The 57,671-nt window shown below is 46.2% G+C and carries 40 protein-coding genes and 1 pseudogene (1 of these 41 only partly in view); 23 read left to right on the forward strand and 18 right to left on the reverse strand.

Annotated features, from left to right (window positions below; all coding sequences use genetic code 11):
• Positions 1–911 carry the 5' portion of an efflux RND transporter periplasmic adaptor subunit gene (locus AC6R05_RS16155; protein ID WP_500648005.1) on the reverse strand. The gene continues 199 nt to the left of window position 1, outside the view, so the window shows 911 of its 1,110 coding nt (coding positions 1–911); it begins with the start codon at positions 909–911; its stop codon lies off the left edge, out of view.
• 319 nt (positions 912–1,230) lie between these two features.
• Positions 1,231–1,572, reverse strand: a complete 342-nt coding sequence (gene erpA, locus AC6R05_RS16160; protein ID WP_032551754.1) for an iron-sulfur cluster insertion protein ErpA — start codon at positions 1,570–1,572, stop codon at positions 1,231–1,233.
• Positions 1,573–1,869: 297 nt separating this feature from the next.
• On the opposite strand from erpA, the gene hemL reads away from it, so the two are divergent.
• The 14 genes from hemL to AC6R05_RS16230 all read left to right on the forward strand — a co-directional run bounded on the left by hemL (position 1,870) and on the right by AC6R05_RS16230 (position 24,699).
• Positions 1,870–3,159: a glutamate-1-semialdehyde 2,1-aminomutase gene (hemL, locus tag AC6R05_RS16165; protein ID WP_500648006.1), complete on the forward strand. Its 1,290-nt coding sequence runs from the start codon at positions 1,870–1,872 to the stop codon at positions 3,157–3,159.
• A gap of 310 nt (positions 3,160–3,469) precedes the next feature.
• Positions 3,470–4,555, forward strand: a complete 1,086-nt coding sequence (locus AC6R05_RS16170) for an AI-2E family transporter (protein WP_150893533.1) — start codon at positions 3,470–3,472, stop codon at positions 4,553–4,555.
• Positions 4,556–4,646: 91 nt separating this feature from the next.
• The gene (gene rsmC / locus AC6R05_RS16175) at positions 4,647–5,669 is read left to right on the forward strand and encodes a 16S rRNA (guanine(1207)-N(2))-methyltransferase RsmC (RefSeq protein WP_500648007.1); all 1,023 of its coding nucleotides are present in this window, start codon (positions 4,647–4,649) and stop codon (positions 5,667–5,669) included.
• Positions 5,670–5,887: 218 nt separating this feature from the next.
• Positions 5,888–9,277: a hybrid sensor histidine kinase/response regulator gene (locus tag AC6R05_RS16180; protein ID WP_500648008.1), complete on the forward strand. Its 3,390-nt coding sequence runs from the start codon at positions 5,888–5,890 to the stop codon at positions 9,275–9,277.
• Between the two features lie 843 nt (positions 9,278–10,120).
• On the forward strand, positions 10,121–11,803 hold the full coding sequence (locus tag AC6R05_RS16185; RefSeq protein WP_500648009.1) for an ABC transporter substrate-binding protein: 1,683 nt from the start codon (positions 10,121–10,123) through the stop codon (positions 11,801–11,803).
• A gap of 170 nt (positions 11,804–11,973) precedes the next feature.
• Entirely contained in the window at positions 11,974–12,960 is a 987-nt protein-coding gene (locus AC6R05_RS16190; RefSeq protein WP_032551522.1) for an ABC transporter permease, read from the forward strand.
• Between the two features lie 2 nt (positions 12,961–12,962).
• The gene (locus AC6R05_RS16195; RefSeq protein ID WP_150869236.1) at positions 12,963–13,988 is read left to right on the forward strand and encodes an ABC transporter permease; all 1,026 of its coding nucleotides are present in this window, start codon (positions 12,963–12,965) and stop codon (positions 13,986–13,988) included.
• Between the two features lie 2 nt (positions 13,989–13,990).
• Positions 13,991–14,974, forward strand: a complete 984-nt coding sequence (locus AC6R05_RS16200) for an ABC transporter ATP-binding protein (RefSeq protein ID WP_150869237.1) — start codon at positions 13,991–13,993, stop codon at positions 14,972–14,974.
• 84 nt (positions 14,975–15,058) lie between these two features.
• A complete protein-coding gene (locus tag AC6R05_RS16205; RefSeq protein ID WP_150869238.1) occupies positions 15,059–16,054 on the forward strand; it encodes an ABC transporter ATP-binding protein in 996 nt (331 codons plus the stop codon).
• A 120-nt stretch (positions 16,055–16,174) separates the two neighbouring features.
• On the forward strand, positions 16,175–17,896 hold the full coding sequence (locus AC6R05_RS16210) for a glycoside hydrolase family 9 protein (RefSeq protein ID WP_500648010.1): 1,722 nt from the start codon (positions 16,175–16,177) through the stop codon (positions 17,894–17,896).
• A 1-nt stretch (position 17,897) separates the two neighbouring features.
• Complete coding sequence (locus tag AC6R05_RS16215) at positions 17,898–18,767, forward strand: glucosamine kinase nucleotide-binding domain-containing protein (RefSeq protein ID WP_500648011.1); 870 nt, start codon at positions 17,898–17,900, stop codon at positions 18,765–18,767.
• 21 nt (positions 18,768–18,788) lie between these two features.
• Positions 18,789–20,702, forward strand: coding sequence for a beta-N-acetylhexosaminidase (locus AC6R05_RS16220; protein ID WP_500648012.1), 1,914 nt, complete (start codon positions 18,789–18,791; stop codon positions 20,700–20,702).
• Positions 20,703–20,806: 104 nt separating this feature from the next.
• Positions 20,807–23,212, forward strand: coding sequence for a glycoside hydrolase family 94 protein (locus AC6R05_RS16225; RefSeq protein ID WP_500648013.1), 2,406 nt, complete (start codon positions 20,807–20,809; stop codon positions 23,210–23,212).
• Between the two features lie 74 nt (positions 23,213–23,286).
• On the forward strand, positions 23,287–24,699 hold the full coding sequence (locus AC6R05_RS16230; protein WP_500648014.1) for a phosphoglucomutase/phosphomannomutase family protein: 1,413 nt from the start codon (positions 23,287–23,289) through the stop codon (positions 24,697–24,699).
• A 127-nt stretch (positions 24,700–24,826) separates the two neighbouring features.
• On the opposite strand, the gene AC6R05_RS16235 is transcribed toward AC6R05_RS16230, so the two are convergent.
• The 10 genes and pseudogenes from AC6R05_RS16235 to hrpB all read right to left on the reverse strand — a co-directional run bounded on the left by AC6R05_RS16235 (position 24,827) and on the right by hrpB (position 41,419).
• The gene (locus AC6R05_RS16235; protein WP_500648015.1) at positions 24,827–25,855 is read right to left on the reverse strand and encodes an ABC transporter ATP-binding protein; all 1,029 of its coding nucleotides are present in this window, start codon (positions 25,853–25,855) and stop codon (positions 24,827–24,829) included.
• Complete coding sequence (locus tag AC6R05_RS16240; RefSeq protein WP_500648016.1) at positions 25,855–27,480, reverse strand: ABC transporter permease; 1,626 nt, start codon at positions 27,478–27,480, stop codon at positions 25,855–25,857. Before AC6R05_RS16240 ends, AC6R05_RS16235 begins: the two co-directional genes overlap by 1 nt.
• A 248-nt stretch (positions 27,481–27,728) precedes the next feature.
• A complete protein-coding gene (locus tag AC6R05_RS16245; RefSeq protein ID WP_032551510.1) occupies positions 27,729–28,745 on the reverse strand; it encodes a Fe(3+) ABC transporter substrate-binding protein in 1,017 nt (338 codons plus the stop codon).
• A gap of 147 nt (positions 28,746–28,892) precedes the next feature.
• Positions 28,893–30,122 carry an ammonium transporter gene (locus AC6R05_RS16250; RefSeq protein WP_032551509.1) on the reverse strand — a complete coding sequence of 410 codons (1,230 nt, stop codon included), beginning with the start codon at positions 30,120–30,122 and terminating at the stop codon, positions 28,893–28,895.
• A gap of 25 nt (positions 30,123–30,147) precedes the next feature.
• Complete coding sequence (glnK, locus tag AC6R05_RS16255) at positions 30,148–30,486, reverse strand: P-II family nitrogen regulator (protein ID WP_004738200.1); 339 nt, start codon at positions 30,484–30,486, stop codon at positions 30,148–30,150.
• Between the two features lie 213 nt (positions 30,487–30,699).
• Positions 30,700–31,068, reverse strand: coding sequence for a YacL family protein (locus AC6R05_RS16260; protein WP_152469266.1), 369 nt, complete (start codon positions 31,066–31,068; stop codon positions 30,700–30,702).
• Between the two features lie 266 nt (positions 31,069–31,334).
• On the reverse strand, positions 31,335–33,923 hold the full coding sequence (acnB, locus tag AC6R05_RS16265) for a bifunctional aconitate hydratase 2/2-methylisocitrate dehydratase (RefSeq protein WP_500648017.1): 2,589 nt from the start codon (positions 33,921–33,923) through the stop codon (positions 31,335–31,337).
• Between the two features lie 272 nt (positions 33,924–34,195).
• A pseudogene (locus AC6R05_RS16270) lies at positions 34,196–36,409 on the reverse strand (patatin-like phospholipase family protein); the annotation flags it as partial.
• 157 nt (positions 36,410–36,566) lie between these two features.
• The gene (mrcB, locus tag AC6R05_RS16275; protein WP_500648018.1) at positions 36,567–38,984 is read right to left on the reverse strand and encodes a penicillin-binding protein 1B; all 2,418 of its coding nucleotides are present in this window, start codon (positions 38,982–38,984) and stop codon (positions 36,567–36,569) included.
• Entirely contained in the window at positions 38,981–41,419 is a 2,439-nt protein-coding gene (gene hrpB, locus AC6R05_RS16280) for an ATP-dependent helicase HrpB (protein WP_500648026.1), read from the reverse strand. The genes mrcB and hrpB overlap by 4 nt, the downstream gene beginning before the upstream one ends.
• A 94-nt stretch (positions 41,420–41,513) precedes the next feature.
• On the opposite strand from hrpB, the gene sfsA reads away from it, so the two are divergent.
• The 7 genes from sfsA to panC all read left to right on the forward strand — a co-directional run bounded on the left by sfsA (position 41,514) and on the right by panC (position 47,521).
• A complete protein-coding gene (gene sfsA, locus AC6R05_RS16285) occupies positions 41,514–42,236 on the forward strand; it encodes a DNA/RNA nuclease SfsA (RefSeq protein WP_500648019.1) in 723 nt (240 codons plus the stop codon).
• Between the two features lie 137 nt (positions 42,237–42,373).
• On the forward strand, positions 42,374–42,820 hold the full coding sequence (gene dksA, locus AC6R05_RS16290) for an RNA polymerase-binding protein DksA (RefSeq protein WP_032551504.1): 447 nt from the start codon (positions 42,374–42,376) through the stop codon (positions 42,818–42,820).
• A gap of 87 nt (positions 42,821–42,907) precedes the next feature.
• The gene (gluQRS, locus tag AC6R05_RS16295; protein ID WP_500648020.1) at positions 42,908–43,783 is read left to right on the forward strand and encodes a tRNA glutamyl-Q(34) synthetase GluQRS; all 876 of its coding nucleotides are present in this window, start codon (positions 42,908–42,910) and stop codon (positions 43,781–43,783) included.
• A gap of 183 nt (positions 43,784–43,966) precedes the next feature.
• Positions 43,967–45,322, forward strand: a complete 1,356-nt coding sequence (gene pcnB / locus AC6R05_RS16300) for a polynucleotide adenylyltransferase PcnB (protein ID WP_032551502.1) — start codon at positions 43,967–43,969, stop codon at positions 45,320–45,322.
• Positions 45,319–45,804: a 2-amino-4-hydroxy-6-hydroxymethyldihydropteridine diphosphokinase gene (gene folK, locus AC6R05_RS16305; RefSeq protein ID WP_032551501.1), complete on the forward strand. Its 486-nt coding sequence runs from the start codon at positions 45,319–45,321 to the stop codon at positions 45,802–45,804. The genes pcnB and folK overlap by 4 nt, the downstream gene beginning before the upstream one ends.
• Before the next feature lie 23 nt (positions 45,805–45,827).
• A complete protein-coding gene (gene panB, locus AC6R05_RS16310) occupies positions 45,828–46,622 on the forward strand; it encodes a 3-methyl-2-oxobutanoate hydroxymethyltransferase (protein WP_150869250.1) in 795 nt (264 codons plus the stop codon).
• Positions 46,623–46,630: 8 nt separating this feature from the next.
• A complete protein-coding gene (gene panC, locus AC6R05_RS16315; protein ID WP_032551499.1) occupies positions 46,631–47,521 on the forward strand; it encodes a pantoate--beta-alanine ligase in 891 nt (296 codons plus the stop codon).
• A gap of 85 nt (positions 47,522–47,606) precedes the next feature.
• Here the strand turns inward: panC and AC6R05_RS16320 are convergent, their stop codons facing one another.
• From AC6R05_RS16320 to AC6R05_RS16330, 3 genes are all read right to left on the reverse strand, one after another.
• Positions 47,607–48,377 (reverse strand): ABC transporter permease, encoded by a 771-nt coding sequence (locus AC6R05_RS16320; RefSeq protein ID WP_150893494.1) that lies wholly within the window; start codon positions 48,375–48,377, stop codon positions 47,607–47,609.
• Position 48,378: 1 nt separating this feature from the next.
• The gene (locus AC6R05_RS16325) at positions 48,379–49,296 is read right to left on the reverse strand and encodes an ABC transporter ATP-binding protein (RefSeq protein ID WP_152469272.1); all 918 of its coding nucleotides are present in this window, start codon (positions 49,294–49,296) and stop codon (positions 48,379–48,381) included.
• Positions 49,297–49,524: 228 nt separating this feature from the next.
• Positions 49,525–51,195 (reverse strand): SulP family inorganic anion transporter, encoded by a 1,671-nt coding sequence (locus AC6R05_RS16330; RefSeq protein WP_032551496.1) that lies wholly within the window; start codon positions 51,193–51,195, stop codon positions 49,525–49,527.
• A 243-nt stretch (positions 51,196–51,438) separates the two neighbouring features.
• Between AC6R05_RS16330 and can the strand changes: the two genes are divergently transcribed.
• On the forward strand, positions 51,439–52,107 hold the full coding sequence (gene can, locus AC6R05_RS16335; RefSeq protein WP_150893490.1) for a carbonate dehydratase: 669 nt from the start codon (positions 51,439–51,441) through the stop codon (positions 52,105–52,107).
• Between the two features lie 73 nt (positions 52,108–52,180).
• Here the strand turns inward: can and hpt are convergent, their stop codons facing one another.
• Complete coding sequence (gene hpt, locus AC6R05_RS16340; protein ID WP_150869255.1) at positions 52,181–52,711, reverse strand: hypoxanthine phosphoribosyltransferase; 531 nt, start codon at positions 52,709–52,711, stop codon at positions 52,181–52,183.
• A gap of 337 nt (positions 52,712–53,048) precedes the next feature.
• On the opposite strand from hpt, the gene AC6R05_RS16345 reads away from it, so the two are divergent.
• Positions 53,049–53,654, forward strand: a complete 606-nt coding sequence (locus AC6R05_RS16345; protein ID WP_032551493.1) for a LuxR/HapR/OpaR family quorum-sensing transcriptional regulator — start codon at positions 53,049–53,051, stop codon at positions 53,652–53,654.
• 442 nt (positions 53,655–54,096) lie between these two features.
• Here AC6R05_RS16345 and lpdA read toward each other — a convergent pair whose 3' ends face one another.
• Positions 54,097–55,527 carry a dihydrolipoyl dehydrogenase gene (gene lpdA, locus AC6R05_RS16350; RefSeq protein WP_032550144.1) on the reverse strand — a complete coding sequence of 477 codons (1,431 nt, stop codon included), beginning with the start codon at positions 55,525–55,527 and terminating at the stop codon, positions 54,097–54,099.
• 240 nt (positions 55,528–55,767) lie between these two features.
• Complete coding sequence (gene aceF, locus AC6R05_RS16355; RefSeq protein ID WP_032550145.1) at positions 55,768–57,663, reverse strand: pyruvate dehydrogenase complex dihydrolipoyllysine-residue acetyltransferase; 1,896 nt, start codon at positions 57,661–57,663, stop codon at positions 55,768–55,770.
• Positions 57,664–57,671 lie beyond the last annotated feature (8 nt).

Genomic DNA, 57,671 nt, shown 5'->3' on the forward strand with positions numbered 1-57,671 from the left:
TTGCCAGCCTCATCCAAAGCCAACATCGCAGGCGTCACTTTGACCGCTTGCTGACTTTCTAGATTCAGAGAAACCTCTGCACTGACGCCAGCTGGCAAACTGCGCTGCGGGTTTGGGATTTCAATCTCAATTGGGAATGTATTGGTCGACGCTGTCGATATACGCGAGATGTAACGAAGCTTACCTTCGACACTTTGATGACCTAATAAACGAACCTTAGCCGCTTGGCCTAATTGTAGTTGTTGAATGTGACGTTCACTCACATCCGCTTCAATCACCAGTGGATCGAGGTCTATGACACCAGCAACCGGATCGCCGACCCCAACGAAGTCTCCGACTTCAACGTGTAACTCCTGCACGATGCCAGAGAAAGGCGAACGAATCACCGTATTACGCAGCGCTAGCTCTGCATTACTTTTCATGGCTTTTGCTTCGGTCAGTGCGGCTTCTGCGGTGGTATAAGCAATCTCACCTTGCAGGCCACGCTTTTTCAAAGATTGCGCAGCCTTAAACTCTTTCTGCTTCAAGCGATACAGTGCTGAAGCTCGCTCTAATTGAATACCTAAATCGGCTTTGTCAATCTGCGCGATCGCTTGACCTGCTTCGACCGCATCACCTTTCGCAATATTGAGTGTTACGATTTTTCCAGCAATCTCTGCACCTAAGCGCGCATGCCGATCAGGTGCTGTTCTGCCATATAAATCAATAACTTTGTATGTAGGTGAAGCGTCAAAGGTTTGAAAGGAGACTTTTGCGAGAGGGACTTCTGTACTCGCTGAGGAAGTTGGCTCTTCGGCCTGCCCAACGCCTAATCCCAACCACACAGATAACAGCACCACCAAGAAGAGGGATACCAACCAAGGTTGCTTTGACCAAGAGGAAAACCCAATACGGGCGAAGCGGCTAGGCATAACACGTCCTTTTACTATTCATAACCTGATGATTGAGAGAGATACTGAACTCACGTAAGCATGTGCAACTTCCTGATACACATCTCCAACCATAACAGACCCACAAGAGGTAAAATTCGATGAGCCCGACACTTTATTCAACATGTCGTTCAATAGAAAACAAAGCTAGTTCTTTTAAAGACAACAACTTAGCCTAAAATCCGAGTATCCCTCCCCTCTGAATTTTATGATAACTGTGCCAAGCACTCAGTAAAAAATACAAAAAAAAACGCCGAACCTAAGTTCAGCGTTTCTATATAACAATACGTTTTGTCAGCTTTTACACGCTGAACGATGCACCACAACCACAAGTTGTTGTTGCATTTGGGTTGTTTACAAAGAAGCGTGCGCCTTCAAGGCCTTCTGTGTAATCCACAACACCGCCAATCAGGTACTGAAGGCTCATTGGGTCAACCACTAGCGTTACACCACTATTTTCAATAGTCATGTCACCATCATTTACTTTTTCATCGAATGTGAAGCCGTATTGGAAACCGCTACAACCACCACCTGTAATGTATACACGCAGTTTTAGATCTGGGTTTTCTTCTTCAGCAATCAGCGTTTGTACGCGGGTAGCTGCTGCATCAGAAAAAGACAATGGGATATTTGCTTCGCTCACGACAACCTCTCTTACCTGTGTCAAAAACAACATGATACAAATCGAGTTCGAGATCATAGTTGTTGAATATATTTTTCTATTCCGGTGATTATCCAATACCTGACTGAAACGTTCAAGTATTCACCATCTGATCGCCGTTTTTCCTGCTAAAAACTCATCAAATAAAAATAAATTAGCCGCTTAACCCCTCAAAACCACCAGATTCGGGTGATTATCTCAGCGAAACCATTCCTAGTTGGTTTATGGATAGGTACAATGCGAGCCAATTGGTCCCGACAGTCAAAAGAGGATATATCAATGACCAAATCAGCAGAGCTGTACGAAAAAGCACAGCAAACTATTCCGGGTGGCGTTAACTCTCCTGTACGTGCATTCAATGGTGTAGGTGGTTCTCCAATCTTCATCGAGCGCGCTGATGGCCCGCTAATTTTTGATGCTGATGGTAAAGCATATATCGACTACGTTGGTTCTTGGGGTCCAATGATCCTTGGTCACAATCACGCTGTTATCCGTGATGCAGTTATCGAAGCGGCTCAACGTGGTCTTAGTTTCGGTGCTCCAACGGAAACTGAAATCAAAATGGCTGAGCTTGTATCTGAGATGGTTCCTTCAATGGAACAACTACGTATGGTTAGCTCAGGTACTGAAGCAACGATGAGTGCAATTCGCCTTGCTCGTGGCTTTACTGGTCGTGACAAAATTCTTAAGTTTGAAGGCTGCTACCACGGCCACGCAGACAGCCTACTTGTAAAAGCTGGTTCTGGTGCTCTGACTCTTGGTCAACCAAGCTCGCCAGGCGTGCCAGCAGATTTTGCTAAGCACACGCTAACGGCGACATTCAACAACCTAGACTCAGTACGAGAGCTATTTGAAGCAAATAAAGGTGAGATCGCTTGTATCATCGTTGAACCTGTAGCGGGCAACATGAACTGTATCCCACCAGTAGAAGGCTTCCACGAAGGTCTACGTGAAATCTGTGACCAAGAAGGCGCACTACTGATCTTTGATGAAGTAATGACAGGTTTCCGTGTTGCTGAAGGCTGTGCGCAAGCTTACTACAACATCAAGCCAGACCTAACGTGTCTTGGTAAAGTGATTGGTGGCGGTATGCCAGTAGGTGCTTTTGGTGGTCGTAAAGAAGTGATGCAATACATCGCACCAACAGGTCCAGTATACCAAGCAGGTACTCTATCAGGTAACCCAGTGGCAATGGCGGCAGGTTACGCATGTTTGAACCTTCTACGTGAAGAAGGTAACGAGAAGCGTCTAGCGGCAAAAACTAAGCAACTGGCTGATGGCTTCAAGCAGCTTGCAGACAAACACGGTATTCCACTACTGGTTCACCAAGTTGGCGGTATGTTTGGTTTCTTCTTTACTGAACAAGAAGCAGTAACGTGCTACGAAGATGTAACTAAGTGTGATGTAGAACGCTTCAAGCGCTTCTTCCACCTAATGCTGGACCACGGTGTTTACCTAGCTCCTTCAGCATTCGAAGCAAGCTTCACATCACTAGCTCACGGTTCAAAAGAGATCGACGCAACACTGGAAGCTGCTGACCGCTGTTTTGCAATCATTGCTGCAGAATAAGGCTATTTAGCTTTAACACATTGTTTATAAAGGCTGCTTTGTGCAGCCTTTTATTTTTCAAGCAAACCGAGAGTCACAAAATAGTTCTCACCTCGTTGCGACTTCCAATTAGCGCTCCCAGAATAAAAACACCAGTAGCATTAAAGTGCCCAGCAACATTCGAAACCACGGGATCTCTTTTTTAGCTTGCTGCTCATTCTCTTGGCATTTTTTGTCGTTATTACAACACCCCATAATGAAAACTCCTCATTGCTAACTCTCTGTTTTGCAGCCATTATAAACTGAGTTCGCAAACATAGAGACCACTACCGTGTCAGAAAAGATCAAAATTAACTCAAGTCATTGGGTGATTATTGTTGCCCTACTTGCGGCGGCGTATGCCTGTTATTTATTGATTGAACCTTACGTCAACTCGATCGTGATGGCGTTCATCATCTCGCTATTGATGTTTCCGATCCATGAATGGCTTGAGAAAAAACTTCCTAATAAAGCCAATCTGGTCTCTCTGCTCTCGTGCATTATTCTCACATTCATCATTGTGATCCCTTTGCTCGCCGTCTTTGCTGCAATTGTTCAGCAAGGTTCACTGTTCTCGCAAAACACTTATAAATGGGTTACGCACGGTGGTATCCAAACCCTGTTTGAACATCCTTTGGTGGTTAAAGCGCTCGCCTTCATCAATGACTACCTGCCGTTTGACAACATTGAACCACAAGCAATTGCGCAGAAAGTCGGTGAATTCGCTACTAGCTTTGGCTCCAAATTAGTTGGGATCAGTGCCAAGATCTTAGGTGATGCGACCAACTTCTTGATGGATTTCTTCTTGATGCTGTTCGTGCTGTTCTTCCTGCTGCGCGATCATGACAAGATCATCAGCGTAGTTCGTCACATATTGCCTCTGTCTCGTAGCCAAGAAGACAAGCTACTGGCAGAGATCGAACAGGTTTCTAAATCCGCTGTTATGGGCTCATTCTTAACCGCAATTGCACAAGGTTTTGCTGGTGGTTTGGGTATGTGGATAGCAGGCTTCCCGGGGCTTTTCTGGGGTACCATGATGGGCTTTGCTTCATTCATTCCGGTCGTTGGTACAGCACTGATTTGGGTTCCTGCAGCAATCTACTTATTCCTAACTGGTGATACTACGTGGGCTATCTTCCTTACAGTTTACTGTGTTGCGGTGGTTGGCTCGATTGATAACCTGCTCCGCCCACTCTTGATGCAAGGTAGCGCAGGTATGAATACCTTGATGATCTTCTTCTCGCTATTAGGTGGTATCCAACTGTTCGGTCTCATCGGTCTGATCTATGGCCCACTGATCTTTGCGATTACTATCGTACTGTTCAATATCTACGATGAAGAGTTTAAAGATTTCCTTAATCGACAAGACAACACATAATCGACTTAGCGACGATTAAAACTTCAAGCTTGGGGCGGATTATGCGAAAATCCGCCCCTATTTTTTGCTAACGATTCAACAGAGAGTCCCTATGTCTGCCTATATCGCCCCAAGCCAAATTGCTCAACGCCAACTCGCCTATTTTGAAGGCAAACATGTTCTGGTTGCAGGTGAGGCTGAAGACCTATTTCCTGTTGAATTAGCTAAACACTGTGAGTCGGTATCAGTATTTACCTCTAACTACAGCTATTACCGTCAGCTAGAAAACTGCAATACCATTCAACGTTTCTATGGCGCCGAGTTCACCGAAGAGACTCAAGCAGATCTCGTTCTACTTTATTGGCCAAAAGCCAAAGCTGAAGCGGAATTCTTGCTCGCAATGTTGATGGCGAAACTGGGTAAAGATACTGAGATTGTGGTTGTTGGTGAAAACCGTTCCGGTGTGAAGAGCATCGAGAAGATGTTCAAGCCTTACGGCAATGTCGTTAAATATGACTCAGCGCGTCGCTGTTCTTTCTATTGGGGTCAATGCCTAGAGCACGCTCCAGCGTTCAATCTTCAAGAGTGGTTTAAAACCTATTCGGTGAACATAGGTGAGCAATCACTTACAGTTAAGAGTCTGCCTGGTGTATTCAGCCACGGTGAATTTGATATCGGCAGTAAATTACTGCTTGATACGCTACCAAGCCTAAACGGTAAGGTGCTCGATTTTGGTTGTGGTGCAGGTGTGCTTGGTGCTGTGATGGCTTCACGTAACTCTGAGATCGAGCTAGAGATGTGCGACATCAGCGCTTTTGCCGTGGAATCAACTAAAGCGACACTGGCAGCCAATGGACTAACGGGTAAAGTATTCGCTTCCGATGTCTACTCAGATACATCAAAAGATTACCGTTTCATCATCAGCAACCCACCTTTCCATTCAGGTCTAGACACTAGCTACAGTGCGACAGAGACTCTATTGGCCGATGCACCGAACTACCTGAGCGCTCAAGGTGAAATGATTATTGTGGCTAACAGCTTCCTCAAGTACCCACCAATTATTGAGCAAGCTTTTGGTAAATGCGCGACACTAAATAAGACCACAAAATTCGCTATCTATCACGCAGCGAAATAACCTACCTCTACAAAGTGCAGGACAATCCCTGCACTTTTTGCTCATATTGCTAGCAAAATTTAATAAATTTGCGCGACTGCACACGCTTTAAATAGCACTTACTTGTCAAAGTAAAAAAACTCGTTAATTTCGTTAAATTAGAAACCACTCAATCTATTCTTTGTACTCAAATTTCAAACATTTTCAGAAGTACATTCAAGGAAAGTAGTACCTAATTTATGTTTAGATTCTATCGAAAGCAGAAGTTTAAGCGCCTTCAAAGTACGCTCATGCTAGCGTTTCTCGTGTTAAGTCTGACTCCTGTTACTCTTATTGCTGTCTTTTTCCTTCAGTCTCATAGCCAAGATTTGCAAGAGCAGAGTACCTCTCACTTGGTGTCTGTGCGTGATACCAAGCAGCAACAGATCATTGATTACCTGCAAGCTCAAGAGTCGCAAGTGATTGGCTTTGTTCGTTCAGAGTTGGCTATCGCCAGTGGCGGGCGTTTTTATGGTCTTATCAATGCCTTTCAACGCCTCGGCTTAGACATTGAAGAAGCACGCAGCAATGCTCAACAACGTTATATTCAAGGTTCTGGCAACGAGGTAAAAACGTCAATTTTGCCAGAGTCGAGCAGCTACGTTGGCAGTGAGCGTTATCGCCTACTTCACAAGCGCTACCACAACGCCTATCTAGAACTGATTAAACGTGCCGATTTTGACGATATCCTTCTGGTTGATATCAACGGTAACGTCGCCTACTCGGTGTTTAAACAAGACAACTACGGCACTAACCTTCTCACTGGTAAATACAAAGACTCAAACCTTGGCCTGACGTTCCAAAAGCTAGCGAAAGATGTAACAGAAAAGCGCAAGACCAATGAAGACTACACCCCTGTTATCGTCTCTGACTTTCTTGATGAAAACGGCAAACAGAGCGCATGGCTAGGCGCACCGATTGTTCAACAGGGCTACCTACATAGCTACGCGATGTTCAGACTACCAATCAATGGCATCACCAAGCTGATTGCGGATCTCAATAAGAGCTCGAACATGCAGACCCTACTCGTTGGTAGCGATCACCTTCCAAGAAGCTTGGCGCACAGTCAGCAAGCCATCGACCTCAGTCTCGAAGTCATTGATAAAGCATTAGCTGGTGAAACTGCGGTTGGCACCTTTAACAACAGTTCGGATCAAGCGATCATTGCCGCATACGCACCTATCGAGTTGGATTACGCAAACTGGGCGCTAGTGGTTGAACTACCAGAAAAAGAAGCCTTTGCTCGAATCCACCAACTGGAAAAAATCTTCGTGATCGTAATGCTGACGGCAATAGTGCTGGTATTTGTCGCATCTCATTACCTATCCAACTTCATTACTTCACCGCTGCTTAAGCTCACTTGGGCTGCCGAGAAAGTCTCGGCAGGCGATCTCGATGAAGCGATGATCAATACCGAGCGAAAAGATGAAATAGGACGCCTGGCAGTCAGCTTTGAGCGTATGCAGCGCTCCATTCGTGAAAAGATGGGGCTCATTAAATCGCAAAATGAAGAGCTTGAAGATAACCTCAAGACCATCCAAAAACAGAATGACGAGTTACAGCTCGCCAACAAGCTCAAAGATGAATTCCTAGCCACGACCTCACATGAGTTGCGTACTCCTTTGCACGGCATGGTAGGTATCGCTGAGGCATTGATCTCTGGCGCGAATGGTCCTATTCCAGCAAATCAAAAATACCAACTGGATATCATCATCAACAGTGGCCAGCGCCTCGCAACTCTGGTTGATGACCTGTTGGATTATCACAAAATGCGTTATGGCAGCTTAGACATTAAAAAGTCAGCGGTTGACCTATCTGCAGCGACCAGTTTGGTACTTGAGCTATCGCACCACCTACTTGGCAGTAAACCGATTCGTATCATCAACCAAGTTCCAGCGGATTTAGGTCTTGTATCATCCGACCCGCAACGCCTAGAGCAGGTAATGTATAACTTAGTAGGCAATGCCATTAAGTACACCTCTGAGGGCAAGATCGTCATTTCTGCGAGCGTCATTGACGACAATATCCGAGTACAAGTGGTCGATACTGGCCAAGGCATCCCAGCAGAGCATTTAGAACATATCTTTGAACCACTTATTCAGGCAGGGCAAGACGCAAGTTCATATCGACAAGGTGCAGGGCTTGGATTGTCGATCAGCCGTCAATTGATTGAATTAATGGGTGGCTCGCTCTACGTCAGCAGTCAACCAATGGTGGGAACGACATTCAGTTTCACGCTACCACTAGCAACACCGGAAGAGCTTGAGTATTACAACGAGTCTAGCAATTACTCGCACTTCCAAGCGCCAGAGGTACTAGAGAGCGGCCAGCAAGATAATAGTGAGATTCACGAAGACCCAGGCGGCCCGCTGCTTGTGATTGCCGATGACGAACCGGTTAACCTACGTGTACTTGATAGCTTCTTGAAGCTAGAAGGTTATCGCGTCCGCACGGCTTGTGATGGTCCTGAGACCATTGAATTAATTGAAAAAGAGAAACCAGAGCTGCTACTGCTCGACATCATGATGCCCGGTATGAGCGGCTACCAAGTGTGTGAAACACTAAGAAAGCAGTATGACCACGCACAATTACCAATCATTATGCTGACCGCGCTAAACCAACCTGAAGACCGCGTTCGAGGTTTTGAGGTTGGAGCCAATGATTACCTGTCTAAGCCGTTCAATAAGCAAGAGCTAGCGGCCCGAATCACAGCGCACCTATCAGCAAGTAAGGCAGAGCAGCGACGCATCGAGAACGACCAGCTTCAGCAAGAGTTGAAGCATAGAGCAATGGTAGAAGCCAACCTGCTTGAAACCCAAGGTCGTCTGCTTGAGCAATTAGAATCAGCGCCTGAAGCAATTATCTGCATTCGCGATGATCAACGCATTCGCTTTGCCAACGAAGCCGCCGCTAAGCTATTTAGACGCAGCCAAGAACAACTCAAGCGTTCTATGGCTGATGAAATCATTGCACCGAAGTATTTACGCGTAGACCAAGCTCACTACTGTGGCGAGATTGATGTCTACATCAGTGATACTCGCCAACGAGTTTCAAGTGATATTCTCAAACTACCTGAAGGCTCTGGATTAGACACTATGTATATTTTCAACGTTGGCGGTGCAGTAAACTCAAATCGTATCAACAACCTAGAAACGGCCGTAGAAGCGCTGTCGAGTTATGCCTTTGAAGGGGACAAAGACAAGCTACAACAACTGAAAGAGCTAGGCGGCGAATTCACTCGCCTTGCTGACAAGGCCGCTGGTGAAGGTAAGAATAAACAAGAGTTAATGCGAGAGGTGCTTGTTGAAGCTATGACCAACGCCCTTGTTTATTGGGAGTCGGTCACAGGAGAGACTAAGTTTGCCTTCGCTGAAAAGAGTGGCTTATGGCGTGTCTATCTCGATAGAAGTACCTTGCAAACTCGAACACTAGATAAGTACTTACGTGTAGAAACTCTGCCTAAGACGCCTCGCTGGCGCACAGTACTGAGCTCTCTTGAATTTATTCTGGAGCACTGTAAAGAGCAAACACCGGAAAGGACTCACATTGAAATGCTCAGAGATAAACTACAAAAGCTCCTCACTAGTTAGGCTAGTGCTTACTATTTGCTTTACTACCCTAGCCCGCTGCCACCAGCGGGCTTTTTAATGCCTCAGCATCTACGCCTTCTCATCAACCTGAATTCATTTATCCAAGTCTGAATTCCCTAATTCCCTTGGGAATCGTTCTATCGTCATATTGTGCGCTCAAGGCCATTCACAGTAGCCGATTTAAGAGGCTTTAATACACTAGGCACCTATCACTTCTATAGCGCTTAAATGACTTCACAAAGCACTTATTTAAAGATATAAAACAAGCTCAAAAGAACGTTATACAAACGAAATAAACAGGCTAATTATCGGGCTCTTTTCTTCGTTACTGACACATTACTAGGCGTTGGTTTGACTATTTGTTGGACTTTGAGAAGCGAGTCACAACAGAACGGCAGATTTAATTTTTTGTGGAAATTTAACGTCATTTGGCGAAGTGATGGAGATCTACAAATATGAGAAAAGGCAACAAATAAGCAAATTTAATAGCCTGAAAAGTAAGTGGCCACTTACAATAATTATCTATGCGCTATTAACTGCGACTCATATCACCCAAGTATCGATTGTACATTTATCAATCAAAAGTACATTTTTTGACGTTAATGACGTGTCGTTTTGTAGTTTTAACGTTTTTAACGGGAAACGAGTTTGATTAATTCATGAATAAGGTGTTTTCTTACTCGTGCCAAAGGTCTACAGGCCACTCTTAACACTTCATAGAAGCAGCGATGATTCTTGGAACAATGACAAAGAGGTAGACCTTGAACAGAGTGTGTATCTACGAATAGCAAAAGATGACATTCAATCCATTAGTGAAATGAAAGCAAATAGTAAGGAACAGCTATGCTTGCCAATATAAAAAAAACAGCACTAGCAACAGCAATTATTGCGACTGCTACGACAGGTTTTGCATCGGTAGCAACAGCTGCAGAACGCAGCGAACTGACTATCCACCCGAAAGAGTACACAACGTTTGTACGTAACTTTAACCCGTACCTAGGTGCGACTAACTTACATACAACGACTGACTTCTTATACGAGCCACTTGTTGTTTTCAACGAAATGCACGGTAACACACCTGTATTCCGTCTAGCTGAAAACTTCAAAATGGCTGACGACCTAATGAGCGTAACGTTCGACATCCGTAAGGGTGTTAAATGGTCTGATGGTAAAACCTTCTCAGCAGATGATGTTGTTTTTTCTTTCAACCTTGTAAAAGAGAAGCCAGAGCTTGACCAATCTGGTATCAACTCTTGGGTAACTTCAGTAGAGAAACTTAACGATTACCAAGTTAAGTTCCGCCTAACAGAAGCAAACTCAAACGTACCTTATGAGATTGCTAAAGTACCTGTAGTACCTAAGCACATCTGGAAAGACATCAAAGATCCAGCAACTTTCACCAATGAGAACCCTGTAGGTTCTGGTCCATTTACTGAGATCGATACTTTCACAGCTCAACTTTACATTCAGTGTGAAAACCCGAACTACTGGGATGCTGACAACCTAGACGTAGACTGTCTGCGTGTTCCACAGATCGCAAACAACGACCAATTCCTAGGTAAAGTGGTTAACGGTGAAATGGACTGGACATCTTCTTTCGTACCAGACATCGACCGTACTTACGCAGCAGCAAGTCCTAAGCACCACTACTGGTACCCGCCAGCAGGCACGCAAGCATTTGTTGTGAACTTCAAGCACCCAGATGCTGCGAAGAACGAAGCGCTAAACAACGTTGAATTCCGTCGTGCATTCTCTATGGCTCTTGACCGTCAAACTATCATCGATATCGCGTTCTACGGTGGCGGTACAGTGAATGACTTCGCATCTGGCCTTGGCTATGCATTCGAAGCTTGGTCTGATGAAAAGACTCACAACAAATACAAAGGCTTCAACACTTACAACGCTGAAGGCGCGAAGAAACTTCTTGCTGATGCAGGCTTCAAAGACGTAAACAAAGACGGCTTTGTTGATACACCATCAGGCAAATCTTTCGAGCTATTAATTCAATCACCAAACGGTTGGACTGACTTCAACAACACAGTACAACTTGCAGTTGAGCAACTAAACGAAGTTGGCATCAAAGCAAAAGCTCGTACACCAGATTTCTCTGTGTACAACCAAGCAATGCTTGAAGGTACGTACGACGTAGCTTACACAAACTACTTCCACGGTGCGGATCCATACACTTACTGGAACAGCGCATACAACTCTTCACTGCAATCTGGTGACGGCATGCCTCGTTTCGCGATGCACTTCTACAAGAACGACAAGCTAGACGGTCTTCTAAACAGCTTCTACAAAACAGCTGATAAGAACGAACAGCTAGACATCGCTCACGGTATCCAGAAGATCATCGCCGCTGACCAAGTAACGATTCCTGTAATGTCTGGTGCTTACATGTACCAATACAACACAACTCGCTTCACTGGTTGGTGGAACGAAGAGAATCCAAAAGGTCGTCCAAACATCTGGGCTGGTATTCCAGAGCGTCTACTTCACGTACTGGACCTAAAACCAGTTCAATAAGCAGTCGTTCAATCCTTGCGGCGTAATCCCTTACGCCGCTTATAAAAATCCCCACACTCTCAATTGAAAGTATGGCGCTCGTCGTCAGGGGATTTCTCGTTCCAAATTTTCGCTAGGAGCGACCTGAATCCAGAAACAGGGAAACAATCTGGGTGAGTAAGGTGTGAGTTATGGGTTATTTTTTAAGACGTTTGTCATTTTATTTTGTCGCGCTATTAGTTGCTGCGACGTTAAACTTTGCAATTCCGCGAGCAATGCCGGGCGACCCGGTGACCATGATGTTCGCTAACGCTTCTGTTCAGGTAACCCCTGAGCGTATCGCAGCAATGAAAGAACTACTCGGCTTCGTCGATGGCGGTCTATTAGTACAATACATTGCTTACATGAAGAACATCCTCAGCTGGGAGCTAGGTACTTCAATTCAATTCTACCCACTGTCTGTAAACTCGTTACTTGGCGGTGCATTCGGTTGGTCACTGTTCTTAGCGGGTACGGCGGTTGTTCTATCGTTCTCTCTAGGCTCTATCTTAGGCATCTTCGCAGCTTGGAAACGTGGCAGTAAATATGATGCATTCGTGACCCCAGGTATGCTGATTCTGCAAGCGGTACCTCAAGTGGTTATCGCAATGATTGCACTATTCACCTTCGCAATCGGCCTTAAGTGGTTCCCGACTGGCTACGCATATACCGCGGGTACAGTGCCAGATTGGACAAGCTGGGAATTCATTAAAGACGCAGCTTATCATGCTGTTCTTCCTCTATTTTGTGCTTCTGTGGTTCAGATTGGTGGCTTCCTAGTCAACATGCGTAACAACATGATCAACCTTCTTGCAGAAGACTACATCACTATGGCTAAAGGTAAGGGCCTAAGTGAAAACCGAGTGGTATTCAACTACGCGGCACGTAACGCACTACTACCAAGTGTAACCGCACTTTCAATGTCACTAGGTATGGCAATCGGTGGTCAGCTCATCATCGAAATCATCTTCAACTACCCGGGTCTTGGTACGGTTCTATTCAATGCGATTAACGCGCGTGACTACCAAGTTCTTCAAGGTCAGCTACTTATCATGACGCTGTTCATGCTGTTCTTTAACCTTGTCGCTGACATGCTTTACGTTGTTCTTGACCCTCGTCTACGTAAGGGTGGTAAATAATCATGAAAGACTTTCTAAAACTCATTTGGCGCAACCCGATGGCACTGACTGGTGTAATCATTCTTGGCGTCTTCATCTTCGCAGCGCTGTTTGCACCATTAATTGCAAAGCACGCCCCAGACAAACGTACGGGTAACCCGCACGAGTACCCAAGCTTCGTAGTGAAATCAGCTCAATCTAACCCTGATGGCTGGGTAGCAACAAACCTAGCAGATGACCGTCGTACGCTGATCATGTCTAAAAAAGCAGACCACGTACTGGGCACAACTCGTATGGGTCGTGATGTTTGGTCTCAAGTAGTACACGGTGCTCGCGTATCACTAGCAGTAGGCTTCGGTGCAGGTATCACGGTATGTTTACTTGCTACTGTAATCGGTGTATCGGCAGGTTACTTCGGCGGTCGTGTTGACGACATTCTTACCGCAGCGATGAACATCATGCTAGTTATTCCGCAATATCCATTGCTCTTTGTGGTTGCAGCATTCATTGGTGAGGCGGGCCCATTAACCATCACCTTAGTTATCGGCTTTATGTCCTGGGCTTGGGGAGCGAGGGTTATCCGCTCACAGACGCTGGCTCTGCGTGAAAAAGAGTTTGTGAAAGCTGCTGAGGTATTGGGTGAGTCTTCTTTCCGCATCATCTTCGTTGAGATTCTGCCAAACCTTATCTCAATCGTTGGCGCGAGCTTCATCGGCTCTGTGATGTACGCAATCATGATGGAAGCGACGCTGTCTTTCCTTGGTCTTGGCGACCCGAACACCGTGAGCTGGGGCATCATGCTTTACAACGTACAAGCCTCTTCTTCGATGCTGATTGGCGCTTGGTGGGAACTGCTAGCTCCATGTATCGCACTAACGCTACTTGTAACTGGCCTAGCACTGCTGAACTTTGCTGTTGATGAGATTGCTAACCCACAACTGCGTTCGCACAAAGGTATGAAGCGCTGGAAGAAACTTGCTGCGCAAGACAAGCAAGAGCGTGAGCCTGAACTACCACCACAAAATGCACTTTGGAGCGGAGATAAATAATCATGACAGCACCACTCATTTCTATCCGCAACCTTTGCGTAGATTACATCACAGACGCGGGCGATGTCCGCGCCTGTAACAACGTGAGCTTTGACATTGCACCCGGAGAAGTCTTCGGTCTAGCTGGAGAATCTGGTTGTGGCAAATCAACCGTTGCGTTTTCACTGATGCGCCTTCATAAGCCGCCAGCGTTTATCACCGGTGGTGAGGTTATCTTCAACGGTGAAAACATCTTAGATTACAGCGACGACCGCATGCAAGCATTCCGCTGGAGCGAGATGTCGATGGTATTCCAGAGTGCGATGAACGCGTTGAACCCTGTCTTACCAATGGAAGAGCAGTTCTGTGACGTGATTATGCGTCACACTAACATGACTCGTGAACAAGCAAAACAACGCGCTGAAGGCCTGTTGGAGATCGTTGATATCCACCCTAGCCGTCTTAGCGATTACCCGCACCAATTCTCTGGCGGTATGCGTCAGCGCTTGGTGATTGCGATTGCATTAGCTCTGAATCCGAAGTTGATCATCATGGATGAGCCAACCACGGCTCTCGATGTGGTGGTACAGCGTGAGATCCTACAGAAGATCCACGCGCTAAAAGAAGAGTTCGGTTTCTCTATCTTGTTCATCACTCATGACTTATCGCTGATGGTCGAGTTCTCCGACCGTATCGGCATCATGTATTCAGGCGAACTGATCGAGGTGGCGAACTCACAAGATATTCTAGAAAACCCTTATCACCCGTACACCAAAGGACTGGGGAGTTCTTTCCCTCCTTTGACGGGTCCAAAAACGAAATTGGCAGGCATCCCTGGTAACCCTCTGAACTTATTAGAAATACCAGAAGGTTGTCGCTTCCAAGCTCGTTGTGACCGTGTACATGAAACTTGTACGAAAGTGCCAACCAAACTGCGCTCAATTGAGCCAGGGCATCTTTCAAACTGCCACCTTTATGGTGAGCCAATAGTACATACCAAGCTCTAGCTTGCCTGCTCTTAGAGCATCAATACAACAAGGCGGACAAACCGCCATGCAAGCAAAAAGCGATAAAGGATTCTGGAGACAATTATGAGCAAAAATTACGGTCAATTATTGGTAGAAGGTAAGAACGTCGTCAAAGACTTCCCAATAAGCAGCACCACAATTCAAACTCCAATGATGCGTGCGATCAACGACGTGTCATTCAAGATGTATAAAAGCCGTGGCCTCGCCGTTGTTGGTGAGTCAGGCTCAGGTAAATCAACCACAGCGAAGATGATCGCTAAGATGTACGCGCCAACTGACGGCGTTATCGAATACAAAGGTCGCGATATCCAAACTATCGCGTCTAAGCGTGATTTGATGACCTATCGTGAGGGCGTACAAATGGTATGGCAAGACCCGTTTGGTTCACTCAACCCAACTCACAACATCTTCCACCATATTTTGCGCCCACTGCTGATTCACAAAAAAGTGGACCCGCGCAATAAGCGTGAGCAAGAAGAGCGCGTATACGATCTTCTTGAGCAAGTTGGTTTGATCCCACCAAAAGAGACGGCTCAGAAGTACCCGCACCAACTGTCTGGCGGCCAGCGTCAGCGTGTCAATCTGGCGCGTAATATCGCAGTAGGTGCCGAGGTAGTTCTTGCTGACGAGCCAACCTCAATGCTCGACGTATCAATCCGTGCAGGTGTTCTCAACCTGATGGAAGAGATGAAGTTCGAAAAAGAGATGTCGCTACTTTACATCACCCACGATATCGCGACAGCTCGCTACATCGCGGAAGACCTTTCAGTGATGTATGTCGGACACATGGTGGAATGGGGAGATACCGATGAGGTCATCGCCAACCCACAACACCCATATACACAACTTTTGGTGTCAGCAGTTCCGGATCCAAAGAAATCAATCCATGAAAAATTGGCTGGCAACAAAGGGGAAATTCCACTGTGGACTCCTGAGTCTGCAGGCTGTCCTTTTGCTGGTCGCTGCACGCACGCAACCGACAAGTGTAAAGAGCAACTACCGGGTGTGACTCAGTTGGGTGAAAACCACTTCGTACGTTGTTACCTACATGAGAGTTAATCATTGGGGTTGGGGGCAGCACTGTCCCTAACCTTTTCACTCTGGTCATTTAACATCGACCATTTTTAACCAAAGATTTAGTACCTAGCCAATAGAAATTAGGACTGTCGGAGACATTTGATGCTGTTACTCACCAATCACATTGGCTATGAAGCCAACGCGCCAAAGCAAGCGATACTGCAAACTCGCAAGGCTCGTCTTTCCTCTACCTCCGTACTGTTGGTGTGTGCAGATAATCATGTCACCGTTGATAGTTTTGATGTGGTTAAGCACGGCCAAGTTGCAAACTGGCACACAGGAAACTACTTCACAATTGATTTCAGTGAAGTGACCAAACCGGGGCGTTACTATCTGCGCTTTGAAAACCTGCGTTCGGAAATTTTCGAGATTGGTGAAAACCTACTGATGCAGAGAACCTTCTCTGACGTTCTGCACTACTTCAAATCACAGCGCTGTGGCGGCATTTTCGACAAGAAAGATAAACAGGCTCAATTGTTGGGCACTGATCGTTATGTAGATGTGCACGGTGGTTGGTACGACGCATCGGGTGACGTCAGTAAGTACTTTAGTCATCTCTCTTATGGAAACTACCTCAATCCACAACAGATTCCGATGGTGGTTTGGAACATGCTCAAAGGGCTGCGTTTAGCTCAGGATCATGAAGCGTTCCAGAAGTTCACTCAAACTCGCCTTACTGAAGAGGCTCTATTTGGTGCAGACTTCTTAGTGCGTATGCAAGATGCAGTCGGCTACTTCTACATGACTGTATTTGACAAATGGAGCAAAGATATCAACCAACGTGATATCTGTGCCTACGCGACGCAGGAAGGTATCAAATCTGATGATTTTCAAGCCGGATTCCGTCAAGGTGCAGGAGTTGCTATCGCTGCACTAGCCAGTGCTTCTGCTCTAGAAGTTTCTGGAGAGTACTCTAATCAAACCTATTTAGAGACAGCTGAAAAAGGCTACTGGCACCTAAAAGAGTACAACCTCCTCTACCTCAACGATGGTGAAGAGAACATCATCGATGAGTACTGCGCATTGTTGGCGGCAAGTGAACTCTATCGCGTAACTAAAGACTCTAAATACCTTGCTGAAGCGAGAGTCTGGACTAAACGCCTCACTCAACGTCAACAGTCAGATCAAACCTTTGATCACTTCTGGTCAGCAAATTCCGACGGTTCGCGTCCTTATTTCCATGCAGCGGAAGCTGGCCTGCCCGTGATTGCTTTATGTGAATACTTAGCTTTAGAACCGGATATGCAGCAGCATGAAACTACAAGTCTCGTGGTCGAGCAAGCCTGCCAATTTGAAATCTCCGTTACCGACAGAGTCGCGAACCCATTTGGCTATCCTCGACAATATGTAAAACCAGTCGACAGTGATAAGCGAGACGCCTTCTTCGTTGCTCACAACAACGAGACGGGCTATTGGTGGCAGGGTGAAAATGCACGCCTAGGCTCTTTAGCGACTATGGCGTTGCTCGCTCAACCTTATATTCGAGACGAAGCACTCAAAGCTCGCTTGATTACCCTGTCTCAAAACTGTTTAGACTGGATTTTAGGTCTCAACCCTTATCACATGTGCATGCTAGATGGTCACGGCCACAACAACCCAGACTACCTACCACAACTTGGTTTTTTCAATGCCAATGGCGGTATTTGTAATGGCATTACTGCAGGTTTTGAGGACGAAGAAGATATCGCCTTTAATCCACCAGCACAAAAAGACGACATGCTTCAAAACTGGCGCTGGGGAGAGCAATGGATCCCTCATGGCGCGTGGTACCTGTTAGCAACAGCGGCCCAGTTTAACTTCACCGTTAATCAAGGGGAGCAATAACATGTACTACGTAGGTATTGATGGCGGCGGCACCTCTTGCCGAGCTCGAATCCGTGACACTGAAGGCCAATTTATTGGAGAAGCCAAAAGCGGTAGCGCCAATATTCTTCTTGGTACTGATATTGCGATGGCGTCCATCGTTGCGGCAATTCGCGATGCGGCTCTACAAGGCGGTTTAACAGAATCTGATTTTTCGAAGATGCATGTTGGGTTAGCACTTGCTGGTGCTGAACAAAAATCGGCTTGGTTGAACTTCATGACAATCGACCATCCTTTTGCATCAATCACCCTGAATACCGATGCCTATGGTGCTTGTGTTGGAGCGCACAACGGGCAAGACGGCGCAATCATGATTGGTGGTACTGGTTCGTGTGGCATTTTGCTCAAAGATGGGGAGCAACACGTCGTTGGTGGTCGTGAGTTCCCAATTTCAGACCAAGGTGGTGGTGCCGTGATGGGGCTCAGACTTATCCAGCAAGTACTGCTTGCTGAAGACGGTATTCGCTCAAAGACATCACTGTGTCAACACGTCATGAACCACTTCGATAATGACGTAGACAATATTGTTGAATGGTCAAAGAGCGCCATTCCAAAAGACTACGGTCAGTTTTCCCCAGTTATTTTTCAACTCGCTAACGAAGGTGATGAGCTCGCTATTGAGATGCTCAAACAAACGGCAGCTGACATCGAAATGTTTATCAATGCCCTCCACCGAAAAGGAGCCAATCAAGTGTGCCTAATGGGCAGTATCGCTGAACGTCTTCAGCCTTGGCTCTCTCCCGTTGTTCAGCAATGGATTGTACAGCCTCAATTCGACGCCATCGAAGGTGCGTTGATGTTTGCTGGCAAGCCCGAACATAACTTGTACTAATAGACTTAACAGGGAAGTGATATGAATTACCGCATTGACTTAGCTGTTCTCTCAGAACAAAAGCAAAACTGCCGCTTTGGTCTTACCGTACATAATTTAAGTGATGCCGACATCAAAATATGGTCGCTGCATTTTGCCTTTGATCGCTTTATTCTCCCAGAAAGCTTATCGCAAGGCACTCTAACTCAGGTAGGTAGCTACTGTACGTATACACCTAATGACAGCGAGCTTAAGGCCAATAATCACTACTATTTTGAATTCAGTATTCAAAGTGCCCCATTCCGTTTCCTTTCAGACGGTTTAAACGATGCGTTTATCCAAACTCTCACTGATGATGAAACGCAAATCTTACCGGTAGATATTTCCCCAATTGTTCTGGCCTCACCCTACCGCGAACACACTGAAGTTCCTCAGGTTGATGCCGCACCATTGGCGCTGATCCCACAACCAAACTCAGTCACAACACAAAGCGGAGCCTTCCCCCTAACTCCAGGTACAGCGTTCGCTATCACCTCTGCACTGGCAAGCGATGGTGGAGAGTGGCTGAAAGAAGAATTGCGCACCCATTTCGAGCTATCACTGCCTGAGCAAGAGGTGGGTGCCATTACCTTTAGAACCAACCCAACACTCGATGATGCTGAATATAAGCTCACGGTGACAGCGGAAGCCATAACAGCAGAAGCCGGTAGTCAAAGTGGCTTTATCTATGCAGCCGCAACCCTGGTTCAACTGATTGAGCAGCAAGGTGTGGAGTCTTTCTCGGTTCCATGCTGCAAAATCGTCGACAAACCAAGATTTAAATACCGCGGGATGATGCTCGACTGTGCGCGCCACTTTCACTCGCTAGAGGATGTAAAGCGTTTAATCAACCAACTCGCCCTGTACAAGTTTAATGTTTTCCACTGGCACCTCACTGACGATGAAGGTTGGCGCATAGAGATAAAACAGCTGCCTCAACTGACCGACATTGGCGCATGGCGTGGTCTTAATGAAGCACTGGAGCCTCAATACACACATCTGGCTCAGCGCTATGGTGGCTATTACACCCAACAAGAGATCCGCGAAGTGATCGCCTACGCCGAAAAGCGCGGCATTACAGTGATTCCAGAAATTGATATTCCAGGTCACTGCCGAGCAGCAATCAAATCTCTACCAGAGATGTTGGTTGAGCAGGAAGATACAACCGCATACAAAAGTATTCAGCACTATACCGATAACGTACTCAACCCAGGGCTTAAAGGCACCTATCAGTTCCTAGATATCGTTATCGAAGAAGTCGCTGCTCTCTTTCCAAGCAAGCTTATCCACATGGGTGCCGATGAAGTGCCACATGGCGTTTGGACAAACAGTCCTGCAGCTCAAGCAGTAATGAAAGAACACGGTTATCAAGACAGTAAAGAGCTGCAAGGTCACCTATTCCGCTATGCCGAAAACAAGCTCAAACAGCTTGGTAAAAAAATGGTCGGCTGGGAAGAAGCACAACACGGCGACAAGGTCAGCAAAGAGACCATCATCTACTCGTGGCTAAGTGAAGAAGCCGCCGTCAATTGTGCTAGACAAGGCTTTGACGTGGTGCTGCAACCGGCTCAATTCACTTACCTCGACATGACACAAGATTTTGCACCAGAAGAGCCAGGTGTCGACTGGGCTTCAGTGATTCCACTGGAACAAGCCTACAACTATGAGCCACTCGCGGAGATCTCTGACACTGACCCGATTCGAAAACGAATTCGTGGCATTCAGTGTGCGCTTTGGTGTGAAATTGTTACCCACCAACAGCGTATGGATTACATGGTATTCCCTCGGATCAGCGCACTAGCGGAAGGATGCTGGACCCACAAGAACAATCGTAACTGGCTGGATTACCTATCCCGCCTAAAAGGTCACTTACCACTGCTTGAACGGTTAGATATTCAGTACCGAACACCTTGGTAAGAACACTAGAAAACCCATTAATTTCGGATACATAGCCACGAGGCTCTGAATCAATATTTGTAAGATTAACTGCCGGAGTGCAGTTTGTTAAAAAGGAAATAACAATGAAATACGGCTATTTCGACAACGAGAATCGCGAATACGTCATCACTCGCCCTGATGTACCAGCACCTTGGACTAACTACCTAGGTACCGAGAAATTCTGTACTGTCATATCACACAACGCTGGCGGTTACTCGTTCTACAACTCACCAGAATATAACCGTGTTACTAAATTCCGTCCGAACGGCACTTTTGATCGTCCGGGACACTATGTTTACCTGCGTGATGATGAGACTGGTGACTACTGGTCTATCTCTTGGCAGCCAGTGGCAAAGAGCCTAGATGAAGCAAACTACGAAGTTCGTCATGGCCTTTCGTACTCAAAGTTCAAATGTGAATACAGTGGCATTACCGCAACCAAAACGCTATTCGTCCCTAAGGGCGAAGATGCAGAGATTTGGGACGTTGTACTAAAGAATAACACTGATAAGCCACGTACTATCAGCACATTCTCATTTGTAGAGTTCTCGTTCAGCCACATCCAATCAGACAACCAAAACCACCAGATGTCTCTGTACTCTGCGGGCACATCTTACCAAGAAGGTGTGTTGGAATACGATCTGTACTACAACACTAACGACTTTGAAGGCTTCTACTACTTAGCATCAACTTTCTCACCAGACAGCTATGACGGTCAGCGTGACAACTTCCTTGGTATGTACCGCGATGAAGCGAACCCAATTGCGGTTGAAAATGGTAAATGTTCGAACAGCGCACAAACCTGTTACAACCATTGTGGTTCTCTGCATAAACAATTCACAATTCAACCGGGTGAAGAGGTTCGCTTTGCTTACGTACTAGGTATCGGCAAAGGCAACGGTGAGCGCCTACGTGAGAAGTACCAAGACACTGCAAACGTAGATGCTGCGTTCCAAGGAATCAAAGATCACTGGGACGAGCGTTGCAACAAATTCCAAGTTAAGTCTCCAAACGAAGGCTTGGACACTATGATCAACACCTGGACACTATACCAAGCAGAGACTTGTGTGGTGTGGTCGCGCTTTGCATCATTCATTGAAGTGGGCGGCCGTACTGGTCTTGGCTACCGTGATACCGCGCAGGACGCTATCTCTGTACCTCACGCTAACCCAGCAATGACTCGTAAACGTATCGTCGACCTACTACGCGGCCAAGTTAAAGCAGGCTACGGTCTACACCTATTCGATCCTGACTGGTTTGATCCAGAAAAAGCGGATGTTAAACCTTCGAAATCACCAACAGTAGTTCCGACTCCATCAGACGACGATAAGATCCACGGTATCGAAGACACCTGTTCTGATGATCACTTATGGATCGTTCCAACCATCATCAAGTACGTGATGGAAACCGGCGAACATGAGTTCTTTGATGAAGTGATTCCTTACGCAGACGGCGGTGAAGCGACTGTTTACGAACACATGAAAGCAGCACTGAACTTCTCTGCAGAATACGTTGGTCAAACAGGTATCTGTAAAGGTCTACGTGCTGACTGGAACGACTGTCTAAACCTTGGTGGTGGTGAGTCGTCAATGGTTTCATTCCTGCACTTCTGGGCTCTACAAGAATTCCTAGATCTCGCTAAATTCCGCAACAATGCCGCTGACGTTGAGAAATACACTGAAATGGCAGCGAACGTTCGTGAAGCATGTGAAACACACCTGTGGGATGACGAAGGTGGCTGGTACATCCGTGGTCTAACAAAAGATGGCGACAAGATCGGTACTGCGCAACAAGCTGAAGGTCGTGTACACCTAGAGTCAAACACACTGGCAGTTCTATCTGGCGCAGTTTCTCAAGAGCGTGGCGAGAAGGCGATGGATGCTGTTGATGAGAATCTATTCTCTGAATACGGCCTGCACCTAAACTCTCCATCATTTGCAACACCAAACGATGATATCGGCTTCGTCACTCGTGTTTACCAAGGCGTAAAAGAGAATGGTGCAATCTTCTCTCACCCGAACCCATGGGCTTGGGTAGCAGAAGCGAAACTTGGTCGTGGTGACCGTGCAATGAAATTCTACGATGCTCTTAACCCGTACAACCAAAACGACATGATTGAAACACGCTACGCAGAACCATATTCATACGTGCAGTTCATCATGGGTAAAGACCACCAAGACCATGGCCGTGCTAACCACCCTTGGTTAACCGGTACCTCTGGTTGGGCATACTTTGCGGTTACCAACTTCATTCTTGGTGTACGTACTGGTTTTGAGGGCCTAACTGTTGATCCTTGTATCCCAACGAATTGGCCAGAGTTCGAAGTCACTCGTCAATGGCGCGGAGCAACTTACAACATCACAGTGAAGAACCCGAATGCAGTAAGCAAAGGGGTCGCGTCTATCACCATCAATGGCAAAGCAGTCGAAGGTGCTATCCCAGTTCAAGCAGAAGGCAGCGTGAACGATGTTGTCGTTGTTCTAGGCTAATCGCGTAATTTAACGAACCGCTCTTGCCTCAGGTCATAACTGACTTGAGGCAATGAGACTAAAAGGATTTTCACATGATTAAATTTGGTACGGGTGGCTGGCGCGCTTTCATAGGTGAGGAGTTCACTCGCGATAACGTTCGCTTGGTCGCTCAAGCACTGGCTAACATCATCAATGATGAAGATGCAGCACAAAATGGCTTTGTGATTGGCTACGATCGTCGCTTCTTATCCGATAAAGCGGCCTGCTGGTTTGCTGAGGTACTTGCAGCTAACAACATCAAAGTCAGCTTCATCGATAAGTTTGTTCCAACCCCTATAGTAATGTTCCAAGCAAAAGAAATGGGCTGCACCTACTCAGCATGTATTACCGCTTCTCACAACCCAGCGGATTACAACGGTATCAAGGTGTTCATTGAAGGTGGTCGTGATGCTGATGAGATCATCACCGAAAAGATCGAACAGCAGATCGCGACTCTAACCAACGAAGACGTTATCCGTGTCGACTTCGAACAAGCGTTGAACGACAAAGAGATCGAAATCATCAACCCGATGAACGACTTTGTCGATTCGATCATCAACTTCATCGACATTGAAGCAATCAAGAAAGCCAATCTGCGTGTTTTGATTGACCCAATGTTTGGTGTGGCAAAAAACGCTCTTCAGACGGTACTGATCAATGGCCGTTGTGATGTCGACGTAATTAACGACGGTAAAAACCCAGACTTCGGCGGTTTGATGCCTTCACCGAGCGCAGCAACATTGTATCGCTTGAAGCACTTGGTTGCGGCTGAAGGTTACGACATCGGTATTGGTACCGACGGCGATGCCGACCGTTTAGGTATTATCGATGAGAAGGGTAACTTCATTCACCCTAACGAAGTGCTACTGCTGCTTTACTACTACTTACTGGAATACAAGGGCTGGAAAGGCTCGGTAGTACGTAACATCGCAACTACTCACCTACTCGATAAAGTCGCCGCTGACCATGGTGAAAAGAGCTTTGAGGTTCCAGTAGGCTTTAAGCACATTAGTTCACAAATGGAAGCAGATGACTCACTGATTGGTGGCGAAAGCTCAGGCGGCTTGACCATTCGCGGACACATCAAAGGTAAAGATGGCGTATTCGCTTCAAGCTTGTTGGTTGAGATGATCAGTGTAACAGGCAAGAAGCTCTCAGAGCTGCTGGATGAGATCTACTCAAAGTACGGTTATGCATACACAGCCGAGGGTGATTGCACGTTTAAACCTTCTCAGAAAGAGGCGCTTTACACCAAGATTTACGTAGAGAAACAGCTACCGCAGTTTGAATATGAGATTGAAAAAGTCAGCTATGAAGATGGTGCGAAAGTCTACTTCAAAAATGGTGGCTGGGTGATTGCTCGCTTCTCAGGAACCGAACCGTTGCTGCGTATATTTGCAGAAATGGAAGATAAAGACACTGCTGAACGTGTTCTTCAAAACATGAAAGCCTTCCTATCTTTGTAACTCTTTAAGGAAGGGTTTTATACCTAGATTTAACCCTATAGGTGAAGAACGCTTGCCCAGTATCCTACTTAGTCAGTTTGATACTGGGCTTTTTTATTCACATGAGATTGTTTGTTAAACGAATGGCTTAGAAAGCAAGAACGCCCTTGGTATCGACTTTTACTGTCACGGGCATGCCGACTTCCAATGCTTCAGAAGAAGTCGCCAGCAGTTTCTGACCATGCGCTTCAATCACATAACGACAATGGTCTCCCATAAACTGCTGCTCCAATACAGAGATAGCACTGTCTTGCTCATAGCTAGCCAAGATATGCTGAGGTCTCAACAACAACTCACAATCATTGCCCAACTCGATGTCCGTTTGAGATTTTGCCTCAACCACGCCTAAGCTGGTTTCAAATTCATGTTCAGATATACGCTGCGCATTCAAGTAGCTACCGCCACCTAAGAAGTCAGCAACAAACTTGCTCGAAGGATGGAAATACAACTCCGAAGCAGAACCGTACTGTTCGATCACACCGTTGTTCATCACAGCCATTTTGTCAGCAAAAGCAAAAGCTTCTTCACGACTGTGCGTTACAAAGATCGCGGTAACACCCTGCTTCTTGAAAATTTTTCTAATCTGAGAAATCAACTCATGTCGAACCTGAGTATCAATATTTGAAAAAGGTTCATCAAGTAACAACAGATCTGGCTTATAAGCTAAAGAACGTGCAATTGCCACACGTTGTTGTTGACCACCAGAGAGTTGGTGCGGGTAACGATCGCCATATTCACCAAGGTGAACCAACTCAAGCATCTCACGCACTTTATCCGACTTCTCTTGATCTGATAATCCACGCAAACCAAAAGCCACGTTCTGATTTACCGTTAGATGCGGGAAGAGCGCATAATCTTGAAAGATCATACCAATGTTGCGTTGCTCTGGGGGTAGCCAATTCTTACCGTCATCAATGGTCTGGCAGTTAAGGTTCATTACGCCACTGCTCAACGGAAGTAGACCAGCAATCGCCTTTAGCAAAGTTGTTTTGCCACAACCACTGGCACCAAGCAGACAGACAATCTCACCGTGCTCAACCTCTAAAGAGAGGGACTCTAGAACCGTCTGAGACTCATACTTACAAGTCAGATCTTTAATTGATAATGCACAACTCATTAGTTTTTTTGCTCCAAAGAACGGTTAACGATGATAAGCGGAATCAATCCCACCAGAACCAGTAACACCGCTGGCATTGCGGCTAGCTCAAGGTGCTCATCCGAGGCGTAGTTATAAACATAGGTCGCAAGCGTTTCAAAGTTGAATGGGCGCAGTAACAGCGCTGCATTCAGCTCTTTCATTGATTCAATAAACACCAGCAAACCAGCGATTAAGGCGCCACGCTTAATCAAAGGAAGGTGTACTCGACGCAACATTTGGTTGGTGTTGCAGCCCATGGTTTTCGACGCCATATCCAATGATGGGGAAACCTTACTCAGACTACTTTCGATACTGCCGATTGCGACGGCTGAAAAACGCACCACCATGGCAAAAATCAGTGCGAACATTGAGCCAGAGAATATAAGTCCTGGACGGCCCCACTCCATCGCTTTGGCAATATCATTCACCAAGTGATCCATAAACAGAACCGGAACCATTACACCGATGGCTAATACCGTTCCTGGTACCGCGTAGCCCATAGAAGAGAGACGCATGTAAGCAAGGTTACGCTTGCTCGGATTCACTCGTTGGTTGAAGTTAACAATCAGTGCTACCAGCACACCAATCACAGCGGCAAGAACAGAGACATTTAAACTGTTCATCGCGTACTCTCTAAACTCAGCAGTCCAGCTTTGAGCGAAGTACTTGTACGCGTAGATAAGCAGTTGACCGAGCGGGAATAAGAAAGCGATACAAACTAGTCCCCAACACCAGAAAAGTGCTGACCACTTTTTCCAGCCTTTCAGCTGATAACGGAAATCTTCTCGGCTATTGAATTGGTTTTGAAATAGCTTCTGCTTGCGGCGGCTGTAGCGCTCTGAACTCAATAACAAGATCACGATAACCAACATGATAGCTGAGATCTTGGCGGCAGCCGTGAGGCTAGAGTAACCAAGCCAAGTATCGTAAACCGCAGTAGTCAGCGTATTAACCGCAAAGTAGCTTACTGTACCGAAGTCACCTACGGTTTCCATTGCAACAAGAGATAGACCAACCGCCATCGAGGGGCGAACCAAAGGCAAAGAAATACGACGGAAACTTTCCCATGGAGAACACTTTAGGAGTCGTGCAGATTGCAACAAAGAAACATTCTGCTCCATAAATGCAGCACGGCATAGTAGGTACACATAAGGATATAGAACCAGAGAAAGTACAATGATTGCACCGCTTAGGGTTCGGATATCTGGGAACCAATATTCACCCGGCCCCCACCCTGTGATATCACGCAGCAGAATCTGTACTGGCCCCGCGAAATCAAACCAATCGGTAAAGATATAACCTACGATGTAACCCGGCATCGCTAAAGGAAGCACGAGCGCCCATTGAAGGACCCGCTCGCCAGGGATACGGCACATTGCCATGATCCACGCAGAGGGGATACCAAAAATCAACGACAAACACATAGTGCCGAACACTAAAACCACTGTGTTGTAGGCGTAGGTAGGCATCACCGTAGACATAAGATGAGAGAAGAGCTCATCCGTTTCACCAACAGCGGTTGTGAATATCGCTAAGATCGGAAAAACCAGCAGCAAAGCAATCACTCCACTACTGGTATTCCATATATAATTCTTTTGTTTCATCGCTTAATTACAACGGAGAGGGATAACTCGAAAATGCGTTTGAAAATACATCTCATATCCTTTTAAAAACTAAGGGTAGTTATACCGATATCGCACTGTGACTGCAAGGCGCGAAGCTCAGAACTCACTAGTTCTAGGCGTTGCTTTGTATCAAAAAGTGACTTGCTTAAAAACAAAACAACCCCAAGTCCATAAAGTAGGAACTTGAGGTTGTTAATCAATCTAGGCCGCAGCCTACATCAATAAAATTAAAGGTCGAATTTAACTTCATCTAGAAGTTTGATTGCCGCTTCGTGGTGGTTAGCAATCTCGTCTAGAGAAATTGTATCTGCTTTGAACTCACCCCAAGATGCTACAAGCTCAGATGGTTTAACATCAGCTTTTACTGGGTATTCGTAGTTCACTTCAGCGTACATACCTTGTGCAGTGTTACCTGCTAGGAATTCCATTAGCTTAACAGCGTTCTCTTTGTTTGGAGAGTATTTCGCCATTGCCATACCAGAGATGTTTACGTGAGTACCAGTTGTCTCTTGGTTAGGGAAGTTGATGTAAACAGCGTCAGCCCAAGCTTTTTGCTCTTTATCATTAACCATCTTACCTAGGTAGTAGCTGTTACCAAGAGAAACGTCACATAGGCCTTCTTTGATAGCTTTAACTTGTGCACGGTCGTTACCTTGAGGCTTACGAGCTAGGTTAGCTTTAACGCCTTCTAGCCATTCTTTAGTTTCTGCTTCGCCTTTATGAGCGATCATAGAAGAAACTAGAGATACGTTGTAAGGGTGCTTACCACTACGAGTACAGATTTTGCCTTTGAACTCTGGCTTAGCTAGGTCAGCGTAAGTGAAATCTTCACCTAGACGGCCAACACGGTCACGTGAAGAGTAAACGCTACGTGTACGAGTTGTTAGAGCGAACCACTCGTTATCAGTATCTTGGTACTGAGCTGGGATGTTCTTTTCTAGTACGTCGCTTTCAACAGATTGAACTAGACCTTGCTTAGTTAGCTCAGATAGACGGCTGATATCCACAGTTAGGATAACGTCAGCTGGGCTGTATTCGCCTTCTTGAGCTAGCTTCTCTGCTAGACCTTTCTTTGCGAACTTAACGTTTACTTTAATACCAGTTTCTTTAGTGAACTCGTTGAACATAGGCTCAACAAGGAAAGGTTGACGGTAAGAGTATACGTTTACTTCTTCTGCAGCGATTGCCGCTGTAGGTGCGATAGTTGCGCAAGCTAAAGCAGAAAGAGTTAGCAGTTTTTTCATTGGTTCAATCCTTTTTGACATACAAATGATAATATTTATCAGTTTCATTATTATATTTAACAACTAGTGAAACACAACGTCAAAGATCAAAAAAACCTGCTCATCCGAGCAGGTTTCAAGTAGGTTAAATGTAAATCTTTGTAAATATTACTTCACAGATACGAACTCTGGGTAAGCACCAACACCACAGTCGTGCATATCCATACCTTCTAGCTCTTCGTCTTCGCTTACACGGATACCGATTGTTGCTTTTAGGATTGCCCATACCGCTAGACTTGCACCAAATACCCAAGCAAAGATTACTGCAGCACCGAATAGTTGAGCACCAAATGTTGCGTCAGCGTTGCTTAGTGGCACAGCCATCAGACCGAAGAAACCACACACACCGTGCACTGAGATAGCACCTACTGGGTCATCAATCTTAGCTTTGTCCAGAGCGATGATGCTGAATACTACTAGTGCACCAGAAACTGAACCGATAGCGACTGCAAATAGAGGTGATGGAGACAGTGGATCCGCTGTGATAGCCACTAGACCAGCCAACGCACCGTTCAATACCATTGTTAGGTCTGCTTTACCCCAAGTTGTCTTACATACTAGTAGTGCTGCGATTGCACCTGCTGCTGCTGCTGCGTTTGTGTTTAGGAAGATTTGACCAACTGCTGTCGCGTTTTCAAAGTCCGATACCATTAGCTGAGAACCGCCGTTGAAGCCGAACCAACCAAACCATAGGATGAATGTACCTAATGTTGCCAATGGCATGTTTGAACCAGGAATTGGGTAGATTTCACCGTTTTTACCGTATTTACCTTTACGAGCACCTAGTAGAAGTACGCCTGCTAGAGCTGCTGCTGCACCTGCCATGTGTACGATACCTGAACCTGCAAAGTCACTAAAGCCAGCTTCAGATAGGAAACCACCGCCCCATGTCCAGTAACCTTCCATTGGGTAGATGAACGCTGTCAGAACTACAGAGAAGATTAGGAATGACCATAGCTTCATACGCTCAGCAACCGCACCAGATACGACTGACATTGCTGTTGCAACGAACACCACTTGGAAGAAGAAGTCAGATTCTAGAGAGTGATCCGCACCTTCACCTTGCGTACCAATTAGTGCACCAAAAGATGGCAACCAACCGCCCTCACCGTTATCGACATACATGATGTTGTAACCAACAACTAGGTAAGTCGTACATGCAATTGCATATAAACAAACGTTTTTAGTTAGGATTTCAGTGGTGTTCTTTGAACGTACAAGACCAGCCTCAAGCATTGCAAAGCCTGCCGCCATCCACATTACCAACGCACCTGAAATGAGGAAGAAAAAAGTGTCTAGTGCGTAACGTAATTCCGTTACTGTTGTTAAAAGTTCCATATTAAATTCTCCAGTCCTTGAATTCTTAAAGTGCTTCTGCGTCCATTTCGCCTGTACGAATACGTACCGCTTGGCTCAGGTCGTACACAAAAATCTTACCGTCACCGATTTTACCGGTGTGAGCAGCTTGGCTAATCGCTTCAACAACACGGTCTACGTTTTCTGCTTGAGTCGCGATTTCTAGTTTTACTTTTGGAAGGAAATCAACTTGATATTCCGCACCGCGGTACAGTTCCGTGTGGCCCTTTTGACGACCAAAACCTTTAACTTCTGATACAGTCATACCTTCGATACCGACATCAGATAGCGCTTCTCTCACATCGTCTAATTTGAATGGTTTCACTATGGCATTGATGAGTTTCATAATCGTTCCTTAGATTTTTCACTTAGTCCGTTAATACTCTTTCTATAATCCAAGTAGCGTGCCAAAAAGTTAAATTATTGATACTTAACGACTTTAACTTTATACACCTCCAATAACGAAAAAGGTCGCACCATAATGGTGCGACCTTTTCACTATCTTAATGCGCTGGTATCAAATTGCTCTATATTTGGGCAATGCGCTCAATTGGGTATTCTACAATCCTAAAAAATCTACCCAGCGCTCCATCAGCAACTCAAAATCATCAATTCCACAAACCGATAAGCTTTCACTATTGTAAAAGTCGAATTCACTACCCTCTTCCATTTCATACTCATGGCCGAGGACATTCTCTTGAATCGTTACTTCATCTTCATTGATCGATAACGTGATCTCTTTACCTACCATTGAAAGCTCATTGCTAAAGTTAGTACGTGACTCTTCAACAAGTGCCAACACCTGATCGATTTTACTTTTGTCTTTACCAATCTCTTCTTGAAGCCAACGTCCAACGATTTCGTGCCCCATGCTGCATTTCACGTAGTACTCACCCATCAAAGTGTTTCTTGTAAATTCGAATTCCATAGTGGCTCCACGCAGTAACTGCAGACAGGGTTAAAAATGAGGCGAGAGTATATAGCGAAGTGCTTTATAGGTCGAGTCGCTCGTAGCCCAGTATTCAGACATAAAAAACGCCTACCGAAGTAGACGCTCTATCATTTGGGTTCCTCTAAATAGTTGGAGTGGCAGCTAGGCGACAAGTACGTTCATCCCTATGAGCATAGAAACTCTATGTGATTAGGGTGAACGTACGCAGTCAACAACGCTGCCGCTACAAATATGACGAGGAACTAGGCTGGTTCTTGGAAAATAACCGTGTCCGCTTTTTCCGTGTACTGACCCATTTTGTGGAAGTTCAGGTAACGGTACGTGTCAGCTGCCGTTGCATTAATCTTCTCTGCGTACTCTAGGTACTCTTCTTTCGTTGGGATACGACCTAGAATCGCACCTACAGCAGAAAGCTCAGCAGACGCTAGGTAAACGTTCGCACCTGTACCCAAACGGTTCGGGAAGTTACGAGTAGACGTAGACATTACTGTCGACTTGTCTGCAACACGTGCTTGGTTACCCATACATAGAGAACAACCCGGAGTTTCGATACGAACCCCTGCACGACCGAAGATGCCGTAGTAGCCTTCTTCTGTTAGCTGGTCTTTATCCATCTTAGTTGGCGGAGCCACCCATAGGCGAGTACTTAGAGAGCCGTTGAACTCTTCAAGCATCTTACCTGCAGCACGGAAGTGACCGATATTGGTCATACAAGAACCAATGAACACTTCTTGGATCTCTGTACCTTGAACGTCAGAAAGAAGACGAGCATCATCTGGATCGTTCGGTGCACATAGGATTGGCTGATCGATGTCAGCAAGGTCTATTTCGATAACGTGAGCGTATTCAGCATCTGAATCAGCAGACAGCAACTCAGGGTTCGCTAACCATTCTTCCATTGCTGTAATACGACGCTCGATAGTACGAACATCACCGTAGCCTTCAGCGATCATCCACTTAAGCATAACGATGTTTGAGTTCAGGTACTCTTCGATAGACTCTTGAGATAGCTTAACAGTACAACCTGCCGCTGAACGCTCAGCAGATGCATCAGAAAGCTCGAACGCTTGCTCAACAGATAGGTGTTCAACACCTTCGATTTCTAGTACGCGACCAGAGAATTCATTGATCTTACCTGCTTTCTCTACTGTTAGTAGGCCTTGCTTGATGCCGTATAGAGGAATCGCATGTACTAGGTCACGTAGCGTGATACCTGGCTGCATTTCACCTTTAAAGCGAACCAAGATAGATTCTGGCATATCAAGAGGCATTACACCTGTTGCTGCCGCGAATGCAACTAGACCAGAACCTGCAGGGAATGAGATACCTAGAGGGAAACGAGTATGCGAGTCACCACCTGTACCTACAGTATCAGGAAGAAGCATACGGTTTAGCCATGAGTGGATAACACCATCACCTGGACGTAGTGAAACACCGGCACGGTTCATGATGAAATCAGGTAGTGTGTGGTGCGTGTTTACGTCAACTGGTTTCGGGTATGCCGAAGTGTGACAGAAAGACTGCATCACTAGGTCAGCTGAGAAGCCAAGACATGCAAGGTCTTTAAGCTCATCACGCGTCATAGGACCTGTTGTATCTTGAGAACCTACTGTTGTCATCTTAGGCTCACAGTATTGACCTGCGCGAACACCTTCAACACCACATGCTTTACCAACCATCTTCTGAGCTAGCGTGTAGCCCTTGTCAGATGCAGATGGATCAACTGGCTTAGCAAACAGATCTGTCTCTTCTAGGCCAAGAGAAGTACGAGCACGGCTAGTTAGGCCACGACCGATGATTAGTGGAATACGACCACCCGCACGAACTTCATCAAGCAGTACTTTGCTCAATTCAAAGCTAGAGATTTCTTCACCGTTTTTACGTACAACGCCTTCGTATGGGAAGATGTCGATAACATCGCCCATGTTCATGTTCTGTACGTCTAATTCGATAGGTAGTGCACCAGAGTCTTCCATTGTGTTGTAGAAGATTGGCGCGATCTTACCACCCAGACAAACACCGCCAGTACGCTTGTTTGGTACGTATGGAATATCTTTACCCATGAACCATAGTACTGAGTTCGTCGCAGACTTACGTGAAGAACCTGTACCTACAACATCACCTACGTAAGCGAGTGGGATACCATCTTTTTGCAGTTCTTCAATTTGAGCGATTGGGCCAACAGTGCCAGGTTGATCTGGGTTGATGCCGTCACGTTCCATCTTCAGCATCGCTTTGGCGTGTACTGGAATGTCTGGACGAGACCATGCATCAGGAGCTGGAGATAGGTCATCGGTGTTCGTTTCACCAGTGACTTTAAATACTTTTACTGTGATTTTTTCAGCAACTTTGTCTTTCGAAGTAAACCAATCAGCGTCTGCCCAAGATTGAAGTACTTGTTGTGCTGAAGCATTACCTGCCTTGGCCTTCTCTTCTACATCATAGAAAGCATCAAACATTAGTAACGTGTGAGATAGTGCTTTAACAGCAATAGGAGCAAGATCAGCATCATCAAGAAGTGAAATCAACGACTCGATGTTGTAACCACCTTGCATAGTACCTAGCAGCTCTGCCGCTTTCTCTTTGCTAACAAGTGGTGATTCTACTTCACCTTTGGTGATAGCAGTTAAGAAGCCCGCTTTTACGTAAGCAGCTTCATCTACACCTGGTGGAATGCGATTTTCTAGTAGGTCAAGAATGAACTCTTCTTCACCTTGAGGTGGGTTCTTTAGAAGTTCAACTAGGCCAGCAACCTGCTCGGCATCTAGTGGTTTTGGAACAACTCCTTCGGCAGCACGTTCTTCGACGTGTTTACGGTAGGCTTCAAGCACGACTTTTTTCCTCTCATTGCGGTCCACCACCTTCCTTCATAATTGTTAGTAAAATAAAGCGGTGAACATCCTTGGAAACTTGGCTCTCCATTGCCATTTTCGTCATTCAATTTGTATTGATGATCGGCATCAGAGAGGCCAAACTGTGGGCGGTATAGTAGCAAATTTAACGATTAATTAAAATCTTATCATTTTGACCAACATAGCAAGTTAAGACGAAAGTCCCACTATTTTTGCCTAATTAGTCGCCAGTATCGCTATTTTTCGCATGGTTATTTATATGACGTTCCGATAATAAGGTAAACAGAATCGTAGTTATCTTCTGTCATACCATACGCCAAAATAATTGGCCCAATCGGAGAGTCGACGCCTGCAAACAGCGAGCCTGCGGTGTACAGCGGCGCTTCATGAATTTTCAAATCATTATTAGACCAAACACCACCGTGTTCAATGGATGCGCCCAGATAGAACGGGGACTCAAACAAACCGAAATCATTTTCAAACCATTTATAGCGATACACTAAACTGGTAAATGCCAGGTTTTGACCGAGTAAACTGTTACGCGGAATACCTGATAGGTTTAAGAAACCTCCGAGCTGTTTCGGGTCGATTGGGAATAGAGAATTTTTACTTTCTACGATACCGTAATCCACCTTTGCGACTAAAGTATGGCGTTTGTAGCTCTGTGCGGCCATTAGATTGGCTGAGAACTCATACACGGTGTCATTGTCTTGAACAAGGTTGGGATCAGAGATAACAGTATCAGAGTCAAACTCATCATGAGAAACAAGGTATTCTAAATCAACGAAATAACCTTCCGTAGGAAGACTGAAGTTATCTAAGGTATCAAGACGATAGCTTATAAAACCACCGATTCGCTCGTAAGAGCCACCACCAAGCGACGGCAACGATGAAACTTCAACCTCACCATCAGTGTATCGCCCACCAAATTTCAACTCTTGCCACAAAGTTGGTTGATACCCAAACGCCAGCTCAACGATGTTCTCTTTGTATGTCATCGATACAAAGTCTTGAGTTACATCTAAGGTCGGCTCCTCAATTTCATCGATGTTAGCGGGTAGGTTTCGTTTCTGGTTGGCATACACATACGACGCTGAGGTAAACAGGTTGTGGTGCGAGAAAAACGGAGAAAATAGCTCAGCTTCAATGCGCTTATCAGTGCCCATCTCTAAGTTGGTTCTGAGCTCTGCACCATGTTGATTGATATCCGTAAAGTTTGCAGAAACACCAATTGAGTATTGGCTATCGGTAGCAAAGTCATCTTCTAAGAAAAAGCGGAAGTTGAGGTAGTTTGGTCCCCACTCCTTCTCGTTCACATCGACGACCAATTGATCGACACCATCAGAATCATCGAATTGGTAGGTAATCAGTTCAAAGCGATCGAGCGCGTAGAGGTTTTGTACGCTAGTTTCAATCTGGCTGGTTTTTAACACTTGCCCAGCTTCAAGGTTTAGGCGGTTCTCAATCAGCTTGTCGGAATAGTGGCTGTTATTGTTAATCACAACCTCATCAACCACGGTTTTATCACCGTGCTTTAGTTTACGGCGAGCTTGCTGCTTGCCTTCAACATAATCTTGATACTTGGCAGTACTCATTGAAAGGCCGCGAAGCTTGTCTTCAAACTGGTAGGCAACTTGATAACCCGCTTCATAAGCGCCGGGCATCTTATCAAACTCAGTGGTCTCCATCTGACCAACATCGGGCTTAAGAAAGACGTCCTCTGCCGTTAAAGTTTCCGCCTGTTGTTGAGTACTGCGACGTACCAAGTAGTTCGAAAGTTGATCAGCGACCGTGAAAAGGTTGGTGAACTCTTCTTCGCCTTTGTAGTTGGTGCTGATGTCTACTGCGATAACAATGTCCGCGCCCATCGCACGGGCAACATCTACCGGCATATTGTTGATGACACCACCGTCGACCAACATGCGGCCATCAACCTCATAAGGAGGTAAAGCGCCCGGTACTGACATACTCGACATCATTGCATCGACGATCTGCCCTTTATCGATCACCACCTCTTCGAGTTCGATGATATCCGTTGCGACAGAGCGGTATGGGATAGCAAGATCATCAAAAGATTCAAGTGGAGCTAGGTTACCCGTTGTCTCACGCAGGATACGTAGCATGTTCTGACCTTGTACGACACCCGTTGGTGCACGTACTTCCCCCCAACCTAAACCTAAATCCGTGGTCAGTTGGTAACGGTCTTCATACTCTTTGTCGCGCACGCGTCGGTCGCTGCGGTTTACACGGTCGCGATAGCCTTTGTTCCAATCAACAGAGTAGATAAAACTTTCAATCTCGTCGGCACTCATGCCCGTTGCGTACAAGCCGCCTACATAGGCCCCCATACTGGTACCTGTAACGTAGTCGACTGGAATGTGCATCTCTTCAAGAGCCTTTAGGACACCAATATGAGCCGCGCCCTTGGCTCCACCACCAGCAAGAACCACGGCGATACTTGGGCGAGTTTTCTGCTCAACTTGCGTTTTGTCGGCTGGCTCAACCACATTTTCAGCCAAAACCTGAGAGCAAAACACAATCCCAACGACACCTAAACCACGACTCAGCCAACGAGAAATCATCATTTAAACTCTATCCTTGTCATCAATTTCTTATGCAACTTTACCACTCAAAAAGCTTCTTTAGCCACTGTTTTGGTTGGCTTTCACATCCCTTTTTAATGTCACCACGTTCATCCCAAACGGGTAACTGCACCGGCCCATCACAATTAAACTCTAGTGCACCAGAGTTCGTATTCACAAAATTAGCGGTAGCTATACCATTTGGCCAAGGCAAACGCAGCACTTCTGGGCCACGTTGTTTCAGGTAATCTGCGTAAACTCGCAGCGCGCCACTTGAGCCCGTCAACTTGGTGGGTTTGTTGTCATCGCGTCCTAGCCAAATTGTGGTCACCTCACGGCCATCAACGCCTACAAACCAACTATCGCGACTATCGTTACTGGTGCCCGTTTTACCTGCGAGTCCAGCCCAAGAAAATTGGCTCTGTAAGAATCGGCCCGTCCCTTCCGATACACCTCGCTTCATCGCATAGGTAGTAAGCCATGCCGCTTGCTGTTCAACACTTTGTGACACACGAGGTATTGATTGATAGAGAACCTCACCATCGTTGTCTACCACTGAGCGTAATGCAGAGAGTGGCGCTTTTCTGCCTGAGTTAGTGACCGTTTGATACATCTGCGCCACTTGGAAAGGAGTTAAAGAAAATGAGCCTAAGAACATTGATGGCACAGGGCGAATCTCACTTTTATCCACTCCGAGCTTTTCAATGGTATTCGACACAGAGTCAATGCCAAGCTGCATTCCTAGGCGAACCGTCGGCACATTGTAAGACTTAGATAGCGCCACATATAAAGGCACCTCACCGCGGAATTTACGGTCAAAGTTTCGAGGGCTCCACACACTTCCCTTACTGCCTTTCAAGCTCAGCGGCGTATCCATCAAGGTCGTCGCCAGTGTGTATTTATCCGGTTGCTGTAGTGCTGTTAGGTATACCGCAGGTTTGACTAATGAGCCGATCGGGCGGCTTGCATTCAATGCACGGTTAAAACCGTCGTAGCCAGTGCGTTTACCACCGACCATGGCTCTTATCTCACCAGTATTACGGTCAACCGCAATCGCAGCAGCTTCTAGTTTATTGCCTGCGGTTTTAGCTAATTGAGGCACCTTGCGCGCGATGGAGCGTTCTAGCTCTTGCTGTGAGACAGGGTCTAGCGAAGTAAAGACTCGCAAGCCTTTTTGTGCCTCAAATCGGTCACCAACAAACTTCTTCAGCTCGATATTCACTTGCTGGAAGTAAGCAGGCTGACGGCTCGCGATACGTGGGTTGTCTTGAATATCAAGATCTCGACTGGCTGCCGCTTCATATTGGCTAGCACTCAAGATATCTTGTTGCATCATCAAACGCAGCACTAAGTCACGTCGTGTTTTTGCACGCTCAGGATAACGAACCGGGTTGTAATACGATGGCCCTTTCACCATCCCCACCAGCAGTGCCAGTTGGTCGATTCTCAGCTCTTGAATTGGCTGTCCAAAATAGAGACGCGATGCCAAACCGAAACCGTGAATCGCCTCACCACCGTTCTGTCCTAGATATACTTCATTAAGGTAAGCCTCAAGAATTTCATCTTTGCTGTATCGGTAGTCCAAAATCAGCGCGATATAGGCTTCACGAATCTTACGCCAAAGGGTGCGCTCACTCGATAAGAACAGGTTTTTCGCGAGCTGCTGTGTCAGTGTACTACCACCTTGTACAGTACGTCCGGCCTTGACGTTAACCACCATCGCACGAGCTATCGCTAATGGCGATACACCATCATGCTGATAGAAATCTCTATCTTCGGTCACGAGTAGAGCATCGACCATCACCTCAGGGAACTGGTTTCGCTTTAAGAAAAGACGTTGTTCATCGTTACTTTTCTCAAGCATGCCTAGCATCTTAGGTTCAATGCGCAAATAGCCCATATCGCCTTTTTTCTCAAGCGACTGAATACGGGTTAACTCATTGCCATTAAAGTGCAACATCACATGACGGTCAGCTTCTGGGCCATCAACAAATTCAAATGGGCGACGTATTAGCTCAATCTTAGTTGAAGACGAAGAGTACTCCCCCGGGTGACGAGGAGCACTAACCTTACGGTAGTTGAGTACATCTAGCTCATTACGTACTTGTTGAATGCTGATTGGGGTACCCGGCGATAAATCTAATACTCGGGCATAAACCACTGTTGGTAGGTCAAAGAGTTGCCCTTCAAAACGCTGTTTCACCACAGTATCGAGATAAATGCCAACAAAGAGCAAGATCGCAGCGACAGCAAGGCCAGCTTTCCAAGCAAAGCCCCACAGCACTCTCAACCACCCTCGATTGGCTTTGTTTCGCTTACTCGGCGTTCGCTTTTTTGCAGCGGCTCTCGGCTTTCTTGTTTTGGTTGACTTAGTTTGAGGCGACTTGGCTGTCGGTGACTTTTTCGCAGGTGCCTTTTTCGCTGGCCCCTTTTTTGGTGTAAACATTTTTATCATCATCGATTCAACTGTCGTTTGGTTTTGGTCGTCGCTACATGGTTAGCCGGGTCATCTGGCCAAGGGTGTTTAGGGTATCGACCTTTCATCTCTTTCTGAACTTCTTTATAAGCCCCAGCCCAAAAACCGGCTAAGTCTTGAGTGATTTGCAATGGCCTTTGTGCCGGTGAGAGTAACTCAAGTACGACTTTTTTACGCCCTTGAGCAATTAAAGGAGAATCTTGCTCACCAAACACTTCTTGCATTCGAACCGATATCACAGGTTCTGCATTTTCTTGATAACGAATGGACTTCTTACTACCCGTGGGCATCACATAGTGTGTAGGCAGCCATTGGTCGATCTCTTGGTTTAATGGCCATCCCAGATACGCCATCAAAGCCTGCTCGATATTGACACTTTGCAGCCCTTTTACTGATTTCACACCATTCAGGTAAGGCATTAACCAATCATCTAAATTCGTTAACAAGCTTTGCTCATCAGCCGCAGGCCATGCATGCTCAGGAAGCCACTGCCCCGCACACAAAATACGCGCTTGGAGTTGCTTTGCTGCAGATGTCCAATTCAATATCTCCAGGCCTTTACGTCCTACATAGTTGAGCAGAGCTTCACTGATTTGCTCGCTACCCGGCTCAGGTAAGGCTTTGGTATTAATGACCAGCTGACCCAGACAAACGCGCTGCTCTGCCACTAAGCGCCCTCGTTTATCATCCCAGTCAACATAATCGCGAGCCGTAAACATATCTGGAAAATGCTCTTCTAGACTCACGATATCGACTGCGGTGGCCAAGAATACTTGACTGGAGCGACCTGCACTTCTCATCAAATCAATAACCACTAAGTACTCACTATCCGCGAGTGGATCGTCATCGCGCACCTCTGCACCATGGCCATTGGCGAGCAAGAACTGATGATTCTGCTTACCACGCGATTGAGCGATGCGATCAGGAAATGCGAGACACAATGCCAAAGGCAGCAGCAATTCATCAACACTCTGTAGGTCAAATTTATGTTCTAATTTAGCCGCGAGCGCTTTCACACGCTGAGTCATGAAATGATTGCGTGCATGTTTCCCTTGCTTCAAGCGGAATAACGAATGCTGGACCTCAGAGACACTACGTTCAGGCTCTTCAATCAACGCAGCGGCAGCAATAGCAGCATTCAACAACTGACTACTGTGCTGCTTGGCTTTAATCAGCATGCTGGCAATCCGAGGGTCTAGCCCAAGTTGCTGAGCTTGCTTACCTTGCGCAGTAAATTGCCTACTATGATCCAAAAGCCCCAATTGCTGTAACAAGCTGCTCGCCTGCGCTAAGGCCGCTTGAGGTGGAATATCGAGCCATTGAAGCTCGTCAGCGCTTGCCGCTCCCCATTGAATCAGCTCAGCCAGCAAGGAGGATAGATCGGAATGAAGAATCTCAGGAATAGGAACCAAGGGCTGTTGTTGCAATTGAGCTTCGCTGTATAAACGAACACACAATCCTTCTTCAATACGTCCTGCACGGCCAGCTCTCTGCTCGGCCGAAGATTGAGATATTTTGACCTGTTCTAGCTTAGTGACACCGGTTTTCAAATCAAACTTCGCCACTCGTTCCAGCCCAGAATCAACCACCAAGCGGATCCCCTCAATCGTCAATGAGGTCTCGGCGATATTGGTCGCCAACACCACTTTACGCTTACCTTTTTCAGCTGGCGAAATTGCTTTCTGTTGCTCTGCAAAGCTCAACTGACCATACAGAGCAAATACATCCACATCACTACTCAAATGTTGCAGTCGCTCTTGCACCTGCTTAATCGCCGAGACACCGGGAAGAAACGCCAGCAGTGAGCCTAGTTCTTTCTCCATCAGAGATTCGATTGTTGTCGCCATCTTTGCAGGTAAGTAATCATTAGCTGCCAATGGTTGGTAACGGTACTCGACAGGAAACGAGCGTCCCTGTGATTCAATATATTCGGCCTCAGGTAACAGAGCTTTGAGAGTCGCTTGGTCGAGCGTCGCCGACATCACCACGATTTTGAGATCGTCTCTGAGCGCTTCTTGGATCTCCAAACTAAAGGCCAAAGAGGTGTCTGCATGAATACTGCGTTCATGAAATTCATCAAAGATCACCATATCGATTCCCGTGAGCTCTGGGTCGCTCTGAATCATACGGGTCATGATCCCTTCGGTGACAATCTCCAGACGAGTATTACTACTGGTTTTGTTCTCACCACGAACCCTAAAGCCAATCGTCTCACCTACCTTTTCACCCAACTGCTCAGCGAGATAACTGGCGATATTACGTGCAGCAAGGCGTCTTGGTTCAAGCATAACTATCTTGCCACTTACCGCCTGAGACTTAACCAGTTGCAATGGGAAGAACGTCGATTTACCAGCACCGGGGGCCGCTTTGAGAATAACTTGGGAGTGAGAACGAACGCCGGAGAGCAACTCGGGCATCACAGCGTCAATGGGCAGTTGTGACAATGGAAAGACCTTGTGGTGTAATGTTGCCAATATTGTACATAAAAACAGTTCTCTCTAAATAAGTAAAATGCACTTCGATCCTCCTTTAGAGTCTGCGACTCTTATAAAACGCTACAAACGTTTCCTGACGGATATCAAACTTCCTGATGGCAGTGAACGTACTATCCACTGTGCCAACACTGGCGCGATGACAGGTTGTGCTGAACCGGGAAACATCGTGTGGTACTCAACCTCTGACAACCCTAAGCGAAAATACCCAAACAGCTGGGAGATCTCAGAAACAGCACAAGGCGATCGAATTTGTGTGAACACTGCCCGTGCTAACCAATTGGCAGTGGAAGCGATTGAAAATGACGCTATAGTTGAACTTTCAGGTTATCAAACGCTGCGCACCGAGGTGAAATACGGCAGTGAGAATAGCCGGATAGACATTTTGCTCGAGGATGAAGCCAAAGCGAATTGCTATATAGAGGTGAAAAGCGTCACTCTATTGGCAGATGACCCAAGTGTTGGAAAGGGACAAGGCTACTTTCCAGATGCCGTTACCACGCGTGGTCAAAAGCATCTGCGTGAACTCACAGAAATGGCAGAATCTGGTCAAAGGGCAGTACTTTTATTCACTGTTTTACATTCAGGTATTGAAAAAGTCTCAGCGGCACACCATATAGACGCCAAATATTCATTATTACTAAAACAAGCACAAGACGCTGGTGTTGAAGTTCTCTGTTACAAAGCTGAACTCAACAATACTCAAATGGAATTGAATCAAGCGGTTGAATTCATCGCTTGATTCGCAAAGTGCGGAACTCTGCACATTGATAACAAGTTTACATTTGAGTGTTTGCCACCATTCGTTCTTTCTGCTATAGATACCCGCCTTAAAATTAGCTGCTTTGCAGTTGACTAGGTGTAAATAGGAGATGCTGTATGCCAGAATCTAAGAAAAAAGCGCTAGGCATCCTAGCAATCGCAGGTGTTGAACCATATCAAGAAAAGCCAGGTGAAGAGTACATGTCACCTGAGCAAATGGCTCATTTTACAAAGATTTTGGAAGCTTGGCGCAACCAGCTCAGGGAAGAAGTTGATCGTACTGTTCACCACATGCAGGACGAGGCAGCAAATTTCCCAGACCCAGTTGACCGCGCTTCTCAAGAAGAAGAGTTCAGCCTAGAGCTACGTAACCGTGACCGTGAACGTCGTCTAATCAAGAAGATTGAGAAGACACTAGACAAGATCGAAGAAGACGATTTCGGCTTCTGTGACTCTTGTGGTATCGAAATCGGTATTCGTCGTCTTGAAGCTCGTCCGACTGCTGATCTTTGTATTGACTGTAAAACACTTGCAGAAATCAAAGAGAAACAGATGCAAGGCTAATCCTTGTTGATGTGAAGAAAGGGAGCACTCGCTCCCTTTTTTATTTGGTCTTTTATTCCCCATACAACCATTACTTAGGCTTTTACTATGAGTTATATCGGGCGCTTTGCACCTTCTCCCTCTGGCCCTCTTCATTTTGGCTCGCTTGTGGCTGCACTCGGTAGCTACTTTCAAGCAAAATCACAAAAGGGACAATGGCTAGTTCGCATGGAAGATCTCGATCCACCGCGCGAAATGCCAGGAGCCGCCGATCTTATATTAAAAACCTTAGAGACCTATCAGTTGCATTGGGATGGCGAGGTCATATATCAGAGTCATCGACACCCGGCTTACCAAGCACAGATTGAACAGTGGCTTACCGAGCAACAAGCTTACTACTGCGAATGTACCCGCAAACAGATAAAAGCCCTAGGTGGCTTCTACAACGGTCACTGTCGTCACGCAGCACTAGACGATAATGGTGAACGCGCGGTACGCCTAGTGATGAATCACCCAGTTGAGTCATTCGAGGATATTCGCCACGGCACCATGAGCATTCCAGCCGAACTCGCCAAAGAAGACTTTATTATTAAGCGTCGTGATGGCTTATTCGCCTACAATCTAGCGGTGGTGCTGGATGATATCGCTCAAGGGGTTACAGAAGTGGTGCGAGGAGCTGACTTAATCGAGCCCACAGGTCGTCAAATCAGCCTCTATAAAGCCCTAAATCAGCCACAGGTGAGTTACCTCCATCTGCCTCTAGCGACCGACGCTACGGGTAACAAGCTCTCAAAGCAGAATCATGCAAAGGGTATCGACTTAGACAACCCAAAACCGGCACTGTTGAGTGCAATGCGCTTTCTCGGTTTCAGTTTACCTCTCGACATTGAGCAAGGTTCTTTGAGCGAGATTTTGGCTTGGGGTTGCCAGCATTGGCATATCAATCAGCTACCCGATACACTGCATAAAGAGCACCGTGATTGACACGTTCGCGGCATGAAATCGTATAAACGACACATAAAAATGCCATAACCCTTAGGTGTGTATAAGCGGACAATGTTCTCAAATGGCTTCCGCTAGGCTATTATTAGCCGCAATTAAACTCTGCACTACCACTTTGGACTAAGAGAAAAGCAAAGTTGGCGATACCTACTTTGTTGTAAACTAATGAATACAAACGACAATACCCCTAGCGAACAACGTGGATTCCACGATTTAGCTCTGAATATTTACACTCGACAAGAGCACAATATTTCACGCAAGCAGATCAGTGATAACGCACTAAAAGTGTTATATCGCCTGAATGGTGCGGGTTTTGACGCATTCCTAGTCGGTGGTGGTGTGCGAGATTTACTGCTCGGCTCACAACCGAAAGATTTCGATATCGCGACTAACGCGACACCAGAGCAGATCAAAAACCTATTTAGAAACTGCCGTCTTATCGGTCGTCGTTTCCGTCTTGCGCACATCATGTTTGGTCGCGACATCATCGAAGTAGCAACTTTCCGAGGTCACCACCAAGAGCCATCGAAAAACGTATCAGCTCAGTCGAAAGAAGGAATGCTGCTGCGTGATAACGTCTACGGCAGCGTCGATGAAGATGCAGAGCGTCGTGACTTCACCATCAATGCGATGTACTACAACATTGCAGACTACAGCATCCACGATTACGCAGGTGGTGTAGAAGACTTAGAAGATCGCTTGATCCGTCTGATTGGTGATCCAGAAACTCGCTACCGTGAAGACCCGGTACGTATGCTTCGTGCCATGCGTTTCTCTGCAAAGCTAGATTTCGACATCGAAGAGGACACGGCCGATCCAATTGAAGAGTTAGCTCACCTGCTAAAAGACATCCCAGCAGCTCGCCTTTATGAAGAGTCACTGAAGCTTCTTCAATCAGGCTACGGTCTTGAAACTTACCACCTCATGCGCGAATACAATCTGTTCCAACAGATGTTCCCAGCAGTGGCTGAGTTCTTTACTGAGGACTACTCATCCCAAACAGAACAGATGCTGGACTTGGTGCTCGATTCTACTGACCTACGCATCGAAGATGGCAAACGCGTTAACCCAGCCTTTATGTTCGCAGCTATCTTGTGGTACCCGATGAACAAACTGGCAGAGAAGCTGGCCGATGAGCTTGGTCTTTCTCAATATGACGCCATCATGGAAGCGAGCAACGTGATTCTTGATCAACAGGTTAAGAGTATTGCTATTCCACGCCGCCACACAGCGACTATTCGTGAAGTATGGCAGCTGCAGCTTCGCCTACCTCGTCGCAACGGCAAGCGCGCTCAACGCCTAATGGAGCTCAACAAGTTCCGTGCTGGCTTTGACTTCCTTGAGATGCGAGGCGAGATCGAAGGTGGTGAAACCCAAGAACTTGCTAAATGGTGGGAGCGCTACCAAAGCGCAGGACGCAACATGCGCCAAGCGATGGCAAACGATGTGGCTCCACCATCTAAATCTGGTCATCGACGCCGTAAGACTTACCGCAACAAGAAAAGTAAGCAGTCATCATGATCACAGCGTACATCGCGGTCGGCAGCAATCTTGCCGACCCTGTGAGCCAAGCAAATTTGGCTATCGAAACACTAAAAAGCCTACCGCAATCAAAGTTTATTGCGACCTCTAAGCTATATAGTAGCACTCCAATGGGGCCGCAAAACCAACCTGATTACATCAACGCGGTGGTTGCTATTGAAACCGAATTAACGCCAATTGAACTGCTCAACTGCACCCAAGCGATTGAGCAAGAGCAAGGGCGTGTCCGTAAAGATGAGCGTTGGGGTCCAAGAACCTTGGACCTAGACATCATTTTATACGGCAATGAGGTGATCGATTCAGAGCGCTTAACCGTTCCTCACTACGGAATGAAAGAGCGAGAATTCGTTCTTTACCCGCTAGCTGAAATCGCACCAAGTTTACAACTCCCTGATGGGACTGAGCTCAGTGAACTGCTTAAAGTAGTCGACAAAAACGGGCTCAATGTTTGGCAGAAATAAGCCAAACGCATTAAGGAAAACCAATGAAAAAAGTAACCATTAACGACCTGATCAAGTGCAAACGTGAAGGCCGTAAATTTGCAACGTCAACGGCTTACGACGCAAGCTTCAGTCAACTATTCGAAAGCCAAGAAATCCCTGTCCTTTTAGTCGGTGATTCGCTTGGTATGGTGCTGCAAGGCCAAACTGACACACTGCCAGTTACCGTAGAAGACATTGCTTACCACACTCGCTCAGTACGTGCAGGTAGCCCAAACTGTCTGTTGATGGCTGACATGCCATTCATGAGCTACGCAACACCTGAGCAAGCATGTGAAAACGCGGCGACGATCATTCGCGCTGGTGCCAACATGGTTAAGATTGAAGGTGGCAGCTGGCTGGTAGATACAGTGAAAATGCTAACAGAGCGCGCAGTACCGGTTTGTGCACACCTAGGTTTAACACCTCAGTCTGTGAACATCTTTGGTGGTTACAAGGTACAAGGTCGCGACGACGAGCAAGCCGATAAAATGGTTGCAGACGCATTAGCTCTACAAGAAGCTGGCGCGCAAATCGTCCTGCTTGAGTGTGTACCGGCTTCATTGGCAAAACGTATTACTGAAGCCTGTGATGTACCAGTAATTGGTATAGGCGCGGGCAATGTGACCGACGGTCAAATCCTAGTTATGCACGACATGTTCGGTATTTCTGCGAACTATATGCCTAAATTCTCTAAGAATTTCTTAGCGGAAACGGGCGATATGCGTAAAGCCGTGGCAAAATATAAAGAAGATGTTGAGAGCGCACGTTTCCCTGATGACGCTCACACAATCGCTTAGGAGTTAGTATGCAATCTTTCGCTGAAGTAGCGGCTCTTCGTGAGCAGATTAAGCAGTATAAACGTGATGGACGCACTGTTGCTTTCGTTCCTACTATGGGCAACCTTCATGAAGGTCACCTTACTCTAGTAAGAAAAGCGCGTGAACTGGCTGACATCGTTGTGGTTAGTATCTTCGTTAACCCAATGCAATTTGACCGTGCAGACGATCTAAACAACTACCCTCGTACTCTAGAAGCTGACTTGAGCAAGCTAACTGGCGAAGGTGTTGAGCTGGTCTTTACACCAACACCAGAGATCATGTACCCAGCAGGTCTTGATAAGCAGACTTTTGTTGAGGTACCTGGCCTTTCTCACATGCTAGAAGGCGCTTCTCGTCCTGGTCACTTCCGTGGTGTAGCTACGATCGTAACCAAGCTGTTCAACATCGTTCAGCCTGACTTTGCCTGCTTCGGTGAAAAAGATTTCCAACAGCTCGCCGTCATTCGTCAAATGACGACCGATCTTGCACTCGACATCGAGATCGTGGGCGTACCTACGGTACGCGAGATGGACGGCTTAGCAATGAGCTCTCGTAACGGCAACCTCACGATTGATGAGCGCCAGCGTGCGCCTGTACTGGCTCGCACTATGCGTTGGATCAGCAGTGCTATCCGTGGTGGACGTGATGATTACGCGTCAGTTGTGGAAGATGCGACCGACCAACTTCGCGCTGCAGATCTACAACCGGATGAGATCTTCATCTGCGATGCTAAGACTCTGCAAGCCATCACTTCTGAATCCACTCAAGCTGTGATTCTTATGTCCGCTTTCCTAGGTAAGACTCGTCTTATCGACAACCAAGTTCTTGACTTAGTTACGGAAACCAAAGAAGAAGTGAAAGAAGAAACCGCTGAGTAGTTAACGGTTTCTTAAAAGCAAAATACAAAAAAGGTCGATGTTATATCGACCTTTTTCTTTATCTGTTAGCTGGGTGGTTCAAAGACTAGCTACGTAAGCCAATGCCCTTTGTTACTAAGTAATGTGCAACGCTATAAAGCACCACAATAAACACACCCAGTACACCAAACGACGTCACAATACCCACATCAGACACGCCCAAGAAGCCGTATCTGAATGCGTTAACCATATACACAATCGGGTTCAGCTTAGATACACCTTGCCAAAACTCAGGCAGTAGACTGATTGAGTAGAACACCCCGCCAAGATAGGTGAGAGGCGTTAGGATGAAGGTTGGAATGATCGAGATATCATCAAAGGTGCGCGCAAATACCGCATTGATAAGACCACCCAACGCAAATACCACTGACGTTAAGAACACAGTCGCAATGATTACACCCCAATGGTCAACTTGCAGGTCAACGAAGAACAGCGACACAAAGGTAACAATAGCGCCAACTAGCAAGCCACGCACAACCCCGCCCATTACGAAGCCTGCGATAATCACATAGTTTGGTACCGGAGCGACCAAAAGCTCTTCAATGTTCTTTTGGAACTTAGCACTAAAGAACGAAGAGGCAACGTTCGAATAAGAGTTGGTAATCACCGACATCATGATAAGGCCCGGCACGATGTACTCCATATAGCTGAAGCCGTTCATCTGGCCAATGCGAGAGCCAATCAGGCTACCGAAGATGATGAAGTACAAGGTCATGGTGATCGCAGGTGGAACCAGAGTCTGAACCCAGATTCGGGTAAATCGGTTCACCTCTTTGGTGAGCAGGCTACAAAAAGCCGTCCAATACAGTTGATACATCTTACTTGCTCCCCTCACGAACGATACTCACAAACAGCTCTTCCAAACGGTTCGCCTTGTTACGCATCGACAATACTTTAATACCCTGCTCTGTTAGCTGGCTAAAGATGGTATTCAATCCTAACGTCTTATCAATCTCGATCTCTAGAGAACCATTCACCATCACTTGGCTGTTTACACCTTGCAGCGTCGGCTCAGATGCACCCTCTTCCAAATCAAGGATGAAGGTTTCAACACTGAGCTTATTCAGCAGCGACTTCATCGTCGTGTTCTCAATCAACTCACCACGGTTGATGATGCCGATGTTGCGACACAGCATCTCGGCCTCTTCTAGGTAGTGAGTGGTCAAGATGATAGTGATGCCTTGTTTCTCGTTGATTTCTTGTAAAAACTCCCACATTGAGCGGCGCAGTTCAATATCAACACCGGCTGTTGGTTCATCCAAGATCAGTAGTTGAGGCTCATGCATCAATGCACGGGCGATCATCAAGCGACGCTTCATACCACCAGACAAGTTTCGCGCTCGTTCGCTACGCTTTTCCCACAGATCGAGCTTAGATAGATACTTTTTGGCACGCTCTTTGGCTAGTGACTTCGACACACCATAGTAACCAGCTTGCTGAAGTACGATCTGCTCAACGGTCTCAAACTGGTTAAAGTTGAACTCTTGAGGAACTAAGCCAAGGTTTTGCTTCGCCAGCTCTAGGTCTTTATCGATATCAAAACCAAAGACATTCACCTTGCCTGACGTTTTATTTACCAGTGAGGAGATAACCCCTATCGTGGTCGATTTGCCCGCGCCGTTCGGCCCAAGTAGTGCGTAAAAGTCGCCTTTTTTCACCTGCAGACTTATGCCTTTCAAGGCCTCAAATCCACCAGCGTAGGTCTTTCTAAGTTGTTCGATTTCTAATGCGTACATGAAGATAACTTGCCATTTGCGATTAGTGAGTGGGCATGAGAGAAAAGATGACTTTATTCTCAGACACGTCCAATATACCAACAAGTCTATCGTCAAATGACGATTGATACAAACTAACATTTCCAAATCTATGGAAACATTTATGGATACGGCTAAAACAAGATAAAAAAATACCGCTAAGTCATTAACTTAACGGTATTTTACGGCTAGACATTAATTTGCTTATTACTAAGCAGAACCGAGCTCATGCTCATCGCGTACCACGTAGTTAGTTGCCGCTCTTAGGGCTTCATAACGGAAGCGATAGGTATTCGATTCTGGTACCAGATCAATCACATGGAATTTCTCAAGCTGTTGGCGCGTATTATCGTTTGGACACAACAGGTACACCTCACAGTTGGCGTCTAGTGCGTCCTTAATCGCATTCTCCAAAGCTAGACCAACCGTGACATCAATCATCGGTACATCGGTGAGATCGAGAATCATCGCTTCGTAATCAGAGATACTAGTGTGCTGACGTGAAATCGCCTTAGAGACACTGAAGATCATTGGTCCAGACAGATAGAAGAACAGCACTTTACCATTGGCCATATCAAGCAAGCCACGTTCGCTATCTGATAGAGGCACATCATCCTCATCCGCATCACTGATCGCCTTCACTTGGCGCGCTTGCTCACGGCTCAACCGCTCAATGATGATGATGTTAGAGATAAAGACACCAAGACCTACCGCAACAATCAAGTCGACGAATACCGTTAATAGCATCACGCCATACATGATCGCCATACCCGCGAAGCTCACGCGGTGCGCACGCTGAATGAAGCTCCAGTCAAGGATATTGAAACCTACATACACCGCAATGCCCGCCAGTACCGCCATTGGAATTGGTTCAGTCAAACCGCCGGCAACCAGTACCACTAGCGCAAGTACTAACGCACGAATCACACCTGATAATGGAGATCGCGCACCAACCTGAATGTTGGTTACGGTACCCATGGTTGCACCCGCGCCTGGAAGCGCACCGAACAAGCCAGAAATCATATTTGCTAGACCTTGACCACGCAGCTCTTTATCCGAATCGTGCTCTTTACGAGTCAAAGAGTCACCAATAACGGCAGTCAAAAGCGTATCAATACAACCCAGAGTACCCAGCACCAATGCATCGATGACCATCTCGGTAAACATAGAAGCGTCAATGTGCGGCACAACCAATGATGGTAAACCTGCAGGGATTTCACCGATACGGCGAATCGCTTCTGTATCAAACAGAATGACAGAAAGCAGTGTTACTGCGACCAAGGCAACCAATTGTGCGGGAACATACTTTCGGTACTGTTTAGGGAAGAAGAACAGAATACCGAGCGTTAGTAAACCAAGAAACAGCTCGCTGAACTTCATATTCGCCACAGTGTCAGGCAGTGCCGATAAGGTACCCATCACACCACCCGCAGGGGCTGCATGACCAAGAAGTGGCGAAAGCTGCAGAATGATAAGAATAACGCCGATACCCGACATAAATCCGGAGATCACGCTATATGGCATCAAAGTTATGTATTTTCCTAACTTTAACGTCCCGAGTAATACCTGAAATGCACCAGCCATCATTACAACAGTAAAGGTCATTGCCAAGCCTGTTTCCGGGTACTTGGCCATCATGCTGGTGAGTACCGCAGTCATGATCACAGTCATTGGGCCAGTTGGCTCAGAGATCAGCGTATTGGAACCACCAAACAGTGCGGCAAACAAGCCGACCATGATCGCGCCCCATAAGCCCGCTTCGGCGCCTGCACCAGAAGCAACACCAAATGCCAACGCCAATGGCAGTGAGATAATGGCTGTGGTGACACCGCCAAACATATCCCCTTTGAGGTTGATATCTGCAAAACGACTTCCAAACAAAATACATCTCCCTGTGATGAGCTGACAAACCGTATCACTTTAACAAATGTATCAACTGCTCAGAAAGTGTTAATTCAATCACAATATTTATGTCTTATAACCGGATGATAGCTTTATGCCTAAGTTTATGATTTTACGTACTAGAACACGTCAGATGAGTACTTTTTGACGCACTTTTTACAAGATTGAATTTGTAACATTGTGTATAGTTAAGCATCTTAATTGAGGGATGTATGAAGCAAGATGCCAGAAATAAAACAGCTTTTTGAAAACAATTCCAAATGGTCTGATGAAATTCGCTCAGAACGACCTGAATATTTTACCACGCTTGAAGAGGGTCAAAACCCGGGGTTCCTTTGGATCGGTTGTTCAGATAGTCGTGTACCAGCTGAACGCTTAACAGGGCTCTATTCTGGTGAACTGTTTGTACACCGTAATGTGGCAAACCAAGTCATTCATACCGACCTTAACTGCCTATCTGTTGTTCAATACGCGGTTGATGTATTGAAGGTAAAACACATCATTATCTGTGGTCACTATGGTTGTGGCGGTGTTAATGCGGCTATTGATAACCCTAAACTGGGCCTTATCAATAACTGGCTACTGCACATCCGTGATAACTACTTAAAGTACCGCAAAGAGATCGAAGCACTACCACGTGAACAGTGGGGCGATAAGCTTTGTGAAATCAACGTTGCTGAGCAAGTTTACAACTTGGGTAACTCAACCATTATGCAGAGTGCTTGGGAGCGCGGCCAAGAGGTTGAAATCCACGGCGTTGTGTATGGTATCGGTGATGGCAAACTGAAAGATCTTGGTGTGCGTTGTTCAAGCAACGATACCCTAGAGAACAGTCATTTAGAGGCATTGAACAAGATTCTAACCACGCCTCTTCTAGGCCAACAAGGTTAAGTACTTTCCTAACAAATACAAAAAGCCCGCATCACGCGGGCTTTTTAATCATTCGATCTCATCCAATCGACAATTACTCTTGAGGTACAACCTTACCAATGTATGGTAGGTGACGGTATTTCTGAGCGTAGTCGATACCTACACCCACAACAAACTCGTCAGGGATCTCAAAACCGATCCAGTTCACTTCTACGTCAACTTCACGGCGAGAAGGCTTGTCCAGCAGCGTACAGATACGTACTGACTTAGGATCACGTAGGCTCAGGATCTCTTTCACCTTGTTTAGTGTGTTACCAGTATCGATGATATCTTCAACTAGCAGTACATCTTTACCTTTGATGTCATCATCTAGGTCTTTAAGGATGCGCACGTCACGTGAGCTTTCCATTGTATTGCCGTAGCTAGAAGCTGTCATGAAATCTACTTGGTGCGTAAGGTTAATCGCACGCGCAAGATCGGCCATAAATACGAATGAACCACGTAATAGACCTACCAATACGAGATCTTCACTACCTTGGTAATGCTCAGTGATCTGTTTACCTAGTTCTTGCACTCGATCTTGAACTTCTTGCTCGGAGATCATGACTTCAACTGTATGTTTCATACTGCTCTCATTTTATTTAGTGACTGCGACAAGTGTAGATCGTTTCATCAATAGTGCCGCTGATTTTCGAGCGTAAGTCTAGCACTGCTCAAATACCCACACCACCTCGTCTATCAATTTAAATCACAGTTCTCGCATCAAGAGTCTTATTCTCGGGTTTCGAGTTAGATCGCATTACAACGCCCTATGCGGATCACGATTTATGTATCAAGTTTGATGCAATTGTCCATAAAACAAGCACAAATGATTGACCATTTGCATATGCACCATTACACTCATCTTGGCTTAAATAATAATAAAATCATTAATATAATATTTCGTTGGCAAGGAAAACATTATGGACTCAATATCTAAGAGACCTAGAACTAGGCTTTCACCCCTAAAAAGAAAACTTCAATTGATGGAGATTGCTCTTGAAGTATTCTCTCGTCGCGGCATTGGCCGAGGCGGACATGCAGATATCGCTGACATTGCTCAAGTGTCTGTCGCTACTGTATTTAACTACTTCCCAACACGTGAAGATCTGGTCGATGAGGTTCTAAACCACGTTGTTCGTCAGTTCTCGAACTTCCTTTCAGACAATATCGATCTTGATCTGCATGCGAAACAGAACCTGACCAACATCACCAATGAGATGGTAGCGCTTGTTGAACAAGATTGTCACTGGCTTAATGTTTGGTTCGAATGGAGTGCATCGACTCGTGACGAAGTATGGCCACTGTTCGTAACAACCAACCGCACTAACCAAATGCTGGTTCAGAACATGTTCGTTAAAGCGATCGAGCGCGGTGAAGTATGCGACCAACATGAACCGAAACACTTGGCGAACCTATTCCACGGTATCTGCTACTCGCTGTTCATCCAAGCGAAGCGTGCAAATTCAACTGAAGAATTGCACTCACTGACTGACAGCTACTTAAATATGTTGTGTATTTATAAGTAGATTCGAGATTCGAGATTCGAGATTCGAGATTCGAGATTCGAGATTCGAGTAAAACTATTGAAAGGGTTGGTGTTTGCGCCAACCTTTTTTGTTACCAACAGATAGCTATTGGTTGAAAGAGATTCCCTACTCCTTCCTTCGTCAGTCTAGGGAATGACGGATATAAAGAACTCCTACACTTCACCATCGAAGAAATAAATCAACCGTTCAAGCCAGAGATTACCTCTTCCCTCCCTCATCCAAGGGATAGTGAGCTGCAGCTCTTTCACCCTCAAGAATCACTAAAGCACAAACTCCAACATCTCACTCCGTCATCCTCAAGAGCGAGGGACGAGCGAGTTGGGGATCTCTTGCGGCCAAACGACTCGCTTACTCTGACGCACAAAAAAGCCGCTGACAAATCAGCGGCTTTTAAAAACATTAGCGAGTGGCTAAAGGAGAATTACTTCTTCTTTTTCACTGCTTTCTTGTTTGGAAGGTCAGTGATTGAACCTTCAAATACTTCCGCAGCTAGACCAACAGACTCGTGTAGAGTTGGGTGAGCGTGGATAGTTAGAGCGATATCTTCTGCGTCACAACCCATCTCGATTGCTAGGCCGATTTCACCAAGAAGCTCACCACCGTTAGTACCTACGATAGCACCACCGATTACACGGTGCGTGTCTTTGTCGAAGATCATCTTCGTCATACCGTCTGCACAGTCAGATGCGATTGCACGACCAGAAGCTGCCCAAGGGAAAGTAGCAACTTCGTAGTTGATGCCTTCAGCTTTCGCTTCTTTCTCAGTCTTACCGACCCATGCTACTTCTGGCTCAGTGTACGCAATTGATGGAATTACTTTAGGGTCGAAGTAGTGCTTCTTACCAGAGATAACTTCAGCAGCTACGTGACCTTCATGCACACCTTTGTGAGCAAGCATTGGTTGGCCAACAACGTCACCGATCGCGTGGATGTGAGGAACGTTTGTACGCATTTGCTTATCAACGTTGATAAAGCCACGCTCATCAACTTCGATACCTGCTTTCTCAGCGTCGATAAGTGCGCCGTTTGGAACACGACCGATAGCAACAAGAACAGCATCGTAGCGCTCAGCTTCAGCTGGTGCTTTTTTGCCTTCCATTGAAACGTAGATACCGTCTTCTTTCGCTTCAACTGCAGTCACTTTAGTTTCAAGCATTAGCTTGAACTTGTTCTTAATGCGCTTAGTGAAGACTTTAACGATGTCTTTATCTGCAGCTGGGATAACTTGGTCGAACATCTCAACTACGTCTACTTTAGAACCTAGAGAGTGGTAAACCGTACCCATTTCTAGACCGATGATACCACCACCCATGATAAGCAGTTTTTCTGGTACTTCTTTCAGCTCTAGCGCGTCAGTTGAATCCCAAATACGTGGGTCTTCATGCGGGATGAATGGCAGTTTGATTGGGCGAGAACCCGCTGCAATGATAGCGTTGTCGAAGTTAACAGTTGTTGACTCGCCTTCACCTTCTACAAGGATAGAGTTAGGACCAGTGAACTTACCGTAGCCGTTAACTACAGTCACGTTACGCATCTTAGCCATACCGCCAAGACCGCCAGTCAGTTGGTTTACAACTTTCTCTTTCCAGATGCGGATCTTGCTGATGTCAGTTTGTGGCTCACCGAATACAACGCCGTGCTCAGCCATCGCTTTAGCTTCTTCAATTACTTTTGAAACGTGAAGAAGTGCTTTTGATGGAATACAACCAACGTTTAGACATACACCGCCAAGAGTGCTGTAACGTTCAACTAGTACTGTTTCTAGACCTAAATCCGCACAACGGAATGCAGCTGAGTAACCAGCAGGACCTGAACCAAGTACAACAACTTGGGCTTTAATTTCTTTGCTCATTGTGACCTCTTGTAGTCATTATCCCTAACAGGCTTGAGAAGATGTTCTTAAATTATTGGGCTTTCAAACAGCCAACATTTTACAGAGATGTTAACAGTGTGAAAGTAGCTTTAAGTTAGCCTGTGAGCTAGACAACACTTCCCTTTCGCTTTATGAGAAAAGCGGGAACTGTTCTCTAAAAAATACTTTGTATAAAGAATTAAGGTGACCCGAAAGCCACCTTAATATTTACTTTCTAAATTACAGTACTAGACGACGAATGTCAGATAGTGCGCTGTTTAGGAAAGTAATGAAGCGTGCACCTTCAGCACCATCGATCACACGGTGGTCGTATGATAGAGATAGTGGAAGTTGTAGACGTGGTTCGAACTCTTTGCCGTTCCACACAGGCTTCATTTCAGACTTAGATACACCAAGGATACCTACTTCTGGAGCGTTTACGATTGGCGTAAATGCAGTACCGCCGATGCCACCAAGGCTAGAGATTGTGAAACAACCGCCTTGCATGTCAGCTGCAGTTAGCTTACCAGCACGTGCTTTCTTAGACACAGCCATTAGCTCTTCAGATAGCTCGTAGATGCCTTTCTTGTTCACGTCTTTGAATACAGGAACAACTAGACCGTTTGGAGTATCTACTGCGATACCTACGTTTACGTACTTCTTAAGAATGATGCTTTCGCCATCTTCAGAAAGAGAAGAGTTAAACGCTGGGAACGCTTCTAGCGCTTTAGCAACAGCTTTCATGATGAACACAAGTGGAGTGATCTTCATGCCAGTGTCTTTCTTAGCTTCGATTGCGTTCTGCTCTTTACGGAATGCTTCTAGCTCAGTGATGTCTGCGTTGTCCCACTGTGTAACGTGAGGGATCATTACCCAGTTACGGTGTAGGTTTGCACCAGAGATCTTCTTGATCTTAGAAAGCTTCTGAACTTCAGTTTCGCCGAACTTGCTGAAGTCAACTTTTGGCCAAGGTAGAAGACCAAGAGCAGAGCCGTCACCGCCTTTGCCAGATGCCGCAGCACCAGACTCAAGACGCTTAAGTGCATCTTTAACGTAAGACTGAACGTCTTCTTTAAGGATACGGCTCTTACGACCAGTACCTTTAACCTTAGATAGGTTAACGCCAAATTCACGAGCAAGACGACGAACAACAGGAGACGCGTGTGCGTAATCGTTATTTTCTTGGAAGTCGTTAGCTGCAGGTGCCGCCGCTGGAGCTTCAGCTTTTGGAGCAGGCGCTGCTGCTGGAGCAGGTGCTGCCGCTTGAGCTGGAGCCGCTGCAGGAGCAGGTGCTGCGCCTTCAACAACGAAAGTCATGATTAGAGAGCCAGTCGTTACTTTATCGCCAGCTGCAATCTTGATCTCTTTTACTGTACCAGCAAATGGAGCTGGAACTTCCATTGAAGCTTTGTCGCCTTCAACAGTGATTAGAGATTGCTCTTCTTCTACTGTGTCGCCAACCGCTACCATTACTTCAGTAACTTCTACTTCGTCACCGCCGATATCAGGAACGTTTACTTCTTTTTCTGCTGATGCCGCAGGAGCTGCTGCTGGAGCCGCTTCAACTGCAGGAGCAGCTGCTACTGGTGCACCAGAGCCGGCCACTTCAAATACCATCACTAGAGAACCAGTTGATACTGAGTCACCAGAAGCGATCTTGATTTCTTTAACTGTACCAGCGAATGGTGCAGGAACTTCCATTGATGCTTTGTCGCCTTCAACAGTTAGAAGAGATTGCTCTTCTTCTACTGCATCGCCAACTGCAACCATGATTTCAGTAACTTCTACTTCGTCGCCACCGATATCTGGAACGTGAACTTCTTTCAGTTCTGCCGCTGCTGCTGGAGCTGGAGCCGCTGCTGGAGCTGCTTCTGCCGCAGGAGCAGGTGCAGCTTGCGCTGCACCCTCGGCTTCGAAAATCATGATTAGAGAACCAGTTGTTACTGAATCGCCTTCAGAAACTTTGATCTCTTTTACGATACCCGCTTGAGACGCAGGAACTTCCATTGAAGCCTTGTCGCCTTCAACAGTGATCAGTGACTGTTCTTCTTCAACCTTGTCGCCAACGTTTACTAGAATCTCAGTTACTTCAACCTCATCAGCACCGATGTCAGGTACGTTAATTTCGATTGCCATTGTTTTTC

Source organism: Vibrio sp. R11-SG3-ISO9 (genome assembly GCF_059834255.1).

Excerpts from the sequence above, each read along its gene's own strand:
- hemL (WP_500648006.1), top strand. The coding sequence starts at position 1,870 with ATGACCAAATCAGCAGAGCTGTACGAAAAAGCACAGCAAACTATTCCG.
- rsmC (WP_500648007.1), top strand. The coding sequence starts at position 4,647 with ATGTCTGCCTATATCGCCCCAAGCCAAATTGCTCAACGCCAACTCGCC.
- AC6R05_RS16235 (WP_500648015.1), bottom strand. The coding sequence starts at position 25,855 with ATGAGTTGTGCATTATCAATTAAAGATCTGACTTGTAAGTATGAGTCT.
- AC6R05_RS16225 (WP_500648013.1), top strand. The coding sequence starts at position 20,807 with ATGAAATACGGCTATTTCGACAACGAGAATCGCGAATACGTCATCACT.
- glnK (WP_004738200.1), bottom strand. The coding sequence starts at position 30,486 with ATGAAACTCATCAATGCCATAGTGAAACCATTCAAATTAGACGATGTG.
- sfsA (WP_500648019.1), top strand. The coding sequence starts at position 41,514 with ATGCACTTCGATCCTCCTTTAGAGTCTGCGACTCTTATAAAACGCTAC.
- can (WP_150893490.1), top strand. The coding sequence starts at position 51,439 with ATGCCAGAAATAAAACAGCTTTTTGAAAACAATTCCAAATGGTCTGAT.
- AC6R05_RS16210 (WP_500648010.1), top strand. The coding sequence starts at position 16,175 with ATGCTGTTACTCACCAATCACATTGGCTATGAAGCCAACGCGCCAAAG.
- hrpB (WP_500648026.1), bottom strand. The coding sequence starts at position 41,419 with ATGCCCGAGTTGCTCTCCGGCGTTCGTTCTCACTCCCAAGTTATTCTC.
- dksA (WP_032551504.1), top strand. The coding sequence starts at position 42,374 with ATGCCAGAATCTAAGAAAAAAGCGCTAGGCATCCTAGCAATCGCAGGT.
- AC6R05_RS16180 (WP_500648008.1), top strand. The coding sequence starts at position 5,888 with ATGTTTAGATTCTATCGAAAGCAGAAGTTTAAGCGCCTTCAAAGTACG.
- pcnB (WP_032551502.1), top strand. The coding sequence starts at position 43,967 with ATGAATACAAACGACAATACCCCTAGCGAACAACGTGGATTCCACGAT.
- AC6R05_RS16220 (WP_500648012.1), top strand. The coding sequence starts at position 18,789 with ATGAATTACCGCATTGACTTAGCTGTTCTCTCAGAACAAAAGCAAAAC.
- AC6R05_RS16195 (WP_150869236.1), top strand. The coding sequence starts at position 12,963 with ATGAAAGACTTTCTAAAACTCATTTGGCGCAACCCGATGGCACTGACT.
- AC6R05_RS16205 (WP_150869238.1), top strand. The coding sequence starts at position 15,059 with ATGAGCAAAAATTACGGTCAATTATTGGTAGAAGGTAAGAACGTCGTC.
- AC6R05_RS16345 (WP_032551493.1), top strand. The coding sequence starts at position 53,049 with ATGGACTCAATATCTAAGAGACCTAGAACTAGGCTTTCACCCCTAAAA.
- AC6R05_RS16325 (WP_152469272.1), bottom strand. The coding sequence starts at position 49,296 with ATGTACGCATTAGAAATCGAACAACTTAGAAAGACCTACGCTGGTGGA.
- AC6R05_RS16215 (WP_500648011.1), top strand. The coding sequence starts at position 17,898 with ATGTACTACGTAGGTATTGATGGCGGCGGCACCTCTTGCCGAGCTCGA.
- hpt (WP_150869255.1), bottom strand. The coding sequence starts at position 52,711 with ATGAAACATACAGTTGAAGTCATGATCTCCGAGCAAGAAGTTCAAGAT.
- AC6R05_RS16320 (WP_150893494.1), bottom strand. The coding sequence starts at position 48,377 with ATGTATCAACTGTATTGGACGGCTTTTTGTAGCCTGCTCACCAAAGAG.
- AC6R05_RS16245 (WP_032551510.1), bottom strand. The coding sequence starts at position 28,745 with ATGAAAAAACTGCTAACTCTTTCTGCTTTAGCTTGCGCAACTATCGCA.
- AC6R05_RS16185 (WP_500648009.1), top strand. The coding sequence starts at position 10,121 with ATGCTTGCCAATATAAAAAAAACAGCACTAGCAACAGCAATTATTGCG.
- aceF (WP_032550145.1), bottom strand. The coding sequence starts at position 57,663 with ATGGCAATCGAAATTAACGTACCTGACATCGGTGCTGATGAGGTTGAA.
- AC6R05_RS16200 (WP_150869237.1), top strand. The coding sequence starts at position 13,991 with ATGACAGCACCACTCATTTCTATCCGCAACCTTTGCGTAGATTACATC.
- AC6R05_RS16190 (WP_032551522.1), top strand. The coding sequence starts at position 11,974 with ATGGGTTATTTTTTAAGACGTTTGTCATTTTATTTTGTCGCGCTATTA.
- panB (WP_150869250.1), top strand. The coding sequence starts at position 45,828 with ATGAAAAAAGTAACCATTAACGACCTGATCAAGTGCAAACGTGAAGGC.
- lpdA (WP_032550144.1), bottom strand. The coding sequence starts at position 55,527 with ATGAGCAAAGAAATTAAAGCCCAAGTTGTTGTACTTGGTTCAGGTCCT.
- gluQRS (WP_500648020.1), top strand. The coding sequence starts at position 42,908 with ATGAGTTATATCGGGCGCTTTGCACCTTCTCCCTCTGGCCCTCTTCAT.
- folK (WP_032551501.1), top strand. The coding sequence starts at position 45,319 with ATGATCACAGCGTACATCGCGGTCGGCAGCAATCTTGCCGACCCTGTG.
- mrcB (WP_500648018.1), bottom strand. The coding sequence starts at position 38,984 with ATGATGATAAAAATGTTTACACCAAAAAAGGGGCCAGCGAAAAAGGCA.
- AC6R05_RS16250 (WP_032551509.1), bottom strand. The coding sequence starts at position 30,122 with ATGGAACTTTTAACAACAGTAACGGAATTACGTTACGCACTAGACACT.
- panC (WP_032551499.1), top strand. The coding sequence starts at position 46,631 with ATGCAATCTTTCGCTGAAGTAGCGGCTCTTCGTGAGCAGATTAAGCAG.
- AC6R05_RS16260 (WP_152469266.1), bottom strand. The coding sequence starts at position 31,068 with ATGGAATTCGAATTTACAAGAAACACTTTGATGGGTGAGTACTACGTG.
- AC6R05_RS16230 (WP_500648014.1), top strand. The coding sequence starts at position 23,287 with ATGATTAAATTTGGTACGGGTGGCTGGCGCGCTTTCATAGGTGAGGAG.
- AC6R05_RS16240 (WP_500648016.1), bottom strand. The coding sequence starts at position 27,480 with ATGAAACAAAAGAATTATATATGGAATACCAGTAGTGGAGTGATTGCT.